This is a genomic window from Pseudomonas sp. A25(2017) (assembly GCF_002001065.1).
GTDB classification, from domain to species: domain Bacteria; phylum Pseudomonadota; class Gammaproteobacteria; order Pseudomonadales; family Pseudomonadaceae; genus Aquipseudomonas; species Aquipseudomonas kilonensis.
The window spans coordinates 1-57,671 of sequence record NZ_MUOA01000111.1; the positions used below are offsets into that span (position 1 = coordinate 1).

A 57,671-nucleotide genomic window follows, 5' to 3' on the forward strand; every position below is an offset into this window, starting at 1 on the left:
AACTCTTGTTTCAGGCTCATGGCGTCTCTCGTAGTCCAAGGCATGATGGCTTTCCGGCGAAATTGGCTCGCTGGAAAGTGTCCACCATGTCCCCGCACACCCGTCAACCATGTGTCCGGTCCGTACAAAAAGCGCGAAAGTAACCAAAGCGCTTTTGCCCCACCACTTGCTGCCTCGCCTAGGCTCGGCATGCCCTCACTCCGGCATTGCTCCGTGGGCCCGCCGCGAAGGGCCATCCATGGCCCAGCGCGGCTATCCCGGCATCCATGCCGGGATGCCCACTCCACAATGCCTGCGTTCGGCCATCGTGGTTAACGGGGCGCCGAGATCAACGTCCACCACGAGGCGGCCTGATAGCCGACCTGGCTCTCCCGGTCGTACACCCGTCAGTTCTGTGGGAGCAAAGCTTGCTCGCGAAGAGGCCAGCACATCCAGCATCTTCATCGGCTATGACACCGCCTTCGCGAGCAAGCCCAATAGCCATGTGACTAACCCATAACCATTGGTGAGGCATTTTTTGCGCTTTTCCCGAAAGTTTAAGTGGCCGCAGAAACAGAACTGATTTATTCAAGTGCTGGAAGCAACGCTGCGATCGGCATTATTGATGTCGATCAGCATCAAAATGATTGACCGCTACGATTATGATCATCATCATAAGGCTGCCAGTCGATGATCCAAGAGCACAGTTGCGATCTTCTGACCGGAAAAACGTCGATAGCCGGAAGGAAAGTCATGATGATCAACAAACCCGTAGCGTTAGTGACCGGCGCTTCATCCGGCATCGGCGAAGCCATTGCACACAAGCTCGTGGCCGCAGGCTACAGCGTCTACGGCACCAGCCGACGAGGCGGGCAGGCGGGACAGCAGGGGTTTCCACTGTTGGTGCTCGATGTCACTGACGATGCCAGCGTCGAAGCGGCCATCCAGGAGTTGCTGACGTTGGAGGGGCGGATCGATCTGTTGGTCAACAATGCCGGCTTCGGCATCGCGCCCGCAGCAGCGGAGGAGAGTTCAGTCGAGCAAGCCAAGGCCCTTTTCGATACCAACTTCCTTGGCATCGTACGCACGACGCGCGCGGTGGTGCCGCACATGCGACGCCAGGGCGCTGGCCGCATCATCAACATCGGCTCTATCCTCGGCGTCGTGCCGGTTCCTTATGCCGCCCTCTATTCAGCCAGCAAGCATGCGGTGGAAGGTTATTCGCAAGCGCTGGATCACGAATTGCGTACACACGGCATCAGGGTCACGGTCGTCGAGCCCGGCTATACCAAGACTCAATTCGAGAGCAACAACCTCCAACCCGACGCTAGACTCGACGTGTACGAAGACGTTCGGGTAAAAGTGACGAAAGTGGTGAGCCAGGCCATGGCGACCGCCGATGGCCCCGACGTAGTGGCCGATGTGGTACTCCAGGCCGCGCGGGCCGAGCGTCCGAAGTTGCGCTATACCGCTGGCAAGGCGGCCGGCCAGTTGCAGTTTCTGCGCAACTTTGCTCCGGCGCGCTTGCTGGACACGGGCATTCGCAAGGCGCTGCAGCTCGAAACCAAATGGCCTGCTCAGGCACGCTGACAGCGATGACGATCCGTTTGAACGAACAGGAAAAAACCATGACATTCAAAGCGCTGCTCTCGAGCAAAACCGGCGACGCGATCTCGACCCAGTTGGTCGACTTCAATGACGAGGACCTGATGCCCGGTGACGTCACCGTCGCGATCGAGTTCTCGACCGTGAACTACAAGGACGCCATGGCCCTGAGCGGGCGCTCACCGGTGATCCGCCAGTTTCCGCTGATTCCGGGCATCGACTTCGCCGGTATCGTCGAAACATCCAGCCACCCGGGGTTCGAGGCCGGTGACCGGGTGCTGGTCAATGGCTGGGGGCTGAGCCAGACCCACCACGGTGGCTTTGCGCAGAAGGCGCGGGTGAGCGGTGACTGGCTGGTAAAAATCCCGGAAGTATTCTCGACCCAGGCAGCCATGGCCATCGGCACCGCAGGCTACACGGCGATGCTCAGTGTCCTGGCGTTGGAGCATGGCGGGCTGACCCCAGATCGTGGCGATATCCTGGTCACCGGTGCCAGCGGCGGCGCCGGCTCGGTGGCCATCGCACTGCTGTCGGGCCTGGGCTATCGAGTGATCGCCTCGACCGGACGGCAAGAGGAGGGCGACTACCTGCGCGACCTTGGGGCGACACAGGTCATCGACCGCAACACCTTGTCGCAGCCGGGCGCGCCAATCGCCAAGGAGCGCTGGGCTGGCGTCATTGATTCGGTGGGCAGCCACACTCTGGCCAATGCCTTGGCACAGACCCAATATCGCGGCGTTGTCGCTGCCTTCGGGCTGGCCCAAGGCGCGGATCTGCCTGGCTCGGTACTGCCTTTTATCCTGCGCAACGTGACCCTGGCCGGTATCGATTCGGTCAATGCTCCGCAAGCGGTGCGCCTGCAGGCATGGTCGCGACTCGCCCAGGACCTTGATTTGAGCAAGCTGGCCCGCACCACCCAGACGGTTGGCCTGGCAGAGGTGCCGACCGTTGCCGCTCGGGTACTGGAAGGCAAGGTGCGCGGACGCACTGTCGTGGACGTTAACGCATGAACACCGCTTCGCGCGCTTTCCGTTATCTGGCGATCGTCTCGGCGCTGTTGTTTTTTGCGTTGGCGGCCATCTGGTTGTTCGCGCCGGCCACGTTGTTGGCCAATTGGGGCGTGGTCTTCGATGGCGGTACCACGGGGTTGGTAGGCCGGCGTGCAGCACCACTCTACGTGGGCATTGGTGTCGCGTTGCTATTGGCACGCAATGCGCCGCCCTCGCCAGGGCGAACCGCCGTGGTGGCGGGGTTTGTCACCACGTGCCTGCTGCTTGCGCTGCTGGGGCTGGGCGAGTGGGCCGTGGGACATGTGGAGTCGGGCATCGTGCCAGCGGTGCTGGTGGAGGTTGCCCTGGGGCTGGCGTTCTGGTTTGTCGTAGGTGCCGAAGGTGGGGCAAAGGCTCAGTGCTGAACATCTGAGGACCGCGCCGATGCCTCGTCAAGTCAGCGTCACAGCATGCGGCGCAGAACATCGTTTCGAGGGTCGCGATCATAAAACCGGTGTTTGAGGGCGCCGGCAATATGCACCACGATCAGGCCGAGCAGGGTGTAGGCGAGCACTTTATGCAGCCATTGGAAGACGACGAACCAGTCGTCATTTTTCCCAAGTAGTTCCGGAAGGTTTATCCCGAAAAAGAACACCCCGTCACTCATCGTGTAGGTGCTCGACATCGAATAGCCCATCAACGGCACGATCACCAGCAGTGCATACAAGGTGCGGTGCGCAAGCCTTGACGAAACTCTCTCGTACCGCGCCAGCGTCTCCGGCGGTTGCGGCAGCCGGGGGGTGCGCACACGCAGGGCGATCTGAATCAGGACCAGCAGAAACGCCAGCACCCCAAAGGATTTGTGCCACGGGTAGTAGAGCTCATATTTGCTCGCCACTTCGTCATCGAGCCCGGTCATGTGCCAGCCCGCCCAGAGGAGGCCGGCGATGAGCACGGCGCGCACCCAGTGCAACATACGCAGGGACGTCGGATACCGATCAATTATTGTTTGATTTACCGGATTCATCGCGGTCTCTCCATCGATCATCAAGGCATCGAAAATGCACGTTTGAACGGCCACCCTCTATGACACAGGGGTGGTCCGGTCAGTGCAGGTTTTTGTTCTCAGTTGGGTAGCAGTACGGTGATGACTTTCTCCTCGGTATAGGCCAGCGCGCCGCTAAATCCGCCTTCACGGCCAACGCCACTGGACTTGACGCCGCCCCAGGGCAGGTTGGCGTCCAGCGGGCTCCAGCAGTTGATGCCCACGGCACCGGCCTTGACTGCTGCGGCGACGCGGTGCGCTCGCACCAGGTCGCTTGTCCAGACCGTGGCCGCCAGGCCATAGTTGGAATCGTTGGCCAGCGCGATCGCCTCATCTTCGCTGTCGAACGTGATCACCGTGCCAACGGGGCCGAAGATCTCGTCCCGGGCGATTGCCATGTCATTGCGGGCGTTGGCGAAGATCGTCGGCCGGACAAACCAGCCCTGCTCAGGGTTCGATACACCACCGGCCAATAGGGTGGCGCCTTGGTCGATGCCCAGTTGGATATATCGGTTAACGCGATCCAGTTGCGCCTTCTTGGCCACCGGCCCCATCTGCACGCCGGGTTCGCGAGGGTCGCCGACCTTGACGGCTCGCGCGGCGTCGGCAAGCGCCGCGGCGAAGCGATCTGCGAGGCTGCGTTGGACCAGGATGCGCGAGCCAGCCGCGCAGACCTGTCCCTGGTTGGCGAACAGACCGAGCGAGCAGCCGAACAGCGCGTCCTCGAATGAGGCGTCGTCGAAGACAATCTGTGGGCTCTTGCCGCCCAGCTCCAGTGCCACGTGCTTGAAAAGTACGCCAGCGGTGCGCTGGATTTCGCGTCCGGCCTCGGGGCTGCCGGTGAAGCTGATCTTGGCGACGTGCGGGTGCTCGCACAGGGCGCGTCCCACCTCGTTGCCATAGCCGGTGACCACGTTGATCACCCCGTCAGGAAAGCCCGCTTCCTGAGCCAGCGCCGCCAGGTGCAGGGCCGACTGTGGCGTTTCTTCCGAAGGCTTGATGACCACGGTGCAGCCGGCCGCCAGCAAAGCGGCGAGCTTCCAGACCGTGATCATCAGCGGCGAGTTCCAGGGAACGATGGCGCCGACCACGCCCACCGGCTCGCGGACCGTGTACGAGAGGGTCTTGGTGCCGAAGTAGCCGCCGGTGGGAATGGTGCGGCCCTCCAGCTGGTTAGCCCAGCCAGCGGCGGCGCGCAGGTTGGCGATGGCGTTGGGTACGTCCAGCCGGCGCGGCTCGATCGGTGAGCGTCCGATGGCATTGGCGTCCAGGTCAGCCAGCACGTCGGTGTCGCGCTCCACCAGGTCCGCCAGCTTCGACAACAGCCGGCCACGCTGGGCGCCGTCGAGCTGGCTCCAGGCGCCACCCTCAAGTTGGCTGAGTGCCGCCGCTACGGCGCGGTCCACGTCCTGGGCCGTGCCGCGCGCGGAGCTGCCGTAGATCTGTTCTGTCACGGGGTCGACGAGTGTGATGCGACGCCCGTCGGAGGCCTCGAAGGACGCGCCTTCGATGAAGTGGTTCAAGTGTTGAGTCATTTTGCAGTCCCTGAGTGATGTGGAGTAGCCGGGGTATGCACACCTCATCCCTTGAGGGAGGCCAGGGCGTCGCCAAAGATGTCCAGTGCCTTGAAGAACAGCGCGCGTGAGATCGTCAGCGAGGGCATGACGCGCATCACGTTGCTGTAGCGCCCGCAGGGAATCATCAGCACGCCGTGGCTCAGCAGGTAACCCATGAGTTGGCCGATCTTTTCCGGTGCCAGTGGCGCCTTGGTGACCGGGTCCTCGACCAGCTCAATCCCGATCATCAGGCCGCGACCTCGGACTTCACCGACCAACGGGCTGTCGAAGCCACGAATACGTTCCTGCGCTTCCAGCCCCAGTGTGTGAGCGCGGTTGAGCAGATCGAGCTCCGGGTCCTGGAGGATGCTGATGTTGGTCAGCGCCACCGCCGCGGACAACGAGTTGGCGGCGAAGGTGTTGGGCATCGATCCGTCAGGAATCGCGGCTGCCAGGTCCGAACGCATGATCAGGCCCGCCATCGGCAAGTCGCTGCCGATGCCCTTGCCGAAGGTGAGCATGTCGGGTTTCACGCCCGAGTGCTCGACCGCCCACATCTTGCCGGTACGTCCGGCGCCGGACTGCACTTCATCGACGATCAGCAGCGCACCGCTGCGGTCGCAGGCCTTGCGCAACAGTTGCAGGAACTCGGGTGAGGGTGGCACGTAACCGCCTTCGCCCTGCACCGGTTCCACGATCACGGCGGCCACGTCATCGGCGGCGGTGTAGGGGGTGTTCAGCAGGTAATCCACGTAGTCGCCGGCAATCTGCTCGGCGCTTTTGTGCGTGGTGTCGAAGGGGAAACGGTAGGCATAAGGGTAGGGCGCATGAATGACACCCCCCATCTGGGCGCCGTAGCCCTTGCGGTACGCCGTGCCTGTGGTCAGCGCACCGGAGGCGTTCCACACGCCGTGGTAGCCGCCGTGGAAGGCGATGATCTGGTGCCGCCCGGTGACGCGCTTGGCGAACTTGATCGCCGCCTCCAGCGCATCGCTGCCGCTTTGCGTGAAGAAGGTGATGCAGTCACCGCGCAAGCCGTCGGGCGCAATCTCGGAGAGCTTGGCGGCCAGTTCGGTGCGCCGGGTGCTGTTGACTTCCAAGGCATGCATCAGCACTTCGGACTGTTCGCGAATGGCCTGCACCACCTTCGGATGGCAACGGCCTACGCTGCTGACGCCCACACCAGCGGACAGGTCGATGTAGGTGTTGCCATCGGCGTCCTTGAAGGTCGCACCGAAGGCCCGGTCCATGGCCACGGGCATGCGTGCGCCGCCGCGCGCCATCGACTCGGTACGCGCCGACAGCGCCAGGGCCTCGGTGGTCCTGGGGCCAGGAATGGCGGTGGTAATCTGCGGGGCATCGGCGAAATGGAGGGATTCTAGTTTGGCTTCACTCATGACGGTCTCTCAGGATGTCGGTTTCAGTGTCCCGATCATCCTCGTGGCCCGTGCCTGGCCGGTAGCCCGAATCGGCACATTGGGCGGGCCGTCTAGAGCGTCAGCACCAGAGCACTGACATGACCCAAAGAGAATTATGCATAATTCTCTTATTGTGAGAATATCGCGCAACGAGGCATCCTAAGAACAAGAATATTGGCCGAGGCTTTCGACATCATGAAAAATCAGAACATCAGCCATTTTCGTGACATCCATGTCCACGCCGCCACCGTCCAGGAATGGAACCAGGACTACAACCAGTTAACCGCCGGTTCGGCTGAGAGTTCGCTGATCCAGTTGTCGACAGGGCGTTGCCACGTATTCCGCGAGCAGATCAACCAACGCGTGGTGCAGCATGGCGTGGCCCCCCGAGGCAAGATGTGCTTTGCCGTGCCCATCACCGTCCCGGGTTCGATTCGGATGCAGGGTCGGGAGGTGGACGAGAGCAGCCTGTTCTTTCTTCATGGCGGCGAAGAGTTCATGTTCCACATGCCGATGGGCATGGAGCTGCTGGCCATTACCTTCGAACGTGAATTGTTCGAACAGGCGTTGGCGCAAACCGCCTCGGCCAAGGAAATCAGCCAGTTACTCCGCCAACCCGTAATCAGGCTCCCCGCGCAACGCTACGCTGACGCTCGACGTCGGATGCTGGCGGCGTTCTCCCAGGCGCTCTCGAACGAAGAACTCGACAACGCGCAAGATCGGGAGCTGGAACTGGAACAGGCCATGCTCGACGAGCTGCTGCAACTCATGACCGACCCGGCCTGTGATAAGCAGCAGCGTTCGCCAAGCTCCACGCGCAGTTTCATTGTCGAGAAGTGCCATCGCCTGGCGACCGCGGAGCTGAACAACGTGCCCAGCGTCGACGAGTTGTGCCAGCGACTCCAGGTGAGTCGACGTACCGTGCAGAACAGCTTCCGCTCGGTTGCCGAGACGACCCCGCTCAATTACTTGCGCTCCGTGCGGCTCAACGGTGTACGCCGGACCTTGATGACCACCCAGGCGTCGCGTCTTTCGATCGGCGATGCCGCCGCCCAATGGGGTTTCTATCACCTCAGCCATTTTGCCGCGCAATATCAGGAACTGTTCGCCGAGTTGCCGTCTCAAACCGCGCGCGCTGCCATCAGCGGTTGCGCGCTCGCTTGAATATCAGCCTGCTGCACTGCGCAACGGGCTGGCTTGACTTCACAAGGATGTAGAAACGATGAATAGCCTTCGCCGCCTGCTCAGAGTCTTCGACTTGTTTCGCCCCGAGCAGCCGGTCATCGACGTGGGCATCATTTGCCAGGAGCTCGGCTACACGCCTGCCACCGCCTATCGTTATCTGCGCGAGCTCGGCGACGCGGGCTTCTTGAAGCGGTTGCCACGCGGCTATGCACTCGGCCCTCGAATCGTCACGCTGGAACATCAGATGGCGAACTACGATCCGTTGCTGGCGTGCAGCCGGGACCTGGTCGACAGACTGGTCGACGATACCGACCTGGATGCACTGGTCAGTGAGTGGCATGGCGATTCAGTGGTCAACGTGCTGATCCAGCGGGGTTCCGATGTCGGCCCGGTCGGTGGCGACAGGGGGCGGCCGATCGATCTTTTCCACAGCGCGACCTCGCGGGTCGTGTTGGCGTATCTGCTGCCGCGCCAGATCCGACGCATCTATGACGCTCACGCGATCCCGTCCAGATTGTTGCACCTGGGGATCGCCCTGCAGTGAAGCGAGAGGGGCCGCACACCCTAAGGCCTGTCGGTTAGCAGCAAATCTGTGGGAGCAAAGCTTGCTCGCGATTGCGGTAAGCCAGCCGACAACAATATTGGCGACGCTGCCGCTATCGCGAGCAAGCTTTGCTCCCACAGGATTTATGCCGTTTGCTCCTGACTGACAGGCATTAGTCACACGCCAGGCTTTTTTTGAGGCGAACGCGCTGGTTACCGATTTGGGATAGTGGGGTGTTCAGGGAGAGGCATAGGATCGAATCCAGCGTGCGACAAGAACAATAACGCTATTCGGTGACGGTGAGCGGTTGACTGCATCGATCCTACAGCACCTGCCTCATACAATAAGGTCAAGAAAACATGAGTGTACCTCTCCCGGTCAACAGCTCCACGGAGCTCAAGCGTGGGGCCTTGGGTGTCGGCTTCATCATCTTCTTCGTGGTTTCGGCGGCGAGCCCCTTGAGTGTCATCGCCGGCGGTTTTCCCATTGGCATCATGCTGGGCAACGGCGCCGGCACACCGGCGTTGCTGATCCTGGCGTTGCTGGTGTTACTGGCGTTCTCGGTGGGCTACACGACCATGTCCCGGCACGTCACCAACGCCGGCGGTTTCTATGCGTTTACCTCGCGCGGCCTGGGTGGCCTGGCCGGTGGCGCGGCGGGGGTGCTGGCGATGTTTGCCTACAACATCCTCCAGGTCGGCCTGTATGGCATGTTCGGGGGTGTGGTCAGCGGCACGATGGGAAGCGTGTTCGGCCTGGTATTGCCCTGGTGGTCGTACTCACTGATGGCGATGGCCAGCGTTGCGATCCTAGGTTATCGCAAGATCGATCTGTCGGCCCGGGTGTTGTCGGTCATTGTGATCGCCGAATACCTGGCGATCCTGCTCCTGGATTTCGCCATTCTCAGGACGGGCGGCGACAGTGGCATCAATCTCGACGCGTTCGATCGCAGCCATGTGTTCAGCGGCACGCCGTCAATCGGCTTGCTGTTCTGCTTCGCCGCGTTCATCGGCTTCGAGGCCACCACTATCTACGGCGAAGAGGCCAAGAACCCGCAACGTACGATTCCGATTGCCACCTACTGTTCGGTGTTGCTGATCGGTGGGTTCTACGCGCTGTCGGTCTGGTCGATGGTGATTGGCGTAGGGGCGGACAAAATCGTCTCCACGCTTCAGGCCTTGCAGGACCCGACGACGTTTATCTATGGCATGTCCGATCACTTTGTCGGCCCGCACCTGACCCAGGTCATCCGCGTGCTGTTCATGGTCAGCATCTACGCCGGGCTGCTGGCGTTCCACAATGCCGCAGCCCGTTACTTCTACGCCATCGGGCGTGACGGCTTGCTGCCCAGCCGGTTAGGCACCACCCATCGGGTCCACCAGAGCCCGCACATGGGCTCGGCGTTGCAGAGCTTGATCTCCGCCGTGGTGGTGCTGATTTTCGCCGCGATGGATGCCGATCCGATCCTGCAACTGTTCGCCTGGCTGTCCAACCTGGCGACGCTTTGTGTGATTTTGCTGATGGCGCTGACGTCCGCCGCGGTCTGGGTCTTTGCCCAGCGCCACTCCGAGCTCAAGCTGGGGATCTGGCGTGGACGGATTTTCCCGGGGTTCTCTTGCCTTGCGCTATTGGCGGTCCTGTTTATCGCGGTGGTGCATTTCGATGTGCTGACGGGCGCGAGCAAGGCCTTGTCGTATGGCCTCTGCGCGATCATTCCCGCAGCCCTGCTGGCTGGCGTGTTCCTCGCGGCGCGACTGCGCAAGGTGGCGCCGCAGCGGTATTTGGTGCTGGGGAGTCATAAGCTTTAGGAGCCTGTGCTGGAGAGCGGGTCGGCTGGACACGAGTGAACGAAACCGAGGATTTATGGGGCTGGCTGTGCTTCTTCTCGCCAACTCCGTAAGCTTTGCCTCACTATTCACCGTCACAGCGGATCCGACGCCGACAAGAAAGGGACGACATGTCAGAGATTTACAGCGTGGAAGTGCCGGGTGCGAAATACCCGTGCACGAAAACATACCAGACGCTTGCCGAGAGTGCCGATCAATGGCAACTGTTGCTGAAAAGTGCCCATGGCCAGCAGGCCAAGTGTTTATGTAAAGGCAACGGCTCAAAGCACCTCAATATCCGACACCTCAAGGTTCTGAAGCGGTACGTTCTCGCAAGGTATGCGAACACAGGCCCTGAGCATGCCTTGGATTGTCGCTTTTTCAGCGAAGCCGAGTATCGGACGGGATTGCAATCCTACGTTGAGGGCGTGGTGGTGGAGGGGGATGAGGATGACGTCACTGTTCGTCTCTCTCAAGCGATCCAGCTCAGGAAGAAGAACGATGACGCCGAAGTCAAAGTCAAAGTCGACCTCCCACTCAATCCCCGAAAACCGGGGCGAACACAGCGTGCAATGAAGCTCCGGGGATTGCTGGATCTGCTGTGGACGCGCAGTGATCTAAATACCTGGCACCCCAACATGGAAGGCAAGCGGGATGACTCGATTCTTCAATGGAAGCTCAAGCAAACGGCGGAACACATCAAGACCCATCGAATGACGCTGGACAACGTTCTTTTGTGTCCAGCACAAGAGGGTCCCAAGTGTGGAGCTCGAAACTTTGCAATTGTGAAACAGGCAGGTCGACTCAAGTACAGGCTGGTCACCGTCGGTGTACTTATGCCTTACATCGAGGGTGAGCCCGTAGATCAGATGCAAACCCTTTCGCTGATGAACAGTAAAGGCATGCCCATGATGTACCTCAACGGGCGTACTTGGCCGGATGCACAAAAAAGCTTTGGCCGGGAGATTGGTGCCTGGAAAAAGGGTGCCAAGATCATTGCCATCGCATTTTTGGAGCTTCGACAAAAAAACGATCGTTATAGCGATGTTCTCGAGGTTGCCTTGATGCACGTGAGCGACATGTTGATTCCCCTGGACTCCGGTCTGGAGGGCAAGGTCGAGGCGATGCTCCGTGAGCAAAAGCGTAAATTCTCAAAGCCGCTGCGTTTCGATGGCGATGACAAAACGATCCCTGACTTCTGGCTGAACGATCTGGATGAGGAGTTTCCGATGGAAGTGTTTGGGATGAACACGCCGGAGTATTTGCAACGCAAGGCCGACAAAGTTCTCCACTATCAGACTGAGTATTCACAGCGCTTGGGGTGGTGGTTTTGGGATGCTTATCAGAACAGCGACGTGGCAAGCAGTCCTGCTCTGCCGCCTGCGACGAGGTAGTCGCTACGGCGGGGAAGTCTTGCACCGCAGCCCGGCGCGCCAGGGGTCGTAAATAGCAGAGGAGTCTTGCGATGACGCTTCCACGAGCGTTGGCATTCGATGTGTTCGGTACCGTGGTTGACTGGCATTCAGGCATCGCACGTGAGGCGAGTACCTTCGTGTCGACCTACCTGCCCGCTGTCAGCCCCGCCGAATTTGCAATGCAATGGCGCCGGTTGTATGCGCCAGCGCTGCGCGAGTGCATCAAGGGGCATGGAGGCTTCGTCGTGCTGGACACATTGCACTACGAGACGCTGGTCCAGTTGTTGACGACTTACGGCCTGGAAGTCGAGCGGGTTGCCCCCGAGGCATTGCACACGCTTGCCCATGCCTGGCGTCGCCTGGACCCTTGGCCTGATGTGGCCGAGGGCCTGGCCTTGCTGCGCCGGCGCTTTGCGGTGGTGACCTTGTCCAATGCCAATGTGGCCTTGATGATCGCCATGAACCGCTACAACGGTTTGCAGTGGGACGCGCTGCTGGGGGCGGAATTCGCGCAAACCTATAAACCGGATCCTGCGGCGTACCTGTCCACGGCCAGGGCACTGGACATCAAACCCGCTGAACTCTGCCTGGTGGCCTGCCACCACAGCGATCTTGCGGCAGCCAGGGAGTGCGGCCTGATGACGGCCTATATCGACCGGCCCCTGGAGTACGGTGGAGCACCTGCCCCCGATGCAGCCCAAGCCCAGGATTGGGACTGGCAAGCCGATGGTTTCATCGACCTTGATCGCAAGCTTCAGGTGATGTCTACCTGATCAAGCGCATGAGCCGTTGAATGCCTGGCTGACGATGGTACTTGATATATATCAACGTCACGGTTGCCCTGACGGAGGATGGTGAACCTACAACGAAGGTGCCCGTTGCAGCGGTAAACACGACAGTGGCCCGCCGTGGCAGGCCGTGGCAGGCCGTGGCAGGCCGTGACAAACGTGCAAGTTCCATGGAGTCCGATCATGAGCCAGTATCAACGGTTATTGCTGATCATCAACCCGGCCCTGCGCCAGTCCCAAACCCTGGAACACGCCGCGGCCCTGGCCAAGGCCAGCGGTGCGCGCTTGCACATCGCGGCCTTGATCCCTTCCTGGAAACTGTTGTCGCTGCTTGAAGAAGGCGACCGGGAACAGGCGCGCGAAGGCTACCTGCAAGACCATCGAGATTGGCTCAAAGACCAGGCAAATCACCTGCGCGACAGAGGCATCGAGGTGACGACGGAGGTGGTCTGGGCCGATGACATGCAGCAAGACATCCTCGATCACGTCGCCGAAATGCAACCCGACCTGCTGATCAAGCAGGTGCAGCACGAGTCCGCGTTCAAACGGGCTTTTCTTACTCCACTGGACTGGCGTTTGCTGCGCCACTGCCCGGTTCCGGTGTACCTGATGGGTGAAGGTGATCTTCCCTTGCCGCGCAAGGTCGTGGCAGCGGTCGACGCTTCCAATACCCTGGCGCAGGACAACGAGCTCAATGAGCGGATCATCCAGCAGGCACGCGGACTCGCCATCCAATGTGATGCCGAGCTGCACCTGCTGTACGCCTGCGACATTTCGATGGTGTACATGGGCGATATGGGCGGCGGGGGGCTAACACTCTCGGACCTCGGCGCGCAGTTGCGTAAAGAGCATGCAACATCCTTTTTCGACCTCGCCGACCGACATGGCGTGGCCGCTGACCGACGTCATTTCATTGAAGGGCACCCTGTCGCGGTGCTGAATGCGTTCGCCGATGAGCAGCATATGGATGTGATTGTGATGGGCAGGGTCCAGTCCCATGGCCTGGAAAAGCTTTTGGGTAGCACGACCGAACATACCCTGTATCAGGTGCCTTGCAGCGTCCTGGCCATCTAACGCGACCAGAATCGCCCATAACGAAGCGACAGGCATGAGAGTGTCCTGTTTGGAAAGAAATACATCATGACCGGCTGCTGAAGCAGCCGATCACCGATTGACGTGATCCGTCAAAATTTAAATGTGTATCGAAAAATCAGGCGGTTTTCGTTGGCGCTATCGGCGTACGTCGACCGATTGGTCGAGTTTCGCCACTGCGCTGACACATTCTTGAGCGACCCACTCTGGATGGTGTAAGTGATATCGGTCACACGCTCCCATTCCTTACCGTCCTCTCCTTCGAGTCGTAAGCGGGCGGCCTGAGCGGAGCCCAGCAACGTCGGGTCGACCTTTTGTCCTTTTGCATACTTCAAGCCAAGGGTGAGTCCAGGCAAGCCTGCCAGGGGACTCCTTGAGGAAGGCACCCACCGTGGCCGGCGACTGCGCGATTTTCATGGCGAGGAATTTTTTGTCGAAACTGACCATGGTCGCGGGTGCGTCGTACTCAATGTCCTCACAGAAGCGCATGCGGTAGTCGCTCTGATCCTCTGGCCTGGCCGCCCGAAAGCTGAGCTTGTGCAGGGGGATACGCTGATTCACCAGCCAACATGACAGCCCGTGGACGAGGATAAACCAAGTGCCGTAGGCAAACAGACGGCGCAAGACACCTCGGTCCTGTATCACGATAAATGCAAGATCGTCCTGGACCTGCAACTCGCCCTGAATGTCATCCAGTACAAGACGCAGGAATGACAGCATGCGCTGCAACGCCTGACCCAACGTGCGGCAGTCCAGGAGCGCATGACACATCAGTTTGAAGCTGCCGCGACGCATGGGATGGCTGTCGATACCAAAAAAATCATCGTCCAGCAGGTCGGCAATCTCCACCCAGAGGCGGGCAAAGGAGGTCGCTGAGACCCTGGCTTTTGGGGCGTCGAGCAGTTGAGAGTCGATGTCGGCATTGGCTAACGCAGCTGTCAGGTCCAGCTGTCTTTGCCTGGCGCTATGCAATGCCTCATGCACCAAGGCAATTGATGTGGTGCCTTTGTCCTGGAGGGGCGTCATGGATATTCCGCGCGGGTGTGGTGGGCCTTAATGTAGGGCTAACGCACAGCCACCGCCAGCGTGACCGCAATCAACTCAGTGCAGCCGGTCAGTACTGGCTGGATTCGCCTCAATTGCCCGGGCAGTTACAAACAATACCTTTATCTTTAAGTCGGAGGACTGAACGAAGGGCGTTTTCTTACTTTCGCTGCAGAGTTTAACCAGAGCAGAATGGCTGCGAGAGAGGCGGTTATTATCAGCGTAAGCCACATGATGACCAAGAGGGTGAAGGTGACACTATTGTTTAACTCGCGAAGAATGCCGAAGGCAAAAGCTGTGTACCAAGACACACCCGAAACTGCACCTGATGCGAGAAACAAGGTAGCTCTCCTGAGGGAGACTCCAAAGAGCAGGGGGCGACTCAAGTCGCGCAGTGCTTCTGGCAATACAAACGCGTGAATGATTATTCCATTGATGGTCAGGACGGCCACCACCATGACCTTCGCCCAGAGTTTAGGATTTTCAAACTTTTCCGGCGACTCCATCGCATAAAGAGCAAGGAAACCAAGGCCTGAAAGCCACAGGAGGCATAGTCCAAGAGTGACCGCGTCGCTGATGAAGTGAAAGGTGCGTCCGATTTCAACGGGGAGGCTACCCCTACGCATCCAACGCAAAATCCAGAGGTCCAGCATCGTCGCCCCGCCGAGACCGAAACACATACCGAGCAGGTGTAAACCTACAAGGAGTGTCAGAACCTTCAACTGTGGGAGTGGATCAGGCAACGGAACGCTAAGCGCAAGTGTGTCCGCGAGTATGTGACCACTGCTGGAGAGCGCAAGTAGGCCGCCGAAAATCATGAGAGACGTTCGTGTTTTCATTTATTACGACCTTAGGCTCGCGTTCCTATTTGAACGCGTGCACAGTTTATTTGCTGGAGAATAAGGTCCTTGAATTCTCAATGTTATGGATATAAGTGGTGGTCGTGAAAGGAAGTTAAAGTTTGCTCCGGTAAAACGCCAATTCAGCTCAGGAAGGAACCGGTGCTTGAGCATCAATCAAACTCTGGCTCTTCAATTCCTCCCAAAAGGCTGCCGGAATACCGACCTTCATCGCCTGTACATTGGAAACTACCTGCCCTGGCGAACGCGCCCCCGGAATGATCGCGGACACTTGTGGATGTGCCGCTGCAAACTGCAAGGCGGCAGTATGAATGTCGATGCCATGTCGGCTCGCAACCGCCATGATTCGCGCGCGCTTTTCTACCGCACCGGCAGGTAGATCCTGGCTGAAGTTATATCGGTTGCGACCGCCCAGAAATCCATCATTCAAGGGGGTTCCAACGACGATGCTGGTGCCTTTTCGTTTCAACGCCGCAAAGGTGCTGCGCAACGCATCGCCGTGGTCTAGGAGGGAATACTGGCAGGCGAGCAACACGATGTCGGGCGTCGGGTCATTACTGGCCAGTGCCTGAACCACGGCGTTCGGCGTATTGACGCCGAAGCCCCATGCCTTGATGAGCCCTTCATCACGCATCTTTTCAAGCTCAACCATCGCCCCTGTGCGCGCAATTCGATACGCCGCTTCCCATCCGCCTTCCAGCTCAGTGTTATCGGGCGAGATGTCGTGGATAAAAACGATATCGATACGTGGTAGCCCCAGACGCTGCAGACTGTCTTCCACGGAACGTCGCGTGCCTGCTGCGGTGTAGTCATATCGGTAGTTGAAGGGGGCTGGCGACTTCCAGATGGCATGGTCCGCGCGCAGGCCACCCGCAGCCGTCAATACGCGACCGACCTTGGTGGAGATCACATAGTCGTCTGGATCTTTGTCATGAAGGAAGCGGCCCAGACGATATTCGCTCAAGCCAAACCCGTAGAACGGCGACGTGTCGTAAAGCCTTACACCCGCATCCCAAGCAGCCTGCAGAACCAAGTCCGCCTGTTCGTCGCTGATCGGCGCAAAAATATTGCCGATCTGCGTCCCACCCATACCAAATCGTTGAGGTGTCATGTATCTCATTGTATGGGAGGACGGATTGAGGGGCAGGTCTGCGCGCACGAGCCGCCCTTGCGTAGGCATCACGCTTCCGCGCTCTGTCAGCGAAGAGGGCGCAGGGGCTGTAGCCGCCGAACTTGCGGCACTCAATGCTGGCAGCAAAGCGGCTGCAACAGCACCCGTCGCCGAATAGGTAAGAAAATCTCGTCTGTCCATCCAACTTTCCTTTCGCGACTGAGGTTTCACGGGCTCATCGAAGCCGGTATTCGTACTAGAAGTTAGAACAACGAGGGTTGGCCGGGTGACCCTAATGCGCCATATCTTTTGCACAATCCTGCCGATGCACTTGTGCTGGTCACACACTCTCAGCAGACTCGAACATTCCGTAAATAGGGGGGCATGTAATGACGAGCGGTTCCTTCTCGCAATTCCGTTCCAGCCATGTGCATTCCCTGAGCGTGCACGAACCCGCTCAGCCCAACGAACGCCTCCAGGCACTCAGACGGCTTATCGAAAAAGTCACTTTGCAGATTGGCTTGGCCGAGGCTTGCACGACGTCGATTCCAGGTTTGGCCTTTTATCGAGTGGCCGAACTGGGTACGCCCAAGTACTGCATTTATGAGCCTTGCGTGGCCATCATTCTGCAGGGCGCAAAGGAGATCACGTTCGGCGAGGAAGCCTGTGAGTTCGGGCAAGGGGCGTTTTTTGTCACTTCGGTCGATATACCCACACTGGCTCGCGTTAACGCGGCTAGCGAGCAAACCCCTTATTTATCAGTTGTGTTGAAGCTCGATTTTGCCATGCTCAACGAGGTGATCCTGACCCTGGAATCGCCAAAGCAGGAAATGGCTACTGAGGCGCGGGGCTTCGTATCCGGCGTGGCGACGAGTGAGATGCTCGATGCGTTCGCTCGACTCGCCACGCTGATCGAACGGCCGCTTGAAGCAGGCTTGATGTCGGGCCTTATCAAGCGGGAGATATACGGTAGGCTGCTGCTCAGTGAAGCGGGGCATTTGTTGCGCAGCGTCACTCGCGATGGTTACCGAGACAAGGGCATCGTGAGAGCCATTGAGTGGCTGAAATATCACTACGACAAGCCGCTGCACGTGGCCGAGCTCGCCGAACGATCAGGAATGGCCAGCTCTACCCTGCATCACCGGTTTCGCAAGCTGACAGGTACCAGCCCCATTCAGTATCAAAAATCGTTGCGGCTGCAAGCCGCGCGCAGCCTGATGTTGACCGATAGGCTAGACGTGAACACCGCCGCATTGCGCGTCGGCTATGAAAGCGTCGCCCAGTTCAGTCGCGAATATGCCCGACGTTTCGGAGCCCCACCCTCCAGAGACATCAAGCACGCACGAGAAAATGGTGGGCGGCTCGACTAACCGCGTCACGCGTGATTCGAGTATGTAAGACGACGTGGAGAAACGATCAGGCCCCTCGTCCGTTACCTCGCCCTTGCGGCAAAGGGGGCGAAGAGTGCGGGGCAACAAGTGTCCGGGGCAGACTCATTCATCTCAGATGACGCATCGGACTATCGTGCCCGGCAGCAGGTGAAGAACTCACACGCAAGTTGTCCCAGATAATCTGAAATATGCTCAATAAAAGGAATCACTCCGTCAGCTTATTTCTGCGGCCTCATCAAACTTCAACCGGGCAGCTTCAACATCAGGCAATTTATCAAGCGTCCATTTATGCAATTCGCGAAATGGCTGCTGCAATGTTTGACCAAGTGGGGTGATCTCATACTGCACTGCCACGGGCGAGAACGAAATGACCTTGCGCGAGACGAGGCCATTTCGTTCTAACCGCCGTAGGGACTGTGTCAGTGCCTTCTGAGTGACGCCCTCCAGGCGGCGCCTGATGGCATTAAAGCGATGCGGCCCGTCATCAAGCACAGCCAGAACCATCATCGACCACTTGTCTGCGATCTGGTCGAATAATGCCCGGCTCGGGCAGTCTGCCGAAAAACACTGTGGCTTTAATTCCAGCATCGAAGTTTCCTCATGTATACCTAGGCTACTCTAGGTGCCTAATTGACATTAGGTCTACAAAATATACTTATGTGGCTCCCCAAAGCAATGGAGTCCATCCAATGTCGAACCCTGATACCCGCATTTTATTCCGTCCTTTTTCCATCGGGTCGCTTGAGCTGAAAAACCGGATTGTCATGGCGCCCATGACGAGGCAATTTTCGCCGCAGGGCATTCCCGGAGAAGGGAGTGCTGCGTACTACCGGCGGCGCGCTGAAGGTCGGGCCGGATTGATTTTGTCGGAAGGGACCGTCATCGATCGTCCCGCTTCACGTAACGGTTCCGGCATTCCTTTTTTCCACGGTGAGGCAGCGCTGGCCGGATGGAAGAACGTGATCGATTCGGTTCACAGTGTGGGTGGTCGTATGGGACCGCAACTCTGGCACACCGGTGCAGTGCGTGACATCAGCGACTGGGAGCCTGATGCGCCGGTTGAAAGCCCATCTGGTCTCGATTCACCAAACGAGCCGCGCGGTGTGGCAATGAGCGAAGAGGATATTGCTGACACGGTTGCTGCATTCGCCAAGGCAGCGTCGGACGCCAAACGCCTGGGTTTCGACACCGTTGAGATCCATGGGGCGCATGGTTATCTGATCGATCAGTACTTCTGGGCCGGCACCAATCAGCGTACCGATCGTTATGGCGGACCGACGATCAAAGAGCGCTCGCGTTTTGCCGCTGAGATCGTGTCTGCCGTTCGTCATGCAGTCGGCCCCGAATTTCCTATCATCATGCGCGTCAGCCAATGGAAGCAGCAGGACTTTGGGGTGCGCCTCGCCGAGACCCCTGCACTGATGGAGGACTGGCTGCTGCCGTTGGTCGAAGCGGGTGTTGATGTTCTGCATTGCTCGCAGCGACGCTTCTGGGACCCTGAGTTTCCCGAAATTGATGGTGAGAACGGGCTGAACTACGCAGGCTGGGCGAAGAAAGTCACTGGGGCGACAACCATTAGCGTCGGCTCGGTCGGGCTGGATAACGATGTTACTCACGCATTCGCCGGCAAGGGCTCAACCCCTGCGAGCCTGGAACGGCTCGTCGAGCGTATGGAGCGCGAAGAGTTTGATCTGATTGCTGTAGGACGTGTTCTGCTGAGTGACAAGGACTGGGTCGCTAAAGTGGAAAAAGGCGATTACGCGGATCTGAAGGGCTTCAATCCGGCATCTTTAGCTGAATTGGTTTGAGTCTGAGTGGGGAGTGTGATGCCACAAAGGTTTTAGTCTGAAGGGATCAGAGGTCTGGCTTCGGATGTTGCGAGGCCGAGATCGTAATCTGTTGTTGAGTGCGCCATGGCTGTTTCAATGACTGAGCCTGTTAAGGGCACTCAACATGTTATTAAACGTTTTTCGGACTTGGTGGAGTTCTGTTACAGGCTATCCGGGTCCCCGAAAAACATCTGAATCCGCGACCGCAACCAGCGCTCCCCAGGGTCGTTGTCCTGGGAGCCGCGCCAGGCCATGTGCAGCTCGAAGCTGCGCACCGGTATGGGTGGGTCTTCGGCGCGTACGCCGCCGGCGGCGGTCAGCGCGTCGGCAGTGTAGTCGGGCACGGTGGCGATGATGTCGGTGCCCGACAGCAGGGTGCTCAGGCCGTTGAACTGCGGCACGGCCAGCACTACGTGGCGCTTGCGCTCGAGTTTCGCCAGCTCTTCATCGATGAAACCGCTCAAGTCACCCGCGAAAGACACCAGGGCATGGGGGCGAGCGCAGAATTCGTCCAGGGTCAGTCGTCCTGGGGCGGTGTCAGCCCGTAATACTTTGGGCATGCTGCGCCGCAAGACCTTGCGCTTGGCGTTGGCCGGCAGGTCGTCGGTGTAGCTGACACCGATGGAGATTTCACCGGACGCCAGCAAACCGGGCATCAGAATGTAGTTGACCCGGCGCACCACCAGCACAATGCCGGGTGCTTCGGCCCGCAGGCGCTTGAGCAGCATCGGTAGCAAGGCGAATTCGGCGTCGTCCGACAGGCCAATGCGAAACACCGAGGTGCTGGTGGCCGGGTCGAATTCCGCCGCACGGCTGACCGCCGTGGAAATCGAATCCAGGGCCGGGGAGAGCAGGGCGAAGATCTCGACCGCCCGGGCCGAAGGCTCCATGCTGCGGCCGGTACGTACGAACAACGGGTCATCGAACAGGCTGCGCAGGCGCGACAGCGCGGCGCTGATGGCCGGTTGGCCTAGGAACAGTTTCTCGGCCGCGCGAGTCACACTGCGTTCATGCATCAGTGTTTCGAACACGATCAACAGGTTCAGATCGACACGCCGCAGGTCATTACGATTCATCTGGGGTCCTGGCAGATTCGGCAAGCTTGACGTGAGCGGCCATATGGGAACAATGGCCGGCATGAATCTTACGGGGAAAGGCTGGTACTCTGCACCGGCTAATTGAGTTTTCTTAGGTTAAGTCCCACAGGATTGGTTGGTTTTTCTTACTGCGGAATCAATGACAGGCATGTCGACTATTAATAGCCACTGATGGTCTTGGGTACAAAGCCCGGATAGAGTTCATGGCATTAGAGGTTACTTTGACGAGGTTTGCGATGTCCCGCACGATCCGTTTTCACAAGTTTGGCGGTGCCGAGGTGCTCAAATGTGAAGAGCATGCGGCGGCTCTTCCTGCGCCAGGAGAAGTGCAGGTCCGTGTCGAAGCGATCGGCATCAGTTGGTACGACACCTTGTGGCGCCAGAACCTGGCCTCGTCCCAGGCGCGCCTGCCTTCGGGCCTGGGCCATGAAATGGCCGGCGTGGTAACGGCCGTCGGCGACGGCGTCGATGACTTGGCCGTGGGCGACAAGGTCGCCAGCTTCCCGGCCGAGAGCCCGAACGATTATCCGGTGTACGGTGAAGTCATCGTGCTGCCACGCACCGCACTGACCCGTTATCCCGACGTGCTCAGCCCGATCGAAGCCGCCGTGCATTACACGCCGCTGCTGATCGCGTATTTCGCCTACATGGACCTGGCACGGGTCAAACCGGGGCAATTCGCCTTGGTCACCGATGCCAGTCATTGCGCCGGTCCTTCCTTCGTACAACTGGGCAAGGCCCTGGGTGTACGGGTGATCGCGGCCACCAAGACGGCTGACGAGCGTGAGTACCTGTTGTCGCTGGGCGCCGAGAAGGTCATCGTCACCGAAGAGCAGGACTTGCTGATGCAAATCAACAAGCTCACCGACAACCGTGGCGTCGATGTGGTATTCGATGGCCTCGGCGGGCCGCAGATGTCGCTGCTGGGCGACGTGCTGGCACCGCGTGGCAGCCTGGTGCTGTATGGCTTGCAGGGCGGCAACCAGACGCCGTTTCCAGCCTGTGCGGCGTTCCAGAAGAACATTCAGTTCTTTGTGCACTGCATCGGCAATTTCACTGGCAAGCCAGAACTGGGCATTCTCCAGGACCAGGTAGCCTTGCAACGAGCACTGCGCGATATCAATCAACTGACCGCCGACCGTGTGCTGTTGCCACTCAAGACTCGGGTCTTCCCGTTCTCCGAGTTTGTCGAAGCTCACCGTTACATGGGCGAATGCCCTTGCCGTGAACGTGTAGCCCTTCAGGTCGTCGACCCGGCCTGAACCCTGTCTTGCGCAAGAGTCATCGCCCCGGGCTCTTGCGCTGCCTTCGTCCTGACACCCATCCTTTCTTACGGCACCTCCTGCCTGGCGGTGCTGCGTTCGTACCTCACCCTCTCGCGCCTTGACTGGCCTGTCCCGGTTCGCTCAAGACTGAAGCGGTTTGTCGGCCAACATCTGAACTGGTTTTTGCCCTCAATCTGTATCTTCTAATCATTGTTTAAGTCTTGATAATTGAACACTGATTTCCATATCAAGGAAGAAGTCGTGGTGCGGTATAACTTTTTCGAAGGTCTTCATCCTTCAAGATGCATTCAAGGGGCAACGAGCGTTAATTGGTGCGAGGCTATCTATCGACCTTGGGGAAAACAGGGCGAGGTAGAGGGCCTATTAAAGTTCGGCAAGTTCTTTGTTTCTCGTACTCATTGTCTGTGGGACGTTGTCGGAATTCTCCTAGGACGTGCCGCTCGGTCGGTTAGGCCCCCTGTTTTCGCGGCTTTCGGCGGGGATGTGAAGGGGCGCGAGCCTACTCTCGGCATATGTATCAAATAATTACGACAAGCAATGCTCGAGCGTATTGCTAATACTCTTTGAGTGCTAGAACAATCATCTAGACCAACACGTCGCGCAGTCACGTTGGTGCGGGTGCGACGCCGATAGTTGAATTTCCAGGTAAATGGCTATGAGTGCAATTCATGAGCAGGCTATGACTCACGTGTATCAACAGATACTGCAACGACTGTCAGGTTTTTATTCCCGGGCAGAACGTACCGCGTTGCAGCTTTTGATCCAGCGTTTAATTGTCGCCGCCGGAGGCATCGAGCGGATTGGCGATTATCGTGTGTTGACGGTCCAGAACGGGAGCAGGGAAAGTTTTTATGTGCTGACCGCCTTGCGGGCCGCACAGCTGAGCATCGCGGGGCGGCATCCGGTGACCTTCACCTTGCGCGTCGCCACGCCACGCCTGAGCGAAACCACCCAGGCGACGCTGGAAAACATCCACCGCTGCTACAGCGCGCTGTTTGTCTACGATGATCCCCGGGTCGAATTGCTGATGGCCGATAACCGCGAGGTGTTGCCGTTCAATCACCGGCAGCCCTTGTCGGTGGCGGGGCACGAAGCCAATCGCATGGACCTCCTGGTCCTGGGACACCTTCGTGCGGTCGACAGCCCCTTGGAGATTGGGGATGACGGCTACCTGGCGATGGCCGAGTTCTATCGGCACATGGCTCGCTGGGAGGCGGGCGTGGACTCGTTGGTCAGCAGCGATACACCGCGTCAGCAAAAACAATTCATATCGGGCCTGCGCCGCGCGACTCGCAAGATCGGCCTGCTGACCGAGCAGGCCTGCGGTTTCGACAACCTCTTTGCCCACCTCGATACCCTGGGCGGTGATGTCTACCGGCATTTCTATGGGCCGGAGCGCCTCGATGCCTGGAAGCCCGAGGGGCACTTCGAGGCTTGCCGGCGAGTGGGCCACGTCGGCATCGACGACCTGATCGTCGATCGTTCGGAGGGAACCAACTGGCCGCTCTTCAACGAGTTCCTGCGGGTGCAGACCGAGGGCCTTGTCCCATCGGCGCCCGAAAACGAGTACATCAGCCCGCTGCTGTCGGCTCATCTGCACGGCCTGCAGGCCTGCTACCTGCACGGACGCAGCTATGAAACCGGCTACGGGGACTACGCGCAGCGGGCGATCATGATCATGCACCGCAAGCAACTGCCGGAACACGCCTGCGAACAGGCTCGGGCGCTGTTCGGCTCACCGTCGTCGATTCCCGAGCGTCGTGCCTACGCCGCCCTTGAAGCGCAAAAGATCCTGGGGCTCAGTGAAACGCAACTGGTGTGCATGCTGTTCGCCCCCTTCGTGGGGCAGGGCGCGGGCCTGGAGGATTTCCTGCGTTGCTGCCACCCCGGCATGCTGGTGGCGATGCCGGACCTGCACAAGGCCATGCAGGGCGCGACCGTCGCCGATCAGGTTGCGCAGTGGATGGTCGATGTCAGCGGCCTGCCCATCGACATCCTTGGCAAGCTGTACCGGGCGAGTGTCTCACTGCCGGAACAACCGGAAATCGCCACGGGCGTCGATCCGCAGCAGGCCACTGATGGTGTTGACGCTGCAGAAGCCGGTTCGCCTGTAGACGGGCTGCACGAACGCTCGGCAAGGCATTGAGGAGCGAGGTTTGACGGACTCATCTACCTCGTCCCCAGTCCTTGTACCCGGCGTTGCGACTGGATCGGCGGCGACCCGCTGTCCTGGCCTGAGCCGATGAAAAATTGCCGGGAGACAGACTTCGCCTATCAGGCCGTTTATCGCTACTTGACCACGCTGATCAACGAGCTGGAGGTTGATGCGCGGGTTCGCCTGCCGTCGCTGCGGCAATTGGCCGAGCGTCTGAACGTGTCGATATCGACCATCCAGTACGCGTATTCGCTGCTGGAAAAGGAAGGGCGGGTCTATTCGATCGCCAAGTCCGGTTACTACGCGCTGCCCGTGCCGAGCATGGCCACCCTGGACGGCGGTGACGATTTACTCGAGACCCTGTACGTCAATGCCCGACGACCCGGCATGCAGGTGCTCAGTGCGGACGAACCAGCGTCGATGCAGCCATTGGACAGCCCGCTGTTGCTGCTCGAGCGCGAATTGCTGCGCCAGTACCCACGCTCCTCGCAGACACCCTCGCAACCCTGGGGCGAGTTGGAGCTTCGCACCGCGCTGGCGGCCCGCTACACGTCTTCGCCGGCCCGTTGCTGGAATGCCGATGACGTCTACATTGGCGCCGACCTGCGGGGCGTCCTGGAAATTCTTATCGCGGTGCTGGCACTCAGGGGGGCCACCGTGGTGATCGAATCGCCCTGCGACTGGGCGGTGTTGCGCCTGCTGCAGGCGGCGGAGGTCAACGTCATCGAGCTGCCACTGTTGGCCGGCGGCGAGCTCAATGTCGAGCAACTGGAACAGCTGCTGGTGAACGAAACGGTAAGCCTGGTGGTGCTGTCGTCGGTCTTGAACATGCCGAGGGGGACGCTGGTTCCTGAAGAGAACCGTCGGGCCATCGCGCATCTGCTGGAACGGCACGGAACTTGGGTGCTGGAGAACGATAGCCATACAGACCTGGCGTTCGAGGCAAGGATGACGCCTTTTCGAGACTTGCTCGACCCGGACCGGCTGATCGTCTATTCGACGTTCGAGAAAACCATCGGGCCAGAGGCGCCGTATGGCTACGTGCTGTCGCGCCAGTTGACCCTGCACCTGCAGCGACATTTCCTGTTGCGTGCGTTTCGCTTGTCGCCGATTCGCCAGAAAGCCATCGCCCGGCTGTACAGCAACGGTCGGATTGACCAGCACTTGCTGGTGTTGCGTCGCCTGCTGCGCGAAAGTGCGATTTCGACCACACAATTGCTGCGCGAGCGGCTGGGAGACAGCCTGCAATGGGCAGAACCCCAAGGTGGCGCAACGATCTGGATGCAATCGACGCGACGGGTCGACTTGCGACGGGTTTTCCATCGGCTGCTTGCCCAGCGAATCGTCATCGCGCCGGGGGAGTTGTTCAGTCTCCAGGGCCTGTACGCACAACATGTGCGCCTGACCCATGCCCTGAACGGGCCTCAGGACATGGACGCTGCGCTCTGCGCGCTGGCCGACGCCTTGAGGCTCGAACAAGCGTAATCGGCGGCAATGGATCGAACCCATCGCGCCATGGTCGAACTGTCAGTAAACTGCACTCCATTTACCGAGCCACTCCACTCAGAGGTTTTGCATGACAGTCAGTCCATTTGCGGGCAAGCCGGCACCGGCAGAGTTGTTGATCGATATCCCGCGACTGGTGACGGCCTACTACACCGGCCGACCCGATGCCTCGGTTGCGACCCAGCGCGTGGCCTTTGGCACCTCCGGGCACCGTGGCAGCTCCTTCGACCTGGGCTTCAACGAGTGGCACGTGTTGGCCATCAGCCAGGCGATCTGCCTGTACCGCGAAGCCCAGGGCATCAACGGGCCACTGTTCGTCGGTATCGACACCCACGCGCTGTCGACCCCGGCGGGTGCCAGCGCACTGGAAGTATTCGCGGCCAATGGCGTCACCGTCATGATCGCCGAGGGCGATGAATACACCCCGACACCGGCGATTTCCCACGCCATTCTCTGCTACAACCGTGGCCGCACCTCGGGCCTGGCGGACGGTATCGTCATCACGCCGTCCCACAATCCACCGCAAAGTGGCGGCTACAAGTACAACCCTACCAACGGTGGTCCGGCCGATACCCACATCACCAAATGGATCGAAGCCAAGGCCAATGAACTGCTGGCCAACCAGCTCGCTGGCGTCAAGCGCGTCAGCTACGAGCAAGCCTTGAAGGCCGACACCACCCACCGTCACGACTACGTCAACACCTACGTGGCGGACCTGGTCAATGTCATCGACTTTGATGCCATCCGCGCCGCCGGGCTGCATTTGGGCGTCGATCCGTTGGGCGGCGCAGGCGTGCGCTACTGGCCGGCCATTGCCGAGCATTACCGCCTGGACCTGGAAGTGGTGAACACCCACGTGGATTCCACCTTCCGCTTCATGACCGTCGACTGGGACGGGCAGATCCGCATGGACCCGTCCTCCAGCCATGCGATGCAAGGGTTGATTGGCCTGAAGGAACGTTTCGACGTGGCCTTTGCCTGCGACCCGGACCATGACCGCCATGGCATCGTGACGCCGTCTGGCGGCTTGCTGGCACCGAACAATTACCTGGCGGTGTCCATCGACTACCTGTTCCAGAATCGCCCGCAATGGCGCGCCGATGCCGCCGTGGGCAAGACGGTGGTCAGCAGCGGCCTGATTGATCGCGTGGCCAAGCGCCTGGGGCGCCGCCTCTATGAAGTGCCGGTGGGCTTCAAGTGGTTTGCCGACGGCCTGTTCGATGGTTCCCTGGGCTTTGGGGGTGAAGAAAGTGCCGGTGCTTCGTTCCTGCGCAAGGACGGCGGCGTCTGGAGTACCGACAAGGACGGTCTGATCCCGGCGCTGTTGGCAGCTGAAATGACGGCGCGCACCGGTCGCGACCCGAGCCAGGCCTACCGCGCGTTGACTGACGAGTTGGGCGAACCGTTCTCGGTACGCGTCGATGCCAAGGCCAGCCCACAACAGAAGGCGCTGTTGAGCAAGCTGTCGCCGGATCAGGTGACGTCTACCGAACTGGCCGGGGAGAAGATCCAGAGCATCCTCAGCCATGCGCCGGGCAATGACCAGGCCATTGGCGGCCTGAAGGTCATGACCGAAAACGGCTGGTTTGCGGCACGCCCGTCCGGCACCGAGGATATCTACAAGATCTACGCCGAAAGCTTCATTGGCGACGCGCACCTCAAGCAATTGGTGGCCGAGGCGCAAACGTTGGTGGATGGGGCTATCACCAGCAAGTGACACCGTCGGCAAGCCTTGTTCCAACCTGTGGCCAGGTGATTCATGTGGGAGCAAGGCTTGCCCGCGATACAGGCGATGCGGTATTTCAGAAATCGAGGCGCCCATTTCGCGAGCAAGCTTTGCTCCCACACCCCCTTGCCACAAGATTAATCAAGCCAGGTCTACGAGCACGATTTCACTGTCTTCGATCGCCGTCACCCGCAATACCTGTTCATCTTCAATCGCAACACCGTCTCGAGCTTGTGCGCGCAAGCCATTGATTTCTATCAATCCTGTGGCCGGCACAAGATAAGCTCGACGTGCGGCGTCCAACCGATACTCCGCACTTTCACCCGCCTTGAGATTGGCCGCTACCAGCCGTGCGTCGGCGCGAATGCGCAGGCTTTGGTCATCGCCGGCCTTGCCACTGGCCAACGTCACGAAGCCTTCGCGCGAATCCTTGGGAAACGGCTTGGCGCCCCATGACGGTGCCAGGCCTTCTTCGTTGGGGATGATCCATATCTGGAAGATGCGGGTGGCCGTCGATTCCAGGTTGTATTCGCTATGGGCAATGCCGGTGCCTGCGCTCATGACTTGTACATCACCGGCCTCCGTACGGCCTTTGTTACCCAGATTGTCCTGGTGGCTGATCGCGCCTTCGCGCACATAGGTGATGATTTCCATGTCCCGGTGCGGGTGTTGGGGAAAACCACTACCAGGGGCGATGACATCATCGTTCCAGACCCGCAAGTTGCCCCAGTTCATGCGCTGTGGGTCGTAATACTCGGCGAACGAAAAATGATGGTGGGCATCCAACCAGCCGTGGTTGGCGGCGCCCAACGTGGCGAAGGGCCTGAGTTCGAGCATGTTCGTGTCCTTTTCCGCTGAGCAGCGAAAGCGATGGTTGATGGGGCTATTTTCGCCAATGAAAACATCGATAAAAAGCGTAAAAAACGCGTCAAAGCTATCGTCTATTTAGATATAAAACCGTGAGCCAACTTTCACTTCATCGCCTAAACCCATGACTTAAAAGCTTTTGGGTGGAACCCGGCGGCAAATACAGACACCATAGCCGTCATGGTTCATGAACACCGGAGTCCCCAGCGTGGCGCAACACACTCCCGATCTTCCCCCCGAGCTTCTATCCCTGGCCCAGATGCCGCTGTTCAAGCGCCTGGCCGCCCGGTTCTTCGGCCATGGCCTGACACGCCTGCGTGCCCAGCATCGTGCCTCCTGGTTGCATGGCCAGGCCGACGGTTTCCGCAGCGGTCATACCGCCGGTTTTGACTATGGCTACAAGGAAGGCCGGGCCGAAGGGCTTGAGGAGGGCCGTCAGGTCCTGTTGATCCGTGATTCGCGCAGCACGGAGCATCCGGCACCGCAGGTCGATGATTTGCTGTTCGATGACTGGCGCCTGCCGTTGACCGCCGAGTTGAAGAAGCGCATCAAGGCAGATGTCGCCCGATTGCTGCCGGCGCATGCACAACCGAGCGCTGCGCAATGGAAGATGATTTTCAGCGACACGCCCTCGACCTCGGTGGTCGCCGGGGCCGGGGCGGGCAAGTCCACCACCCTGGTGCTGCGCATTGTGCTGTTGTCCCAATATCTGGGTTTTGAACTGGACTCGATGACCGTGGTGACGTTTACCCGGGAGTCACGCAAGGATTTCATCCAGAAACTGATCGAAGTGTTTGCCCTGTGGGGGCGTACCGTCAGCCTCAAGGAAGCTCGTGACCTGGTGCGGACATTCCATTCGCGCATCTTGCCCATGGTCCGCAGCCTGCCCGGGTTCGAACGGCTCCAGGCGTTCGAGACCCTGAGTCATCGCGCTGAAGCGGGTGACGATGATGCCCAGGGCAATCCCTTTGATTTGCGCATCAACGACGCCCAGCGCCAGCAACTCAACGCCTGCTATTACAACCTTTACCAGCGTGACGGGCGTTTCCGTGAGCTGATCCTGCCGTTGTCCCGCCACGCCCTGCAGCTCAAGGAGCTGGAACGCGATCACCCGGATGTGCAAAAGCGCGTCGCCGTGACCGAGTTGGCATCCCAGCGCGACGAAGAATTATGTGATGCCATCGAAGACCTGTGGTTGCGCGCCGGTGCCTGGCCGATCAAGGGGATCGAGCCGAAGCGACAAACGTTCGAAATCAATGGTTCGACGTTCCACTGCCACGGCTACGCGCCTTCCCTGGATGCCTGGGTGATACTGGGGTTCGATCCACGGGAAGACGCTCGGCTCAGTCGTCCGGGCGCCAAGTTGAGCATCCGTGCGGAATGGGCGGTCAAGCGCACCCTGTTTCAAGCTTTTTGCCGTAAGCCACTGATATGGTTGGAAAGTTATGAGGCGTCAAAACGTGTATTAGCGTCAATGGCCGGCGATGCCAGCGCCGGGCCTGGGTTCGACTACAAGGTCAAGGGCGAACTGGGCTCAGCGCCATTGCTAGACTGTTTTGTCGCGGCGGCAGGCTTTATCGAGAACCTGGGCCTGGACGTCCCGGATGCCGTGGGCCGGATGTCGTTTGCCCAGGATGACCCCGATCGGTATTTCTTCGAAGCGCTGAGCCGCTACTGGCGGGCATTCGAAGACCATCTGCTCGACCAATCGCCGCCGGTCATGACCTACAACCGCATGTTTGCGCTGTTCAGCGAGCACTCGCCGGAAAATTTCAAGTTGCTGGGGGATGCGTTGCTCAGGCCGCTTTCGCACCTGATGATCGACGAATTCCAGGACGTGTCACCGCAGATCGTCTCCTGGCTGCGAGCCAGTCTGCGGGAAGTACGCAGCCGTGGACCCGCGATGCACGTGGGGCGCGGTGCCCAGCGCTCTTCCTTGTTATGTGTCGGGGACGATTGGCAATCGATCTATGGCTGGCGCGGCAGTTCGCCGAGCTACTTCATGGCGTTCAACAAGCAATTCCCTTCGCCAACGACGACACGGGTCATGCTCACCGACAACTACCGTAGCCACCAGCACATCATCGACGCGGCCGAGCACATCGTGCGGGCTGCTGCGGCTATCCCCGGTAAAAAGGCTAAGGCCAGTGGTGTGCCTCGCTCTCTGAGCCCAGTCAACGTACTGGATCGAGATGACGAAGGGCTGGCCCTGCGATTGGAAGAGCACTATCGCAAGGGCGATTCGATCTTGATGTTGTATCGAAAAAGCAGCGATAAGCTATTGATAGAAAAGTATATTCATCCAACAGTTAATGTCGATTCTAGCTTGCCGTACGATGCCCGGCGGCTCAGGCAGATGACTTATCACAGTGCCAAGGGGCTCCAGGCTGATGCGGTGTTCCTTCTGGGCGACTGCCAGCACCTGAGCAGTTCACCCTACAAGAACCAGGTCTATCGAATGGCCGGGCTAGGCCAGGACGGTGACGCCGAAGCTTACGACTCGGCGCAAAAGGACGAAATCCTGCGCCTGGCGTATGTGGGTATCACGCGTGCGGTGCAGCACTGTTACTGGTACGTCGATGGTCAGGCGGCCAACGGGCCCAAAGCCTCGGATCGTATTGCCACGGATAAGCCCTTTTTTGCTGACCATCGCCGGAGTGTGGCCAATGGCCGGCAAAAGCCTGGAGCATGATGGCACCTTTGGATAAATGATCTACACCTAAGGCAAGGGATTGCATTGCCAAGGTCGGCATGCGGTTGATCGGTCGATCATCGCGCGAAATCTTCGCCACACTCCCTCGATAACGTTCCCACCCGGCTGCCAGAGCCAGGCCTGACCGTGCCCACTTGGCGGGCGCCAAGGAGGTGCGTCACATCGCTGAGCGTGGACCGTGAGCAGGCCTGGCATCGTGCCAACGCCTGATAACAGAAGGAGGCCCTGCGCATCGCTCAACCCTTCGCTGGGACGGCAGGCGTCTCCCTATAAGGAGATATCGATGAACCATTCCCAAGGAAAGATCGCTGCACTACTGGCCCTGACAGGCGCGCTGTCCATGGCCGGCGCCCAGGCCGGGACGTTCCCTGATTACGGCTTCGCGCCTCCCAAGAGTTCGTATCCCTCCCCATTTTTCCGGCTCAGTCAGGACTACCCCACCGTGGCGCCGGGCCCGTCTTCGATGCCGTCGTTTTTCAAGCAGCTGCCCGCCAATTTCAGCAATGATTTTGAAAGCTGGCGCACTTACATGAACGAGGTGAAGAACTACTGCCTGGAGGGCAATACGGAAGTCGGCTGGAACGTGCAGAAAAACAAGGTTCGCCAGTGGTATCACATGCCCTGGCAGCACTATGGCCCCAACGGTCGTGAAGCTATTCACGGGCTGACCAAAGAGGCGCCGATCCAGCCCAAACAGTTGGCGAGTACCCAAACCGGGAATGGCCAGACCTACGCGGTCGGCATCTATAACGATATAGGGGCGTACACCATCGGCCAGGTCTGGAAGGACCCACAGAACCCTGATCCGAGCTACACCTCGCAACCAAAGGGGTTTCCCAATGGCACGGTGGTGTGCAAGGCGTTGTTCGCAGACATCGATATCAATACGGTGCCCTCGCTGGTCAATCCGGTACTTTGGAGTGCCTACACCGCCAAGGACTTCTACTCAACCAAACGTGCCATCACTAAAGTCGCGTTGATTCAGATGGACATTGCCGTCCGGGACACGCGCGTGAAAGAAACCGGCTGGTTGTTCGGTACCTTCCAGTACAACGGTGCGATGACCGGTAAATCGGGATGGGACAACCTGGTGCCAGTGGGGATCATGTGGGGGAACGATCCCAAGGAGAACGGTAACGCGTTCACCAACCCGACGCCGACTGAAACCAAGATCAACCCGGCGCTGAAGCAGACCGCGATCAATGCCAACACCAAGGAGCTGCCACCGACCCACCTGGGCTGGAACGGCCGCCTCAACGGCCCCGTGGACAATCCCCAGGCGTCCTGCCTGAGTTGCCATATGACCGCTGAGTACCAGCAACTGGCGCCGATGAATCCGACCTTCCAACCCAACCCGCCACCGGTGGGGAGCGACGAATGGATGAAATGGTTCCAGAACATCCCGGCCGGACAGCCGTTTTCGCCGGGTACTCGGAGCACCGATTACAGCCTGCAATTGTCCGGTGCCCTGGCGAACTTCTATGACTGGAAATGCAACCACAGCGGCATCTATGCCGACGGCAAGAATGCTTGTACCAACGTAAAATCGCTTAACCTGATGAAGGCCAGCGATGCGCCTGAACAAGAGGTGTTCAAAGTACAGCGCAGCCCTGAACTGGAAGAGCTTCAGTAGCGTACCCCCGGCCTCGGACAAGCGCCGAGGCCGGGTTTCTTGTGGGAGCGGGCTTGCTCGCGAAGGGGGCCAGCACATTCTACATCTTCGTCGACTGTGACATCGCCTTCGCGAGCAAGCCCGCTCCCACAGGGATAAAGTGTTCACTCAATCCAGGCAAATGCCTACGCCATCGGCGGCAACCGCCGCTTGACCGGCGTCTTCTTGACGATGGCTGTATTGGTCTCGGCATGGACATTGAGCTTGTCCAGCAAGGTATCCAGCTGTTCCATCGAGCGCACGTGCAGGCGGGCGATGAAGCAGTCGTCGCCGGTTACCTTGTCGCATTCGGTGAATTGCGCGATGGCCTGGATCTGCCGCTCCACTTCCTGCAACTGCCCCGGCAGCGGGCGAATACGCACGATGGCCTGGAGTTGATAGCCGAAGCACTTGGGGTCCACCTCGACGGTATAGCCCCTGAGCACGCCACGTTCCTCGAGCCGGCGAAGGCGCTCGGCGACACTGGGGGAGGACAAGCCACTGAGGTTTGCCAGGGCCTTGAGGGAGCGTCGGGAATCTTCCATCAGGGCACTGATGAGGATCTGGTCAATATCGTCAGTCATTTCAACTCCATTAGGCGAATGTGTGAAGTTGCCTTGATAAAAAAGGTCGAATCGCAGTTTAGCCTTTTTCAAGCCATGGAGAAGGTACCCATTGGCTCGGCATACTGTGCCCACTTGCTGAAGGAGCCTGAAGATGGACAAGACCTTACGCCGCGGTTCGCTGGAAATGACTGCCGCCATGCTGATCTCCGGCACCATTGGTTGGTTCGTGCTGGTTTCCGGCCTGCCGGTGCTGGATGTGGTGTTCTGGCGCTGCGTGTTCGGCGCCGTGACCTTGCTGCTGATCTGCGCCGGTTTCGGCTTTTTGCACCCCGGCATTCTCACCCGTACGACCTTCCTGCTGACGGTACTCAGCGGTGTGGCGATCGTCGGCAACTGGGTGTTGTTGTTTGCTTCTTATTCCCGCGCCTCGATTGCCATCGGCACGGCGGTGTACAACGTCCAGCCGTTCATGTTGGTGGGGCTGGCGGCGTTGTTCCTGGGGGAAAAAATCACCGCGCAGAAGCTGTTCTGGCTGGCGGTGTCGTTTCTCGGAATGCTGGCCATCGTCAGTGCCCATGGTGAGCAAGGGCAGGGCGGCGGCGACTATCTGCTGGGCATTGCCTTGGCGCTGGGGGCCGCATTGCTATACGCCATCGCGGCGTTGATCATCAAGCGCCTGACCGGCACGCCGCCTCATCTGATCGCGCTGATCCAGGTCAGCACCGGGGTGTTGCTGCTGGCGCCCTGGGCGAACTTCTCGGCGTTGCCGCAGCAAACCGAAGCCTGGGCCAGCCTGCTGACCCTGGGCATGGTGCACACCGGCGTGATGTACGTGTTGCTGTACAGCGCCATACAACGCTTGCCGACTGCATTGACCGGTGCGTTGTCGTTCATCTATCCGATTGCGGCGATTTTCGTCGACTGGTTTGCCTTCGGCCATCGCCTGGAGCCGCTGCAATGGCTGGGCGTGGCGGCGATCCTGCTGGCGGCTGCCGGCATGCAACAGGGCTGGGGTATCAAATCGCGGCGCCCAGCCCTGTCGTAGCCCATGTTCGGGCGTGGATCAGAAGATGTAGTCAGTGGTCAGGAAGTTGGAATCCCGCTCTCGGATAATGTCGCTGATCAACGCCTTGTTGCTGTCCTGGAACTTGGTTGCCACCAGCGTGCGGATGGAAAAGGTGCGCAGCGCATCGTGGACCGACAAGGTACCCTCGGCCGAATTCTTCCGGCCATTGAACGGGAACGTGTCCGGGCCACGCTGGCACTGGGCGTTGATGTTGATGCGGCCGACCTGGTTGGCGAAGGTGTCCACCAGCTTGCCGACTTGTGCCGGGTTGGTGCCGAAAATGCTGAGCTGCTGGCCGAAGTCGGACTCCAGTACGTAATCGATTACGGTATTGAGGTCGCGGTACGGCACGATGGGCACGACCGGGCCGAACTGTTCCTCATGGTAGACCCGCATCGCGGTGTTCACCGGGTACAGCACCGCCGGGTAGAAGAACGAGCTGCGCGATTCGCCGCCATGGGCATTCTTCACTTCTGCACCCTTGGCGAGCGCATCGGCGACCAGCGAATGCAAGTAATCGACCTTGCTCGCTTCGGGCAACGGCGTCAGCGCCACACCGTCCTCCCAGGGCATGCCCGGTTTCAGGCTGGCGAGCCTGGCGTTGAACTTCTCGATGAACGCCGGCGCCACATCTTCATGGACAAACAGGATTTTCAGCGCCGTGCAGCGCTGGCCGTTGAATGACAGCGAACCGGTCAGCGCCTCGTTGACCGCGTTGTCCAGGTCGACCTCCGGCAGCACCAGCCCGGGGTTCTTCGCATCCAGGCCCAGGGCTGCACGCAGGCGGTGTGGTCGCGGGTGAAGCTTCTTCAGGTCACTGGCCGCCTTGTTGGTGCCGATAAAGGCGAAGATGTCGATCTTGCCGCTGGCCATCAGCGCGCTGACAGTTTCGCGGCCGCTGCCGTAGATCACGTTGATCACGCCTGCCGGGAAGCTGTCGCGGAAGGCTTCGAGCAACGGTCGCACCAGCAGGACGCCGAGCTTGGCCGGCTTGAACACCACGGTGTTGCCCATGATCAAGGCCGGGATCAGCGTGGTGAAGGTTTCGTTCAGCGGGTAGTTGTAGGGGCCCATGCACAAGGCCACGCCCAGGGGCACGCGGCGGATCTGCCCGAGGGTGTCCTGTTCCAGCTCGAAGCGGCTGGAGCGGCGGTCCAGCTCCTTGAGGGCGTTGATGGTGTCGACGATGTAGTCGCAGGTGCGGTCGAATTCCTTCTGGGAATCCTTGAGGTTCTTGCCAATCTCCCACATCAGCAACTTGACCACGGCCTCGCGTTGCTCGCGCATGCGCGCCAGGAAGGTTTCCACGTGGCGGATGCGCTCGGCGACGCGCATCGTGGGCCACTGGCCCTGGCCGCGATCGTAAGCCCGCACGGCAGCGTCCAGGGCGGTGAGGGCGGTTTCGGCGTCCAGCAGCGGTGTGCTGCCGAGAATCACTTGCTCATCGCCCAGCTCACCCGTCAGGTAAACGGGGCTGCGGACGACGGCCAGTGGCCCTTGCCAGGTTTGCAGGACGCCGTCGACGAGGTATTCGCGCTGTTCGATCCGGCCTTCGAGGCGGTAGGCCTGCGGGATGTCGGCGGCACCGGGGAACAGGTTGGCGAGGAAGGGGGCTGTGGTCATGTCGTTACTCAATCAATGAAATGAGCCAAGGCAAACGGCTTGCAGGTATAAATCGCTTTTAGCGTTATACGCCTTAATGGAGGTGTTTTTTAAGTGGCGGCAGATTGCTTGCGCCGTGTTTATGTAGGCGCGGTGTAGGAGCTGACGAGTGCAGCGAGGCTGCGATCTTTCCCCAGACACTTGAGTCCCAAGCGAAAGATCAAAAGATCGCAGCCTTCGGCAGCTCCTACAGAGCCGGCATCACCAGCGCATCCGTACCCCCATGCTGGTAATGATGCCGTTGAGGTCGTTGTCGTCGACGTCACTGCTGTAATCGGCACTGACATACAGGCTTACCGCCGGCGTGACCCGGGCCACCAGGCCCAGGCCGACTTCGACGGTGGAGGACTTTCGGCTGCTGCTGATCTTGTCGACCTTATCCAGGGACAAGGTATCGGCGCTCTGGACCGTATGCCACAGGTTGGTTCGCACATAGGGCTCCATGCCGAGACCGTTGACTTGGTAATTACCTTTGAGTCGTGCGCCGACGCGGCCACTCCAGCTGTTCAGTTCATTGCCGGTGCCGCTTTCGGCATTCGGTGTGTCGAGGGTGATGCGCTGGTTGATCAACTGCGCCTGGGGTTCGACGACCCAGTGGGTCCCGATGCCAATCGGAAAGCCGCCCTCGACCGACAGCGTCACGGCATTGCCTTCGCTGGCCTGGCGCTGGCCTTGTTCGGTGCGGCTGTAGCCATTGACCCGGCCGCCGCTGGCGCTCAGGTCCACGTGCCAGCCGGCGGGGCCGGTCAGGCTCCAATAGGCGCCGAGGCTCGAGCCTGTCAGGTTCAGGGCATCTTTGCCCGGCTCGGCCATCGCAGGCGTTACCAGCTGGCCACTTCCCGTTGAAATGATCTGGTTTTGCCCGCTGATCAGGCCCATGCGCTGGGTATGGCCGCTGTCGTTTCGCAATGTGAACAGGGCGGGGCTCTTGCCGGAGGCGGGGTCACTGCCGATGAATGCGGTATTGAGGGTGTCGGACTGTGCTCGGCCATACCAGGGCTGCACTGTCTCCTCGGCAGGCCAGGCCTGTACCTCCATGGAGGAAAGCAGCAACAACGAAGTGGAGAGGGTGTGGAGGGTGGCGGTGGAGATATCTTGCGGACGGAGGGAAGTTTTCATGGGGGCCTGCCTTGCAATCGCATGCGTTTCTCGCTTTTTGGCGTCTCTCCTACCCCGAATGAGGGGCGACCGAATGGATTGAGGCAAGCCTTTGGCGGCCCGTCTTGGCGGGTTCCAGAGGCCTGCCCCTGACTGTACTTCCGGGGGTAGTACGGTGTAGTCAAGAAGACCGATGGCGGCGCGTCAAGAAAATGAACGATGAATGGCAAGATGAAATCAGCGTCAATAAGACGCTGATTTCAATTGGTTATTAAGGCGAGTATTTGGGCGTCAAATCATCGTCGCAGAACCTGCCTACCAGCTGATCCGTACACCGAGATTGCCCGACACACTGCGTTGCTGAAGGCTGTCGAGGTTGTTGCTGTAGTCCGCTGCGGCGTAGACGCTGACCGTGGGTGCCAGGCTCACGATGACGCCGACACCCAGGTCGCCGGTGGACGCGCGCTGCTGGGTCTCGACCCGCTCAGTGTCGTCGAACGTCACCGTATCGGTGCCGGAAAACGTGTGCCAGAGGTTGGCGCGCAGATACGGCTCCACGGGCATGCCGCTGACCTGGTAGCGGCCCTTGAGGCGAGCGCCGAGACGGCCGGTCCAGGCACTGTCGGAATCGAACTCGACCTTGGACACGCCGTCGTCTTGCGTGTCCAGGGAGACCTTCTGGTGGATGATCTGCACCTGGGGTTCGAGGACCCAGTCGGCGGCCACCGCGAAGGGGTAACCGGCTTCCGCCGAAAGGGTCAGGGCGTGCCCGCGATTATCGATTTTCAGGCCGCGTTCGGAGCGGTTGTCGCCGTCCAGTCGCGTGCCCATCACCACGGCGTCGACGTAGCCGCCAGTGGGGTCGGTGAGCGTCCAGTAGAGCCCGTAGCTGTCGCCGTCGAGTTCTATCTTGCCGGCGCGTCGGCCTTCGAAACCCAGGTTGAACCCATCGACGTTACCGTTCAATTCGGTATGGCCGACGAAGAAACCAATGCGCTGGGTCTGTCCACTGGACAGCGGCGAACTGTACAGGTCATTGCCCACCTGGAAGCCCTTGATCGACCCATCGAACCGCGGCGTCACCGTGCCGGCCCAGGTTTGATCCAGGTCCTTGCCATAGACCCGGCCCCAGCCCGCACCGAACGCGCCGTTTTCCGTGAGCAGGCGCTGGTCGCCCTGGCGGTCATGGAACGTGCCCAGGGCCATCAGGGTCAGTTGTGCCGCTGCCGGGGGCAATACCGACCAGGTCGGCACTTCCGGCCGGTACAGAGGAATGGGCGCTGCGCCGGGTACTGCGACCGGCAGTACGGGCAACGTCGGGCTGGGCGCCGCTACCGGTCCGGCGACCACAGTGGAACGAAGGTACCAGTTGTTTTCATTGCCGGTTACGCCGCCCTTGAACAAGCGGTAATCGAATGCCCCGGCCGAGACCGATTGTGCCAGCGAAAAGGCGCCGCTATCACTGACCGCGCCCCCTTGGGCCTGGACCACTTCGATGCCATCCTGAGCCGTCTGTGCGCCCGTACCGCCCAGGTTCGTGACCGTGATGGCGGTACTGCCGGTGAGTGTCCCGCCATTGACCACCAGCTTGTCGCTGGGGGAGTCGTCGGCGCCGAGTAGCGTTTGCAGGCGCAACTGGCCATTGTTACCGACGTAGTTGCCCTGGACAGTGAGGGTGTCGTTGGTGCGGGTGTTGCCCTGGGTGAGGTCTACGGCGCCGGCATTGTTGAGCGTCGCCAACTGACCGGCAGTAAAAGGGGCAATGACGCCTTGGGTCGATGTTAGCGTGCTGCCGGATTCTATGTTGAGCGTCCCGGTGGCGGTGGCGCTGTCCCCCAAGGTCAGGGTGTCGTCAAGGTCCAGTTGCGAGCCTTGGGTGAGGTTGATCGTTTCCAAGTTGAGGTAGCGGGCGCCGGAGCTGGAGGTGCTGCCGCTGAACGTCAAGACGTCCTGGCCCAACCCTCCGTTCAGGCTGGGCGTGGTGGCGAGCAGGCTTTCATCGAGGTTGCTCAACAGCGCCGTGTCGTTGCCGTCGCCCATCAAAATGGCCGAATGAATGAGGCCGCCGCTCCACTGCAACTGGTCATCGCCGGCACTGGCCCGGACCTCGCCGATGATTTCGCCACCGCTGACGGTAATGCTGTCATTGCCGCCGCTGACGCTGACATTGCCGCCGATGCGTCCTGCGGAGAGGATGATGGTGTCCTGGCCGAAACCGGTCACCAGGTTGCCGATGATATTTCCACCGGACATATCGAAAACGTTGTCATCGAGTTTCATGTCGACCCGGCCAATGGTGCCGTCGGTCATCGTCGCGACGTCGCCGTCTTCGAACGCGTCGACGATAGTGCCGCCGGTCATCAAGAACGTATCGAGACCGTCACCTTGTGCCAGGGACAGGATCCTGCCGCCATTCATGATGAAGTCGTCCACGCCGGAGCCTTGCTGGACATCGCCGTCAATCACGCCGTTGGCATTGATCACGATGCGGTCGACGCCGGTGCCAAACGTGACGTCGCCGCTAATGACGCCACTGCCGTTGGCGGGCATGGTCAGGCTGTTGTTACCCGACAGGTCTGTCAGCCCAGGACTGGTGCCGCTGTCGCAGACATAAGCGTCATCGCCTGCGGTTGGCGTCAGCGTGCAAGCGGCCATGGCGGCCGGGACGGGTAACAGGAAGGGGGCTGATATCCACACAGCGTTGAACAGCCGATTGAATCCTTTATCGTGCCGAATCATGTGCTATCCCTCTGCATCGGCATCCCCGTGGACACCGGTTTCAGCATCGGTTGCACAACAGATGGCACATAGGGCCTGGCAACGCTCGCTGTATGGGATGGCACCCTAGCAATGAAAAACCAGCGTCGCTACTGTCAGAACTTACAGGTCTGCGCGTAGAACACGCCGCAAAGGTCTACCCTACAAATGCACTTCCACCGACAGCGGCAGGTGGTCGCTCAGGTGCGTCCAGGGTTTGTTGCCCAGTATTCGCGGGGCGTGGCTGCTGGCGTTGCGCAGGTAAATGCGGTCCAGGCGCAGCAGCGGGAAGCGGGCCGGATAGGTCCTGGCGGGGCGACCGTGGTGGTGCTCGAAGGCTTCATGCAGATAGCCACGGCGGGCGAGGGCGAGATTGCCACGCAGTTGCCAGTCGTTGAAGTCGCCAGCGATGATCACCGGGGCGTCCTCGGGCAACGAATCGAGCAGTTGGCAGAGCAGTTTGAGCTGTAATTGGCGATGGCTTTCCAGAAGGCTCAGGTGTACGCAGATCCCGTGGACAGCGGCGTGCCCGGGCACATCCAGCACACAGTGCAACAACCCGCGCCGCTCCGGGCCGGTGATGGACACATCGAGATTGCGGAACTGGCGGATCGGGTATTTGGAGAGCAGGGCGTTGCCATGGTGGCCATCGGGGTAGACCGCATTGCGGCCGTAGGCGAAGTCGCTCCACATGCTGTCGGCGAGGAATTCGTACTGGGACGTCTGGGGCCAGTTGTTGTAGCGTGACGCGTGTCGGTCATGTTCGCCCAGCACCTCTTGCAGGAACACCAGGTCGGCGCCGGTACTGCGCACCGCTTCGCGCAACTCGGGCAGGATGAAGCGACGGTTGAGGGCGGTGAAACCCTTATGGGTGTTGACCGTCAGGACCCGCAGTCGATGAACCGCCGCAGGCAGGTCCGATGGCATGGGTTCGACGGTCCGCCAATCGGGATCTTGAGTCACGTTCCCTCCTGAATCAGACGTACCTGTTCATGCGACTGACCCAAGGCGCCGGCAGTTCCGGATTTTTCATATTCCTGCTGGGTTCATCGTACCTGGCCCAGCGCTATCGCGAGCAGGCTCGCTCCCACAGGGAGGGCGGTGGCGTACGCAGATGTTGCATATCCCCGCAAATCCATTGTGGGAGCGAGCCTGCTCGCGATGGCGGTGTCTGAATCACCGCCATCCGCAAACAAAACCGCTTCTACCGGTGCGTACTCAGATGAAGACAATCTCATACGGCAGCCCCATCCGATCCAGGATGACCCGGGGCACCAGGGGGGCGATGCCACTTGCCGGTTCGCCGTTGAGTTGGCTGACGTAGGCGTACATGGCGTGACGCTTGCGGGCGGTGGTCCAGACGTCGAGGCGCAGTTTGCGGGCCCGGTGCCAGGGGATTTTATTTTGCTCGCGGACCGGCCAGTGCCAGGCCCACACCGGCAGTTCGTTGAACGCCACCCCGATCCTGTCGGCGGCCAGGGCCCCGGCGCGCCCGACGGCGTCGTGGTCGCTGTCGCCATCCTGGCGCCAGGTGCTGAACACCACGTCACCGGGGCGCAGGTGACGTGCAATAAAGTCGGTGAGCTCGGCCTCGTGTTCGGCCAGGGCCTTTTCCGGGAAGCCGCCGCGCACCCATTGCAGGCCATGGGCTGCAATGCCCAGGCGATGCAGGGCGTCCACGCTTTCCTGCGGGTGAGGGCGGTGTGTACGCAGGCGCTCATCGGTCCACAGCGGTGAACCGGGATGGATCAGGGCTCCATCGGAGACCGAGATCAGCAACATGGGTTGATCCAGATTGTTCAGCAACTGCAGCAATCCGCCACAGGCGCCGATCTCATCGCCCGGATGCGGGGAGAGGACGACCGCGCGGGCGCCGGCGGGAATGAGCGTCTGGGTACTGATAATCGGGATATCGGCCAGTTGCGCAGCACTGTTCCAGATTTGCGGATGCTGCCGGCCAGGCAAGCGAGAGGCTGGTTTCATGAGAGACATCCTTGTGTGTATTCAATCTTTCAGCCATCTACCGGGCCTACTGTCCGATGACGCCCGCGTGGGTATGACTGCGATTCACAGCGCTCCGAATCCTGGAGACTACCGCATGTGAAGTATTGACCATGTCGGCCGATTCGTCTTGCGAGATGTGTGTCTGAACTGCATTTTTTTCTTCAAACTGGGCTGTGTGCATCGAAAACCGCGTCCTTGCGGTCCTCCTGGCGCTTTACAGCCGGTACTTCATTCCTCTTCTTCGCGTTGCAACTCAAACAGCAGCAGCGAGCGTCCGGTGACGGAGTATTCGGAATCGAAATCGAAGCGCTCCTGGCCACGAACGGTCGGCTGGTTGGTGTCGACCATGCAGGTCCAGAAACTGCCCTCGGGGACTTCCGGCAGGCGGAAGTTGACGATGTCATGGTGCGCGTTGACCACCAGCAACAACGTCGCATCGCCGCCCTTGCGCCGAATGCCGGTTTCCTGGGCGCGGCCGTCCATCAACATGCCGAGGCAGCGACCATGGCTGTCCTGCCATTGTTCAATGGTCATTTCGCTGCCGTCCGGGGCCAGCCAAGTCACGTCCTTGACGCCGATATCCTCGTTGTAGTTACCCACCAGGAACCGTCCGCGCCGCAGGATCGGGTAGGTCAGGCGCAACTTGATCAGGCGCTTGACGAACTTGAGCAGCGCCGCGCCGTCCTCGCTCAGGTTCCAATTGATCCAGCCGACCTCACTGTCCTGGCAATAGGCATTGTTGTTGCCGTGCTGGGTACGGGCAAACTCGTCGCCGGCGACGATCATCGGCGTGCCTTGGGCCAGCAGCAGGGTGGCGAAGAAGTTGCGCATCTGTCGATGGCGCAGCGCGTTGATCTCTGGATCGTCCGTCGGGCCTTCGACGCCATGGTTCCAGGACAGGTTGTTATTGCTGCCGTCCTGGTTGTTCTCGTCGTTGGCCTCGTTGTGCTTGTCGTTGTACGACACCAGGTCATGCAGGGTGAAACCGTCATGGGCGGTGACGAAGTTCAACGAGGCGTACGGACGCCGGCCACGCTGGTTGAACATCTCGCCCGAAGCCGTCATTCGGCTGGCGAAATCGGCGAGCTGGCCGTCGTCGCCCTTCCAAAAGGCCCGTACCGTGTCGCGGAACTTGTCGTTCCACTCGACCCAGCCCGGCGGGAAGCGTCCCACCTGGTAGCCCCCGGGGCCACAGTCCCAAGGCTCGGCGATCATTTTCACCTGGCGCAGCACCGGGTCCTGGCGACAGGCCACGAGAAAGCTGTGGCGCTCGTCGAAGCCGTCATGATAACGACCCAGGATGGTCGCCAGGTCGAAGCGGAAGCCATCGACGTGCATCTCCGTGGCCCAATAGCGCAGGGAGTCGGTGACCATTTGCAGAACGCAAGGATGGCTCAGGTCCAGGGTATTGCCGGTGCCGGAATCGTTGATGTAGTAGCGTTTGTCGTCGGGCATCAGCCGGTAGTACGAAGCGTTATCGATGCCGCGCATGGACAGGGTGGGGCCCTGTTCGTTGCCTTCGGCGGTGTGGTTGTAGACCACGTCGAGGATGACTTCCAGATTGGCCTCGTGCAGGTGCGCGACCATCTCCTTGAACTCGGCGATCTTGCCACTGGCCAGGTAGCGTGGGTCCGGGGCAAAGAAGGCGATGCTGTTGTAACCCCAGTAGTTGGTCATGCCTTTGTGCAGCAGGTGCTGATCATTGACGAAGGCATGGATGGGCAGCAGTTCCACCGACGAGACACCCAGCTTGCGGATATGCTCCAGCACATCGTCGACCATCAGCCCGGCGAACGTACCGCGCACGTTCTCCGGCACCGAAGGGTGACGCATGGTGAGGCCGCGTACGTGGGTCTCATACAGGATGGTCTTGTCCCAGGGCACGCTGCCCCGATGGTCGTGACCCCAGGTGTGCGCCGGGTCGATAACCTTGCACTTGGGGACGAACGGGGCGCTGTCGCGCTCATCGAAACTGAGGTCGCCATCGGGATGGCCGATGGTGTAACCGAAGAGGGCTTCGGACCACTTCAATTGGCCGACCAGTTGCTTGGCATACGGGTCGATCAGCAGCTTGTTCGGGTTGAAACGGTGGCCGTTCGCCGGGTCGTATGCACCGTAGACGCGGTAGCCATAGATCAACCCTGGGTGGGCGTCCGGCAGATAGCCGTGGTAAATCTCGTCGGTGTACTCCGGCAGCTCGATGCGTTCGAGTTCGACTTCGCCGGCATCATCGAAAATGCACAGTTCCACCTTGGTGGCATTGGCTGAAAACAGCGCGAAATTGACCCCGAGGCCATCCCAGGTTGCACCCAGTGGAAAAGGCAGCCCCTCACGAATCCGCGAAGCCTCGATCACGGGCGGCGGCGTGGTTTTGTTTGGACGGGTCATAGTTGCTCCTGCAAAAGACAGACAGATACAGCGATGCGGTTCACTTGTGGCGAGGGGATTTAGCGAAACGTCGCACCGCCCCGCTATGTGGGACAACGTTGCTTTTCTGTGGGAGCAAGGCTTGCCCGCGATGAAGCGATGCGCTCCTTCAGAAATCGAGGCGCCTGTTTCGCGAGCAAGCTTTGCTCCCACCTGGCAACGAGACCGATAGGGGGATGAATCAAACCGCCGGCGGCTTGCGTGTGGCCCGTGGCTTTTTGTCTGCGGTGGTCGCAACAGCTTTGGCCGCAGGCTTGGCCTTGGGGGGCGTGCTTTTTGCGGCGGTCTTGGCCGTGGTGCTCTTGGCGGCAGCAGGCTTGACGCCATCGGTTTTGCTGGCCGCTGATTTGCTCGCCGCCTTGGGTGGCTTGCTCGGCGCCAGTGCTTCGGCTTCGGCCAGTTTGCGCGCCATCTCCCAATGGCGTTTCTCCTGCCCGGCGGGCTTACCCTCGGACTCCCAGATCTGATAGGCGAATTCGCGAATGCGTTTATCGTCGGTACTCATCGCAGTGCTCCTGATTCAACTCAAGGTTGGATAAAGACATTGACCGGGAAATTCCCCAGCGCGGTGCTGATCAGCAGCTCCCTTTGGGGTGTGACTGTTGCGCTTGAAAAAAGTCCCTTCAGTTTTTCATCCCCAGCGGCGAACGGTAACGACACACGGGTATCGCCCCAATCCGACGCAGCCACCAGCGGCACGGCACTGTTTTCCAGCAACGGCGCCGCATGGACAGGTACAACAATGATCGCCCGTTGTTGCGAGTCTTCACGCATGAAGGCCAGTACTCGCTCAGCTTGCTCACCGAGCACTTCCAGGGGCTGGTAGCGACCCTGGCGCCATAGCTGCGGATACTCGGCTCGCACGGCCAGCGTCCTGGCGATCAATGCCTGTTTGACTCGGCCGTCACGCCAATCGCGTATCAACGCGGCTGGCGTGCTGTCGGCCCCTAACGCCTCGCGGCGTGCCTGGAAATCCACCGGGCGACGGTTGTCCGGGTCCACCAGGCTGAAATCCCAGAACTCGTTGCCTTGGTACAGGTCCGGTACGCCGGGTACGGTCATGCGCAGCAAAGTTTGCGCCAGACTGTTGAGGGCGCCCGCCGGGGCGATGGCCTGGACCGCCTCGGCGATGGCGCTGCGCAAGGGCAACCCCTCATCGCCCAGCAGTAACCGTTCGAGGAACATCTGGGTGGCTTGCTCATAGGCATCGTTGACCGCCGCCCAGCTGCTTTGCAGCTTGGCTTCCCGCAGGGCCTTGCGTTGCCATTGCCACAGGCGCTCGTTGTAGGCGGCCAGGGCCTTGTGGTCCTGGAGGTCGAGGTCCAGCGGCCAGCTGCCGAGCAAGGCCTGGTACAGAATCAGTTCATCACCGGCCGAGGGCGCCGCCGGGTCGCTGTGCAGCGAAGGCGAAAGAATGCGCCATTGCTCCACGCAGGCGGTGTACCAATCGGCGCGTTCGCTGAGCACGGCCAGCCTGGCGCGGGTGTCTTCGCCGCGCTTGTGGTCGTGGGTAGCGGTGGTGATCAGGTTGTCGGGAAAATGTTCGAGTCGATCGAGGCCTGCTTGATGGAACTCCTGGGCCGGGGCGCTGAAGCGCTCGGTGTTATAGCCCACGTCATTGCGCGACAACAGCACCGCCGAGCGATAGAGCGCGGTGTCCTCCACGGCTTTGGCGGCGGCCGGCGAGGTCAGTTGCTGGAAACGCACGCAGGCATGGCGCAGGCGTTTACGCTGGCTACCGCGCGGGCGTTGCCGCCAGGGCATCCCACCGAGCCAGCCGGCCAGGCAGTCGAGCACTGGCCAGTCGGCTTCGCTGAGGGTTTGCCGGGCGCCTTCCAGGGCCTGGTTGAAAAACACCTCGTCTTCGATGGAGTGCCCCGCAGGTGTGATGTAGGTGCGATACACCGGAAAGTGCACGATCAGTTCCTGCAAGGCCCGCCGAATCGCGCCCAGGGTCAGGTCGCGGGTCATCACATCGTCACGGGCCACTTGCAGCAAGGCCTGGGCGACGCTTTCGAAGTCTCCGGCCAGGGAGCCATTGAGGATCTGCTGGCGGGCCAGGCGGGCTTCTTCGATGAAGTGCGCTGGCCGCTCGCTATGCCGGCTCCAGAATTCGGCAAGGGGGGCGGCACCGGCCGGGTCATGCTGGAGCAGCGAGACCTGGTTCATGAATTCGTAACCGGTGCTGCCGTCGATGTTCCAGTCCCGCCGCAACGTTTCGCCGTCGCCAAGGATCTTCTCGACGAAAATCGGCAGGTGTCGGGTCGGCGACAGCGAATCGACGCGCCTGCGCAATTTGCGGCAGTAACCACGAGGGTCGGCAAGGCCGTCGATGTGATCGATGCGCAGGCCGTCCACCAATCCTTCGTCGATCAATTGGAAAATCTTGGCATGGGTCGCCTCGAATACCGCCGGACGCTCGACCCGCAGCCCACCCAGTTCGTTGACATCGAAAAAGCGCCGCCAATTGATGTCGTCCGCTGCCGTGCGCCAGCTGGCGAGCCGGTAGCTCTGGCGCTCGAGCAGTTGGTGCAGGCGCTCGAAGCCTTCGGGGTCGGTAGAGTCGTAGCCGCCCAGGTTGTCCTCGATGGCGGCGAAGATGTCCGCTTGTGCCGCCAGCTCCTGCAACTCTGTTTGCAGCGGGCGGGCGAGGGTGTGGGCGTCGGTCTGGTAATTCAGCGTGGTAAAGCGATCGGCCAGGGCCTTGAGCGCTTCGGTTTGCTCGGCGGGCAAGGTTTCGGCGGGTTTGAGCAGTTCGCCGTAGTGCATCGGGCAAATCGGGAAGCGGTGTTCGTAGTGCTCGACGTAGAAGCTGCCGTGGTTGGCATCGAAGTGCAGCTGCAAGGTGCCTTCCTGCAACGCCACGCCATAGTCGCTGCCCAGGAACGGCAGCAGCAATTGGCCTTCCATCAGTGGGTCGGGGGAGTGCCACTGGATGTCGAAGAATTCACCGTAGGGGCTCAGGCGCCCCCATTCCAGCAAGTCCAGCCACCAGGGGTTGTCGTTGCCGCCGACGGCCATGTGATTGGACACGATGTCGAGGATCAAGCCCATCCGATGCTCGCGCAAGGTCGCGACCAGGCGCTTGAGCGCGGCTTCCCCTCCCAGTTCGGGGTTGACCAGGGTCGGGTCGACGACATCGTAGCCGTGCATGGAGCCGGCGCGAGCCTTGAGCAGCGGCGAGGCATACAGGTGGCTGATGCCCAGCGAAGCGAAGTACGGCACCTGGGGAATGGCATCGTCCAGGGTGAAGCCTTTATGAAACTGCAGGCGCAATGTTGCCCGCAGGGGTTGGATCAACGGCTGTTTCATCGGTCACGCTCGTTCGCCTGAAGCCTCGCGCAGGCGAGTATTTCCAGGCGCCGGGCAGCGTCCGGGTGATCCAGCAATGCCTGGCTTTGCCCGGCCAGGCGGCGGCGCCAATTGGGGTGGGTGTCGATGGTGCCCGGCAGGTTGGCTTGCTCCTCGATGCCCAGGGCGTCTTCGAGCGGCAACAGCACCAGCGGCGCGCGGGTGTGACCGAGGAAGCGCACGCTGGCATCGAGCACCTGGTCGGTCTCGCGGTGTTCTTCGCGAAAGTTCTGCGGGTCCTGGTTCAGCACCTGGCGCAGGCCTTCGCGTTCGCGCTCGCGGTGTTTGCGCCAATCCATTTCGGTGTGCGAGTCGATCAGGTCGAGCCGGGCGTTCCAGTCGATGTCGTGACCGTGCCACCAGCCATTGAGCGTCGGCAAGTCGTGGGTGCTGGTGGTGGCCAGGGCATTGTCCGGCCAGTCGAGAATGGGCTTGAAGTGGGTGTTGTCCTGTTCGAACAACAGCACGCGCATGCCCAGGATCGAGCGGGCAATGAGTTTTTCGCGCAGGCCGTCGGGCACGGTACCGAGGTCTTCGCCGAGTACGATAGCCTGATGACGATGGGATTCCAGCGCCAATAGGCGCAGCAGGTCGTCCACCGGGTAATACAGGTAGGCGCCATCGCGAGGTGGGGCGTCGTTAGGGATCACCCAGAGCCGTTGCAAACCCATGACATGATCGATGCGCAAGCCGCCGGCGTGGGCGAAGTTGGCCCGCAGCATTTCAATGAAGGCGCGAAAGCCGTTGCGCACCAGGCCTTCCGGGGAAAACGCTGAGATCCCCCAGCCTTGGCCGGAGCGGTTGAGAATGTCCGGCGGGGCGCCCACGGTCAGGGAGGCGAGCAGTTCGTCCTGCCGGCTCCAGGCCTGGCTGCCACCGCCATCGGCACCCACTGCCAGGTCGGCGATCAGGCCGATGCCCATGCCGCTGGATCGGGCTGCGCTCTGGGCGCGCTCCAGGCAGCGGGCGATCAACCATTGGCAAAAAGCGTAGAAGCCGATCTCATCGGCATTTTCCTCGGCGAAATGGGCCAGGGCCGCGCTGCGCGGGTCGCGCCATTCTTCCGGCCAGTGGCGCCAGTCGAGGCTTTCACCCCGGGCGGCGCGTTCGGCCTGCAAGGCCTCGAAGCGGCAATGGTTTTCCAGGGCTTCGCCGCTGGTGTGGCGGAAACTGCTGAAGTCTTCATGCAACGGATGCTCACCCTGGCTGAAGCCGTCGTACAGGGCACGCAGGATTTTTTGCTTGGCCTGGGCGGCGACCGGCCAGTCGATCAGCGGCTGCTCTTCCAGGGTGCGCAGTTGATTGGTCAGGCCGGTGGCGTCGATGGCGGTGCGCAGCGCACGTTCACCGAGGATGGTGCCCGGCGCGGCGTACAGGCTGTTGAAGAACAGTCGGCTTGACGGTGAGTAGGGGCTGTAGCGCCCGGTGTCGCTGCTGAACATCGCGTGCATCGGGCTGATGGCAACGGCCTCGGCGCCGCGCTCGCCGGCCACCCGTGCCAGCTCCTCCAGGGCCTGGGTGTCACCGAAGCCACCGTCACCGGGACGCCTGAGGGCATACAGTTGTGCGCTCAGGCCCCAGGCCCGTGGCGTCGGGTCGTCCACCGCATCGGCCACGCTGTAGCAACGGGCCGGCGCGACGGCCAGGGTGAAATGCTGGTCCTGGATGCTGACGTGCTGATAACCCACCGGGACCATCCCCGGCAGCTTGGCATCGGCATCGAGGTTCAGGTTCAGTGTCGCGCCATCTTCGAGTTTGATTTCGCAGGGTGTCCCCGCATCGAAGTAGCGGCTCAAGTCCAGGCTGACCCCGACGTCGGCGGTGATCAGCGGTGGCAATTGATGGTTCTGTTGCGCTTGCTGCAACTGCAGCAGGCTGGCGTCGATTTCCTGGGCGCTGCCAGCGGGATGACCCAGGCCGGTGAGGACTGAACGCAAGACGGCCGGCGAGACTTTCTGGGCCCGGCCATTGGCATCGATCCAATCCACCGCCAGGCCCGCTCGGCTGGCGAGGATTTCCAGTTGCGCATCGCTCATAGGCGCTCTCCAGTGATGTTGGGCAAGGTTGTCGCCTGCGTCAGACTGACCAGCGCGCTGTAGGGCGCAAGGGCGCCCTGTTGCAACAGACCCATGACTTGCTGCGGATGTTCGAAAAGAATGCGTGCCTCTTCCGGGGCATTGTGTTCGACGGGCTGATCGCCGAGGTTGAAGTCGATGCGCAACACGCTGCCATCGCCCAACCGCCAGCGTGCGCTGATGGCACCATGGCCCAGCACATCGGTGCCCAGGGCCTGGGCACCGGGCAGGCGCGGGACGATCTCTTCACGGCGGATTTTCAGCAGTTGCCGATACAACGCCTCGTTGGCCTGTTGCTCCGGGCATTGCGATTCCAGGCTTGGGCGTGAAGCCTCGAAGGTGCTGGCGGCGTTGGGGTCGGGAATTCGTTCGCGCTGCTGCGGATCGGCAAAGGCAGTGAAGGCCTTGAATTCGTTGCGTCGGCCTTCGCGCACCCGCTCTGCCAGCTCGCCGTGGTGGCTGGTAAAAAACAGGAACGGTTGTTCGGCTGCCACCTCATCGCCCATGAACAGCAGCGGGATCATCGGTGATAACAGCAACAAGACTGTCGCTGCCTGCAGGGCCTGGGGGGCGGCAAGCTGATGCAGGCGTTCGCCCAAGGCACGATTGCCGATCTGGTCATGGTTCTGCAGGAACAGCACGAACGCGCTCGGCGGCAGGTGACTGCTGGGCTCGCCCCGGGCTTCGCCATGGCGATTGAGATGGCCCTGGAAGACGAAACCCTGGCTCAGGCAACGGGCCAGTTGTTCGGTCGGTTGCTCGGCATAGTCGGCGTAGTAGGCGTCGGTCTCACCGGTCAGCAGCACGTGCAGGGCATTGTGCCCGTCGTCGTTCCACTGGGCGTCGTAGACATGCTCCAGCAGGTGGGCCTGGTTGTGTTCGTTTTCCACGGTCAGCCAGACATGCCGGATCGGGTCCACCTGCTCGCGCACCCGGGTCGCCAGCTCCTGGAGAAAGTCCGGATCTTCGATGGCGTGTACCGCGTCCAGGCGCAGGCCGTCGAAACGGTACTCCAGCAGCCACATGAGCGCATTGTCGATGAAGAAGTCCCGCACTTCGCGGCGGCGGAAATCAATCGCCGCGCCCCAGGGCGTGTGCTTGTCTTCACGGAAGAAGCCCTTGGCATAACGGTGCAGGTAGTTGCCATCGGGGCCGAAGTGGTTGTAGACCACATCGAGGATGACGGACAGCCCATGGCCGTGGGCGCTGTCGATCAGATGCTTGAGTTGTTCGGGCGTGCCGTAGGAGGCCTGGGGTGCGTAGGGCAGGACGCCGTCGTAGCCCCAGTTGCGATCACCGGGAAACTGCGCCAGTGGCATCAGCTCGATGGCGGTGATGCCCAGCCCGGCCAAGCGTGCCAAATGCTGTTCGACGCCGTCGAAACCACCCAGGGCGCCCACGTGCAATTCGTAGATTACGGCTTCGTGCCAGGGGCGACCGGACCATTGGGTGTGTCGCCAGGGGTAGGCATGCGGGTCGACCACCACGCTCTGGCGGTCGATGTCGCCGGCCTGGGCGCGCGAGGCCGGGTCCGGCACCTCCAGCTCGCCATCGATGTTGTAGCGGTAGCGGGTGCCGGCGGGGCAACGGGTCTGGATCATGAACCAGCCGTCGGCTTGAGGCAGTAGCGGTATTGAATCTCCAGTGTCGAGCTCGACACTGACAAAAAATGCATCCGGGGCCCAGAGGGCGAAGCGGGTGTGCTCGTCATCCAGCATGACCGCCCCGTGGGTCCATGTTTCAGGCGTCCTTGACGTCATTGTTACCTCATTGTCTGGCCGATTTTCCCAGTGACTTAGCCACCAGCTGTTCGTAGAGTTCGGCGTAGGGTTCCACCGCCTGGCACCAGTTGAACGGCGCCGACATGGCCCGGCAGCGCATGGCGTTGAGCAGGTCGGGGAACTCGAAGACCTTGAAGGCCCGGCTCAAGGCCTGTTTGTAGCTTTCCACGGTGGACTCATCGAACAGGAAACCGGTAATTCCATCTTCGATGGTGTCCGCCAACCCTCCGGTATTGCGCGCCACCGGCAGCGAGCCGAAGCGCTGGGCGTACATCTGGCTCAATCCGCAGGGCTCGTAGCGCGACGGCATCAGCAGGAAGTCGCTGCCGGCGAACATCCGCCGCGCATCTGTTTCGTTGAAGCCGATACGCACGCCGATGCGTCCGGGGAAGCGCAGGGCCAGTTCACGCATGGCCTGTTCTTCCTCCGGTTCCCCACGGCCGATGATGGCGATCTGGCCGCCGGACTCGACGATGAACTCGGCGACCGCTTCGGTCAGGTCCAGGCCTTTCTGGTAGACCAGGCGCGAAACCACGGCGAACAGCGGGCCAGTGGAGTCGTCGAGGCCAAAGAGTTCGCGCACATGGGACGCGTTGACCGCCTTGCCTTCCCAGTCGCCCATGGCGAACTGACGGAACAGGTGGGTGTCGGTGGCCGAGTCCCAGCTTTCATCGATACCGTTGGGGATGCCGCTGAGCAAGCCTTGTTGAGTCTTGGCAGCGAGGAAACCGTCGAGCCCGCAGCCAAACGCCGGGGTGGTGATCTCCTGGGCGTAGGTGGCACTGACGGTGGTGATATGGCTGGAGTAGGCCATCCCGGCCTTGAGGAACGACAGTTTGCCGTAGAACTCCATGCCTTCCTGCTGCAGGGCGTGTTCGGGGATGCCCAGCTCCGGGCAGGACGCCAGGCTGACGACGCCCTGGTAGGCCAGGTTGTGAATGGTAAACAGGGTCGGGGTGCGTTGCCCGCGCCAGTGCATATAGGCCGGCGCCAACCCGGCTGGCCAGTCGTGGGCGTGGACCAGGTCCGGGCACCAGTGGATCTGCGCGAGATTGGCGGCGATGTCGGCGGCGGCCAGGCCCAGACGGGCGAAGCGAATGTGGTTGTCGGGCCAGTCGCGACCGTTGTTGGCACCGTAAGGGGAGCCTTCGCGGGCAAAGAGTTCCGGGCAGATCAGGACGTAGATCACCAGGCCGTCGGCCATGTCCATGCGCCCGATCTTGCAGGGCGGCAGCGCTGCGTGGCCGCCCAGTTCGCCGATGATGTGGATCGGATTGCCGCTGTTCATCACTTGCGGATAACCGGGGATCAGCACCCGGACATCATGCAGCCCGGCCATGGCCCGGGGCAGTGCGGAGGAGACATCGCCCAGGCCGCCGGTCTTGACCAGGTCAGCGATTTCCGAGGTGACGAACAATACTTTCTTGCGGTTGGGATTCTGTCGAACGACGGGGAGCAGTGCCTTGCCGCCGGTGGCCAGCACCGGTGCCGTTGGCGATTCGGCCGCGGGCGGTAGTTGAGAACGGACTTGTTGTGGTTCCAAGGCAGCACTGATCATAAATATCTCCCATTTTCTCGATCTGTTTCCGGCAAGCGCCAGAGCTGTTGTTTCATTGGCCAAATCCTGCGGCCAGGCGCACAAGCGCAACGCAAGGAAAGCGAACGGCTACCCAATGCGGCGAAGCGAATCAGCTGAAGGAGCTGTTGCAATGACCAGTGCAAGGACTGCACCAGTCGCGGTTGCCCTACCTCTAACCTGACCTGTCGCCGTTGCGAAAAGTTTCGACTTTTTTTCGTCTGGATGACCGGTTGGGTTCCCCCCCGGTTAGGCAGTCTAGGTCAGAACCTAGAGCGGTGCGGCTCGGTTCGTCGTATTGTCCGACAATCACGGTTTTTGTCGGCAATCTCTTACACGACAAAGGGGGATACGCACCGACGAAGTGCAGTTTTCTGAAACCAGAAGGGTGTAGGGGAACGGCGTTGTTTCATCGGCGTGCGCGATGGAATGGCGCGATGCACCATTGGAGGGCAGGTGGAATAGAGGCGTATTGATGGCTAATGACACTCCTGAGGACACCCCCATTCTTGTGGGAGCGAGCCTGCTCGCGATGACGGCTGTACATTCAGCATCAATGCAAGCTGATCCACCGCTATCGCGAGCAGGCTCGCTCCCACAAGGTTTTTTCGCGATGCGTAATTCGAGTTCTAAGCTTGGCCCGTGGGCGTCAGCAACCGGATCGGCTGGCCCGCCGCCCAGGCCAGCAGGTCTTCGATCATCAGGGAATAGAACTGCTGGTAATTCTGTCGGCTGACGTAACCCAGGTGCGGCGTGGCCAGTACGTTATCCAGGGTTCGGAATGGATGGGCGGCGGGCAAGGGCTCCTGGGCGAATACGTCCAGGGCGGCGCCGGCCAGGCGCCGGTGTTGGAGGGCGTCGATCAGGGCGGTTTCATTGACGATCGGCCCACGGGAGGTGTTGACCAGCAGCGCCTCGGGTTTCATCCAGCCCAGCGCTTGGGCATCCACCAGGCCGCGGGTGCGTTCGCCGAGCACCAGGTGGATCGAGAGAATATCGGCCTGCTCGAACAGCGCTTGTTTGCTGACGTAGGTCACGCCCACTTCGGCGGCGCGCTCGGCGCTGAGGTTCTGGCTCCAGGCGATGACCCGCATGCCGAACACCTGGCCGAACTGCGCCACCCGGGTACCGATGCTGCCCAGGCCGAGGATTGCCAATGTCTTGCCGTGCAAGTCGCCGCCCAGGCCTTGCTGCCACAGGCCGGCGCGCAGGGCATTGGCTTCCTGCACCAGGTTGCGGGTCAGGGCCATGATCAGCGCCCAGGTCAGTTCGGGCGCGGCGTGCTTGTAGCTGTCGGTGCCACACACCTGGATACCCAGCTCGGCGGCGGCCTTCAGGTCCAGGGCGGCATTGCGCATGCCGCCGGTGAGCAGCAGCTTGAGATTGGGCAGGCGGCGCAGCAGGCCCTCGTCGAACACCGTGCGTTCACGCATCACGCAGATCACTTCGAAGCGCTGCAAGCGCTCGGCAAGGGTGTCGCGGTCAGCGGGATAGTCATGGAGAAACGTCACCTGGCCGACACCGTCCAGTACCGACCAATCGACCACGCCACGTGCCACATCTTGCCAATCGTCTATGACTGCTATTTGCACCGCCATGGAACACCTCGTCAGGGAGTGGGTTTGTCCAGCCAGCCCAACAGCGCCTTGTGGAACCGGTCCGGCTCTTCCATCTGTGGGGCATGCCCCAGATTGGGGAACTCCACCAGGGTCGAGCGGGGAATCAGCCCGGCGACCTGCTTGCCCAGTACCTCGTAGTGGCCCAATTTGGCCTTGACCGCTGGCGGCGCGATGTCGCTGCCGATGGTGGTGGTGTCGGAGGTGCCGATCAGCAGCAGGGTGGGCACGGTCAGGTCCTTGAATTCGTAATAGACCGGCTGGGTGAAGATCATGTCGTAGATCAGCGCCGAGTTCCACGCCACTTGCGTATGTCCCGGGCCTTTGTTCAAGCCAGCGAGCATATCCACCCAACGGTCGAACTCAGGTTTCCAGCGGCCGCCGTAGTAGGTCGTGCGCTCGTAATTGCGAATGCCCTCGGCGGTGACCTTCAGCTCCCGCGCGTACCATTGGTCCACGGTGCGATAGGGCACGCCCAGGGCTTTCCAGTCTTCCAGGCCGATGGGGTTGACCATCGCCAGGCGTTCGACCTGGTCGGGAAACTGCAAGGCGTAGCGGGTGGCGAGCATACCGCCGGTGGAATGGCCGAGGACGACGGCTTTCTGTACGCCGAGGGTTTTGAGCAAGGCCTGGGTATTGCTCGCCAGTTGCTGGAAGCTGTACTGGTAATACTCGGGTTTGCTCGATGTGCAGAAGCCGACCTGGTCGGCTGCGATGACCCGGTATCCGGCCTCGCTGAGGGCCTTGATCGAATCGCCCCAAGTGGCGGCGCAGAAATTCTTGCCGTGCATCAGCACCACCGTGCGGCCATTGACCTTGCCTTGGGCCGGCACATCCATATAGCCCATTTGCAACGACTGGCCCTGGGACTGGAAGGCGAAGTGCTTGAGGGTATAGGGATGTTCGAAGCCCTCCAACTGGGCTCCGTAGGCCGGGCCCTCCGGCGGATTGGCGGCCTGGGCAAACAGGGGCAGGGCGGCGGTGAGGAACAGGCTGGGCAACCAGCGCGCGGTGGTGCGGGGCATGGTCAATCTCCTTGTGGCCGCCGCCGATCCTGGCGCGACCCGATTATGGCGACATTAACCACAGGCAACCGAACGGCCCGAACGTTCAGTCCATCCAGCCCAGTGTCGCCAAAGCGAGAACGCCGTAGCGCAGGCCCTTGGCAAGGGTCACGATCAGCAGGAAGCGCCGCCACGGTTCGCCCATCACCCCGGCCACCAGGGTCAACGGGTCACCGATGATGGGCAGCCAACTGAGCAGCAGCGACCAGCGGCCGAAGCGTTGGTAATGCACGCGAGCCTTGTCCAGGTGGGCCGGGCTGACCGGAAACCAGCGCCGATCCTTGAAGTGCTCCAAGCGTGTGCCCAGCCACCAGTTCACCAGCGAACCCAGGACATTGCCAGTCGTGGCGACCCCCAGCAGCAACCAGACCTCGTGGCGCTCGCTGAGCAACAAGCCGACCAACAATGCTTCGGATTGCAGCGGCAACAAGGTTGCCGCGCCGAAAGCCGCCAGGAACAAGCCGATATAGGCTTCGCCCATCAGTGAGCCGGGTAATCCGCCACTACGGTTTGGGTCCCGTCTTTTTTCAGGCCAATCACTTGATAAGCATCGCTCATGCCGTCCATTTCCATGCCGGGCGAGCCCATGGGCATGCCCGGTGCGGCCACGCCGAGCAAGTCATCGCGCTTGCTCAAGGCCAGCACCTGATCAGCCGGGACATGGCCTTCGACGAATTTGCCGTTGATCTCGGCGGTGTGGCAGGAACGCAGATTCGGCGCGACCCCCAGACGTTGCTTGACCGAACTCATGTCGGTCTCGACATGGTCGTTGACCTTGAAGCCATTTTCTTGCAGATGTGAAACCCATTTTTTGCAGCAGCCGCAGTTGGCGTCGCGGTGCACATCAATGGTGACCGGTTCGGCGGCCTGGGCCAGGGTGGTCATGAACAGGGCGCTCAAGGCGAGCAGGTGCAGGGGGTTGGCCATGGAGGTGGTCTCTTGTCGAACGGTTTGGAGAGAGGATAACAGAGTAGTGAGCGCGAGCTGACGGGGGGCTGAGGCGGGGATTACAGAATTGTCAGGTTGCAAGGGCGAATAAAGTCCTGTGGGAGCGAGGTTGCTCGCGATGGCGGTGGCTCAGTCACATGGGTGTTGGGCTTGCTGGCCTCATCGCGAGCAGGCTCGCTCCCACAGGGGGAACGCGGTCCCCATCAAGAACCAGGTCGGCTATCAGGCCGCCTCGCTTTTGTTTTTGATCTGGGACGCCCCGTTAACCACGCTGGCCGAACGCAGGCATTGTGGAGTGGGCAACCCGGCATGGATGCCGGGTTAGCCGCGCTGGGCCATGGATGGCCCTTCGCGGCGGCCCATGGAGCAATGCCGGAGTGAGGGCATGCCGAGCCTAAGCGAGGCACCAAGTGGTGGGGCAAAGCGCTTTTGGTTACTTTTGGCTGGTCCGGCTCCCGGCTCTTCCAAAAGTGACCCGCTGTAAGAGCGGAACCATAAGCCGCCGTTACCGCAGCAATGGATATGTACCCGGTCAACAAACCCTAGGCCAACTGTTCGGTCACCGCGCTCTGTTGCTCGGCGGCGGGGGCGATCTGGGTGCTCAGGCTGTTGATAGGCTGATACGACGGAACATACATAATTCCTCATGATTAACCGCCGCGGTTGCGCGAATACGCTCCTTCGGCTGTACCATGGGACCCCGTTGGCAGCCCGCCATTCCCGCAATACGGTATGGGCTTGGCAAGTCTTCGGATACAGAACGGATACATTCAGGAAATTGGCAATGACTCATTCACAACGTTTGAAATACTCGATTCTGATCGTCCTCGTCGTCCTGGCAATCATGCTGGGACTGTCCTGGATGCAGGGCAAGGGCATGATCAGCGAGCAGCTGTTTCAATACATCGCCATCGCCGTAGCGATCATCGTGGTGGTGATCAATGGCGTGATGCGGCGCAAGGTCAAGTCCTGAGCGCCGGCTTCAATCCTCGGCCTGGAGCA

The 57,671-nt window shown here is 60.7% G+C and carries 46 protein-coding genes (1 of these 46 running past the window's edge); 19 read left to right on the top strand and 27 right to left on the bottom strand.

Annotated elements, in window-relative coordinates:
- The first annotated feature begins 735 nt into the window (after positions 1 to 735).
- Genes B0E42_RS26045 through B0E42_RS26055 form a run of 3 tightly spaced genes read left to right on the top strand, consistent with a single transcriptional unit; the run spans position 736 to position 2,998 of the window.
- Positions 736 to 1,569: an oxidoreductase gene (locus tag B0E42_RS26045; protein WP_018601454.1), complete on the top strand. Its 834-nt coding sequence runs from the start codon at positions 736 to 738 to the stop codon at positions 1,567 to 1,569.
- 38 nt (positions 1,570 to 1,607) lie between these two features.
- Positions 1,608 to 2,594 carry an MDR family oxidoreductase gene (locus B0E42_RS26050; RefSeq protein WP_077508369.1) on the top strand — a complete coding sequence of 329 codons (987 nt, stop codon included), beginning with the start codon at positions 1,608 to 1,610 and terminating at the stop codon, positions 2,592 to 2,594.
- Positions 2,591 to 2,998, top strand: coding sequence for a hypothetical protein (locus tag B0E42_RS26055; protein WP_077508308.1), 408 nt, complete (start codon positions 2,591 to 2,593; stop codon positions 2,996 to 2,998). Before B0E42_RS26050 ends, B0E42_RS26055 begins: the two co-directional genes overlap by 4 nt.
- 38 nt (positions 2,999 to 3,036) lie before the next feature.
- Here B0E42_RS26055 and B0E42_RS26060 read toward each other — a convergent pair whose 3' ends face one another.
- The 3 genes from B0E42_RS26060 to B0E42_RS26070 all read right to left on the bottom strand — a co-directional run bounded on the left by B0E42_RS26060 (position 3,037) and on the right by B0E42_RS26070 (position 6,571).
- Positions 3,037 to 3,600 (bottom strand): cytochrome b, encoded by a 564-nt coding sequence (locus B0E42_RS26060; RefSeq protein ID WP_053180060.1) that lies wholly within the window; start codon positions 3,598 to 3,600, stop codon positions 3,037 to 3,039.
- Between the two features lie 98 nt (positions 3,601 to 3,698).
- A complete protein-coding gene (locus B0E42_RS26065) occupies positions 3,699 to 5,153 on the bottom strand; it encodes an aldehyde dehydrogenase (protein ID WP_077508310.1) in 1,455 nt (484 codons plus the stop codon).
- Positions 5,154 to 5,197: 44 nt separating this feature from the next.
- Positions 5,198 to 6,571, bottom strand: a complete 1,374-nt coding sequence (locus B0E42_RS26070; protein ID WP_018601444.1) for an aspartate aminotransferase family protein — start codon at positions 6,569 to 6,571, stop codon at positions 5,198 to 5,200.
- 216 nt (positions 6,572 to 6,787) lie between these two features.
- On the opposite strand from B0E42_RS26070, the gene B0E42_RS26075 reads away from it, so the two are divergent.
- The 6 genes from B0E42_RS26075 to B0E42_RS26100 all read left to right on the top strand — a co-directional run bounded on the left by B0E42_RS26075 (position 6,788) and on the right by B0E42_RS26100 (position 13,424).
- Positions 6,788 to 7,756, top strand: a complete 969-nt coding sequence (locus B0E42_RS26075) for a helix-turn-helix domain-containing protein (RefSeq protein ID WP_033062406.1) — start codon at positions 6,788 to 6,790, stop codon at positions 7,754 to 7,756.
- A 58-nt stretch (positions 7,757 to 7,814) separates the two neighbouring features.
- Positions 7,815 to 8,321 (top strand): helix-turn-helix domain-containing protein, encoded by a 507-nt coding sequence (locus tag B0E42_RS26080; RefSeq protein ID WP_018601440.1) that lies wholly within the window; start codon positions 7,815 to 7,817, stop codon positions 8,319 to 8,321.
- A gap of 359 nt (positions 8,322 to 8,680) precedes the next feature.
- Entirely contained in the window at positions 8,681 to 10,129 is a 1,449-nt protein-coding gene (locus B0E42_RS26085; protein ID WP_077508313.1) for an APC family permease, read from the top strand.
- Positions 10,130 to 10,278: 149 nt separating this feature from the next.
- On the top strand, positions 10,279 to 11,541 hold the full coding sequence (locus B0E42_RS26090) for a DUF1173 family protein (RefSeq protein WP_077508316.1): 1,263 nt from the start codon (positions 10,279 to 10,281) through the stop codon (positions 11,539 to 11,541).
- Between the two features lie 71 nt (positions 11,542 to 11,612).
- Positions 11,613 to 12,335 (top strand): haloacid dehalogenase type II, encoded by a 723-nt coding sequence (locus B0E42_RS26095; protein ID WP_077508319.1) that lies wholly within the window; start codon positions 11,613 to 11,615, stop codon positions 12,333 to 12,335.
- 198 nt (positions 12,336 to 12,533) lie between these two features.
- Complete coding sequence (locus tag B0E42_RS26100; RefSeq protein WP_077508321.1) at positions 12,534 to 13,424, top strand: universal stress protein; 891 nt, start codon at positions 12,534 to 12,536, stop codon at positions 13,422 to 13,424.
- 110 nt (positions 13,425 to 13,534) lie between these two features.
- Here the strand turns inward: B0E42_RS26100 and B0E42_RS26105 are convergent, their stop codons facing one another.
- The 4 genes from B0E42_RS26105 to B0E42_RS26120 all read right to left on the bottom strand — a co-directional run bounded on the left by B0E42_RS26105 (position 13,535) and on the right by B0E42_RS26120 (position 16,457).
- Entirely contained in the window at positions 13,535 to 13,798 is a 264-nt protein-coding gene (locus tag B0E42_RS26105; RefSeq protein WP_256578358.1) for an OprD family outer membrane porin, read from the bottom strand.
- Positions 13,689 to 14,468, bottom strand: a complete 780-nt coding sequence (locus tag B0E42_RS26110; protein ID WP_256578359.1) for an AraC family transcriptional regulator — start codon at positions 14,466 to 14,468, stop codon at positions 13,689 to 13,691. The genes B0E42_RS26105 and B0E42_RS26110 overlap by 110 nt, the downstream gene beginning before the upstream one ends.
- Before the next feature lie 146 nt (positions 14,469 to 14,614).
- Positions 14,615 to 15,325, bottom strand: coding sequence for a hypothetical protein (locus tag B0E42_RS26115; RefSeq protein WP_172681155.1), 711 nt, complete (start codon positions 15,323 to 15,325; stop codon positions 14,615 to 14,617).
- A gap of 148 nt (positions 15,326 to 15,473) precedes the next feature.
- A complete protein-coding gene (locus tag B0E42_RS26120; RefSeq protein ID WP_174599592.1) occupies positions 15,474 to 16,457 on the bottom strand; it encodes an aldo/keto reductase in 984 nt (327 codons plus the stop codon).
- A 389-nt stretch (positions 16,458 to 16,846) separates the two neighbouring features.
- Here B0E42_RS26120 and B0E42_RS26125 point away from each other — a divergent pair, with 389 nt between their 5' ends.
- Positions 16,847 to 17,827, top strand: a complete 981-nt coding sequence (locus B0E42_RS26125) for an AraC family transcriptional regulator (RefSeq protein ID WP_018601423.1) — start codon at positions 16,847 to 16,849, stop codon at positions 17,825 to 17,827.
- Positions 17,828 to 18,061: 234 nt separating this feature from the next.
- On the opposite strand, the gene B0E42_RS26130 is transcribed toward B0E42_RS26125, so the two are convergent.
- Positions 18,062 to 18,436, bottom strand: a complete 375-nt coding sequence (locus B0E42_RS26130) for a helix-turn-helix domain-containing protein (RefSeq protein ID WP_018601421.1) — start codon at positions 18,434 to 18,436, stop codon at positions 18,062 to 18,064.
- A 101-nt stretch (positions 18,437 to 18,537) separates the two neighbouring features.
- Between B0E42_RS26130 and B0E42_RS26135 the strand changes: the two genes are divergently transcribed.
- A complete protein-coding gene (locus B0E42_RS26135) occupies positions 18,538 to 19,656 on the top strand; it encodes an NADH:flavin oxidoreductase (RefSeq protein WP_077508327.1) in 1,119 nt (372 codons plus the stop codon).
- Positions 19,657 to 19,838: 182 nt separating this feature from the next.
- Here the strand turns inward: B0E42_RS26135 and B0E42_RS26140 are convergent, their stop codons facing one another.
- Positions 19,839 to 20,753 carry a LysR family transcriptional regulator gene (locus B0E42_RS26140; protein ID WP_053188675.1) on the bottom strand — a complete coding sequence of 305 codons (915 nt, stop codon included), beginning with the start codon at positions 20,751 to 20,753 and terminating at the stop codon, positions 19,839 to 19,841.
- Between the two features lie 257 nt (positions 20,754 to 21,010).
- Between B0E42_RS26140 and B0E42_RS26145 the strand changes: the two genes are divergently transcribed.
- The 4 genes from B0E42_RS26145 (at position 21,011) to pgm (ending at position 27,438) form a co-directional block, all read left to right on the top strand.
- Positions 21,011 to 22,036: a zinc-dependent alcohol dehydrogenase family protein gene (locus B0E42_RS26145; protein WP_003202189.1), complete on the top strand. Its 1,026-nt coding sequence runs from the start codon at positions 21,011 to 21,013 to the stop codon at positions 22,034 to 22,036.
- 679 nt (positions 22,037 to 22,715) lie between these two features.
- The gene (locus B0E42_RS26150) at positions 22,716 to 24,206 is read left to right on the top strand and encodes a hypothetical protein (RefSeq protein ID WP_077508330.1); all 1,491 of its coding nucleotides are present in this window, start codon (positions 22,716 to 22,718) and stop codon (positions 24,204 to 24,206) included.
- A gap of 96 nt (positions 24,207 to 24,302) precedes the next feature.
- Complete coding sequence (locus B0E42_RS26155; RefSeq protein ID WP_053188672.1) at positions 24,303 to 25,700, top strand: aminotransferase class I/II-fold pyridoxal phosphate-dependent enzyme; 1,398 nt, start codon at positions 24,303 to 24,305, stop codon at positions 25,698 to 25,700.
- 91 nt (positions 25,701 to 25,791) lie between these two features.
- Positions 25,792 to 27,438, top strand: coding sequence for a phosphoglucomutase (alpha-D-glucose-1,6-bisphosphate-dependent) (pgm, locus tag B0E42_RS26160; RefSeq protein ID WP_077508333.1), 1,647 nt, complete (start codon positions 25,792 to 25,794; stop codon positions 27,436 to 27,438).
- A gap of 150 nt (positions 27,439 to 27,588) precedes the next feature.
- Here pgm and B0E42_RS26165 read toward each other — a convergent pair whose 3' ends face one another.
- On the bottom strand, positions 27,589 to 28,284 hold the full coding sequence (locus B0E42_RS26165; RefSeq protein ID WP_018601382.1) for a pirin family protein: 696 nt from the start codon (positions 28,282 to 28,284) through the stop codon (positions 27,589 to 27,591).
- A gap of 238 nt (positions 28,285 to 28,522) precedes the next feature.
- Here B0E42_RS26165 and B0E42_RS26170 point away from each other — a divergent pair, with 238 nt between their 5' ends.
- Together B0E42_RS26170 and B0E42_RS26175 are read left to right on the top strand one after the other, a co-directional pair.
- Positions 28,523 to 31,006, top strand: coding sequence for a UvrD-helicase domain-containing protein (locus B0E42_RS26170; RefSeq protein WP_077508336.1), 2,484 nt, complete (start codon positions 28,523 to 28,525; stop codon positions 31,004 to 31,006).
- 304 nt (positions 31,007 to 31,310) lie between these two features.
- Positions 31,311 to 32,660: a hypothetical protein gene (locus B0E42_RS26175; protein ID WP_077508339.1), complete on the top strand. Its 1,350-nt coding sequence runs from the start codon at positions 31,311 to 31,313 to the stop codon at positions 32,658 to 32,660.
- Between the two features lie 164 nt (positions 32,661 to 32,824).
- Here the strand turns inward: B0E42_RS26175 and B0E42_RS26180 are convergent, their stop codons facing one another.
- Complete coding sequence (locus B0E42_RS26180) at positions 32,825 to 33,262, bottom strand: Lrp/AsnC family transcriptional regulator (RefSeq protein ID WP_018601377.1); 438 nt, start codon at positions 33,260 to 33,262, stop codon at positions 32,825 to 32,827.
- A 133-nt stretch (positions 33,263 to 33,395) separates the two neighbouring features.
- Between B0E42_RS26180 and B0E42_RS26185 the strand changes: the two genes are divergently transcribed.
- Positions 33,396 to 34,289, top strand: a complete 894-nt coding sequence (locus B0E42_RS26185) for a DMT family transporter (RefSeq protein ID WP_053180010.1) — start codon at positions 33,396 to 33,398, stop codon at positions 34,287 to 34,289.
- 18 nt (positions 34,290 to 34,307) lie between these two features.
- On the opposite strand, the gene B0E42_RS26190 is transcribed toward B0E42_RS26185, so the two are convergent.
- The 15 genes from B0E42_RS26190 to B0E42_RS26260 form a co-directional block, all read right to left on the bottom strand.
- The gene (locus B0E42_RS26190) at positions 34,308 to 35,933 is read right to left on the bottom strand and encodes an NADP-dependent glyceraldehyde-3-phosphate dehydrogenase (RefSeq protein WP_053180008.1); all 1,626 of its coding nucleotides are present in this window, start codon (positions 35,931 to 35,933) and stop codon (positions 34,308 to 34,310) included.
- Between the two features lie 240 nt (positions 35,934 to 36,173).
- Positions 36,174 to 37,091: an autotransporter outer membrane beta-barrel domain-containing protein gene (locus tag B0E42_RS26195; protein ID WP_053180005.1), complete on the bottom strand. Its 918-nt coding sequence runs from the start codon at positions 37,089 to 37,091 to the stop codon at positions 36,174 to 36,176.
- Between the two features lie 294 nt (positions 37,092 to 37,385).
- On the bottom strand, positions 37,386 to 39,809 hold the full coding sequence (locus tag B0E42_RS26200; RefSeq protein ID WP_077508342.1) for an autotransporter outer membrane beta-barrel domain-containing protein: 2,424 nt from the start codon (positions 39,807 to 39,809) through the stop codon (positions 37,386 to 37,388).
- Between the two features lie 180 nt (positions 39,810 to 39,989).
- A complete protein-coding gene (locus tag B0E42_RS26205; protein WP_371915908.1) occupies positions 39,990 to 40,754 on the bottom strand; it encodes an endonuclease/exonuclease/phosphatase family protein in 765 nt (254 codons plus the stop codon).
- A gap of 291 nt (positions 40,755 to 41,045) precedes the next feature.
- Positions 41,046 to 41,810 carry a PIG-L deacetylase family protein gene (locus tag B0E42_RS26210; RefSeq protein ID WP_018601365.1) on the bottom strand — a complete coding sequence of 255 codons (765 nt, stop codon included), beginning with the start codon at positions 41,808 to 41,810 and terminating at the stop codon, positions 41,046 to 41,048.
- A 249-nt stretch (positions 41,811 to 42,059) separates the two neighbouring features.
- Complete coding sequence (glgX, locus tag B0E42_RS26215; RefSeq protein WP_077508348.1) at positions 42,060 to 44,219, bottom strand: glycogen debranching protein GlgX; 2,160 nt, start codon at positions 44,217 to 44,219, stop codon at positions 42,060 to 42,062.
- 220 nt (positions 44,220 to 44,439) lie between these two features.
- Positions 44,440 to 44,763 (bottom strand): DUF2934 domain-containing protein, encoded by a 324-nt coding sequence (locus tag B0E42_RS26220; protein WP_018601361.1) that lies wholly within the window; start codon positions 44,761 to 44,763, stop codon positions 44,440 to 44,442.
- 20 nt (positions 44,764 to 44,783) lie between these two features.
- A complete protein-coding gene (locus tag B0E42_RS26225; protein ID WP_077508351.1) occupies positions 44,784 to 47,570 on the bottom strand; it encodes a malto-oligosyltrehalose synthase in 2,787 nt (928 codons plus the stop codon).
- Positions 47,567 to 49,645 carry a 4-alpha-glucanotransferase gene (gene malQ / locus B0E42_RS26230; RefSeq protein WP_077508354.1) on the bottom strand — a complete coding sequence of 693 codons (2,079 nt, stop codon included), beginning with the start codon at positions 49,643 to 49,645 and terminating at the stop codon, positions 47,567 to 47,569. Before malQ ends, B0E42_RS26225 begins: the two co-directional genes overlap by 4 nt.
- Positions 49,642 to 51,444, bottom strand: a complete 1,803-nt coding sequence (gene treZ, locus B0E42_RS26235) for a malto-oligosyltrehalose trehalohydrolase (RefSeq protein ID WP_053179997.1) — start codon at positions 51,442 to 51,444, stop codon at positions 49,642 to 49,644. Before treZ ends, malQ begins: the two co-directional genes overlap by 4 nt.
- A gap of 7 nt (positions 51,445 to 51,451) precedes the next feature.
- Positions 51,452 to 53,023 (bottom strand): glycogen synthase GlgA, encoded by a 1,572-nt coding sequence (gene glgA / locus B0E42_RS26240; RefSeq protein WP_018601354.1) that lies wholly within the window; start codon positions 53,021 to 53,023, stop codon positions 51,452 to 51,454.
- A gap of 647 nt (positions 53,024 to 53,670) precedes the next feature.
- The gene (locus B0E42_RS26245) at positions 53,671 to 54,639 is read right to left on the bottom strand and encodes a D-2-hydroxyacid dehydrogenase family protein (RefSeq protein WP_077508357.1); all 969 of its coding nucleotides are present in this window, start codon (positions 54,637 to 54,639) and stop codon (positions 53,671 to 53,673) included.
- Positions 54,640 to 54,650: 11 nt separating this feature from the next.
- Positions 54,651 to 55,682 carry an alpha/beta fold hydrolase gene (locus B0E42_RS26250; RefSeq protein WP_077508360.1) on the bottom strand — a complete coding sequence of 344 codons (1,032 nt, stop codon included), beginning with the start codon at positions 55,680 to 55,682 and terminating at the stop codon, positions 54,651 to 54,653.
- Between the two features lie 85 nt (positions 55,683 to 55,767).
- Positions 55,768 to 56,202 (bottom strand): YqaA family protein, encoded by a 435-nt coding sequence (locus B0E42_RS26255; protein WP_014338249.1) that lies wholly within the window; start codon positions 56,200 to 56,202, stop codon positions 55,768 to 55,770.
- On the bottom strand, positions 56,202 to 56,648 hold the full coding sequence (locus B0E42_RS26260) for a DUF411 domain-containing protein (protein WP_077508363.1): 447 nt from the start codon (positions 56,646 to 56,648) through the stop codon (positions 56,202 to 56,204). The genes B0E42_RS26255 and B0E42_RS26260 overlap by 1 nt, the downstream gene beginning before the upstream one ends.
- Positions 56,649 to 57,453: 805 nt before the next feature.
- Between B0E42_RS26260 and B0E42_RS26265 the strand changes: the two genes are divergently transcribed.
- Positions 57,454 to 57,642, top strand: coding sequence for a hypothetical protein (locus tag B0E42_RS26265; protein WP_018601337.1), 189 nt, complete (start codon positions 57,454 to 57,456; stop codon positions 57,640 to 57,642).
- A gap of 9 nt (positions 57,643 to 57,651) precedes the next feature.
- On the opposite strand, the gene B0E42_RS26270 is transcribed toward B0E42_RS26265, so the two are convergent.
- Positions 57,652 to 57,671: the end of a fe2+ zn2+ uptake regulation protein gene (locus B0E42_RS26270; protein ID WP_046064314.1), read on the bottom strand. 361 nt of this gene lie beyond the right edge of the window; only the last 20 of its 381 coding nucleotides appear in the window; its start codon lies off the right edge, out of view; the stop codon is at positions 57,652 to 57,654.

Coding starts and splice junctions, on each gene's coding strand:
- B0E42_RS26045 (WP_018601454.1), top strand. CDS start 736: ATGATCAACAAACCCGTAGCGTTAGTGACCGGCGCTTCATCCGGCATC.
- B0E42_RS26050 (WP_077508369.1), top strand. CDS start 1,608: ATGACATTCAAAGCGCTGCTCTCGAGCAAAACCGGCGACGCGATCTCG.
- B0E42_RS26055 (WP_077508308.1), top strand. CDS start 2,591: ATGAACACCGCTTCGCGCGCTTTCCGTTATCTGGCGATCGTCTCGGCG.
- B0E42_RS26060 (WP_053180060.1), bottom strand. CDS start 3,600: ATGAATCCGGTAAATCAAACAATAATTGATCGGTATCCGACGTCCCTG.
- B0E42_RS26065 (WP_077508310.1), bottom strand. CDS start 5,153: ATGACTCAACACTTGAACCACTTCATCGAAGGCGCGTCCTTCGAGGCC.
- B0E42_RS26070 (WP_018601444.1), bottom strand. CDS start 6,571: ATGAGTGAAGCCAAACTAGAATCCCTCCATTTCGCCGATGCCCCGCAG.
- B0E42_RS26075 (WP_033062406.1), top strand. CDS start 6,788: ATGAAAAATCAGAACATCAGCCATTTTCGTGACATCCATGTCCACGCC.
- B0E42_RS26080 (WP_018601440.1), top strand. CDS start 7,815: ATGAATAGCCTTCGCCGCCTGCTCAGAGTCTTCGACTTGTTTCGCCCC.
- B0E42_RS26085 (WP_077508313.1), top strand. CDS start 8,681: ATGAGTGTACCTCTCCCGGTCAACAGCTCCACGGAGCTCAAGCGTGGG.
- B0E42_RS26090 (WP_077508316.1), top strand. CDS start 10,279: ATGTCAGAGATTTACAGCGTGGAAGTGCCGGGTGCGAAATACCCGTGC.
- B0E42_RS26095 (WP_077508319.1), top strand. CDS start 11,613: ATGACGCTTCCACGAGCGTTGGCATTCGATGTGTTCGGTACCGTGGTT.
- B0E42_RS26100 (WP_077508321.1), top strand. CDS start 12,534: ATGAGCCAGTATCAACGGTTATTGCTGATCATCAACCCGGCCCTGCGC.
- B0E42_RS26110 (WP_256578359.1), bottom strand. CDS start 14,468: ATGACGCCCCTCCAGGACAAAGGCACCACATCAATTGCCTTGGTGCAT.
- B0E42_RS26115 (WP_172681155.1), bottom strand. CDS start 15,325: ATGAAAACACGAACGTCTCTCATGATTTTCGGCGGCCTACTTGCGCTC.
- B0E42_RS26120 (WP_174599592.1), bottom strand. CDS start 16,457: ATGACACCTCAACGATTTGGTATGGGTGGGACGCAGATCGGCAATATT.
- B0E42_RS26125 (WP_018601423.1), top strand. CDS start 16,847: ATGACGAGCGGTTCCTTCTCGCAATTCCGTTCCAGCCATGTGCATTCC.
- B0E42_RS26130 (WP_018601421.1), bottom strand. CDS start 18,436: ATGCTGGAATTAAAGCCACAGTGTTTTTCGGCAGACTGCCCGAGCCGG.
- B0E42_RS26135 (WP_077508327.1), top strand. CDS start 18,538: ATGTCGAACCCTGATACCCGCATTTTATTCCGTCCTTTTTCCATCGGG.
- B0E42_RS26140 (WP_053188675.1), bottom strand. CDS start 20,753: ATGAATCGTAATGACCTGCGGCGTGTCGATCTGAACCTGTTGATCGTG.
- B0E42_RS26145 (WP_003202189.1), top strand. CDS start 21,011: ATGTCCCGCACGATCCGTTTTCACAAGTTTGGCGGTGCCGAGGTGCTC.
- B0E42_RS26150 (WP_077508330.1), top strand. CDS start 22,716: ATGAGTGCAATTCATGAGCAGGCTATGACTCACGTGTATCAACAGATA.
- B0E42_RS26155 (WP_053188672.1), top strand. CDS start 24,303: ATGAAAAATTGCCGGGAGACAGACTTCGCCTATCAGGCCGTTTATCGC.
- pgm (WP_077508333.1), top strand. CDS start 25,792: ATGACAGTCAGTCCATTTGCGGGCAAGCCGGCACCGGCAGAGTTGTTG.
- B0E42_RS26165 (WP_018601382.1), bottom strand. CDS start 28,284: ATGCTCGAACTCAGGCCCTTCGCCACGTTGGGCGCCGCCAACCACGGC.
- B0E42_RS26175 (WP_077508339.1), top strand. CDS start 31,311: ATGAACCATTCCCAAGGAAAGATCGCTGCACTACTGGCCCTGACAGGC.
- B0E42_RS26180 (WP_018601377.1), bottom strand. CDS start 33,262: ATGACTGACGATATTGACCAGATCCTCATCAGTGCCCTGATGGAAGAT.
- B0E42_RS26185 (WP_053180010.1), top strand. CDS start 33,396: ATGGACAAGACCTTACGCCGCGGTTCGCTGGAAATGACTGCCGCCATG.
- B0E42_RS26190 (WP_053180008.1), bottom strand. CDS start 35,933: ATGACCACAGCCCCCTTCCTCGCCAACCTGTTCCCCGGTGCCGCCGAC.
- B0E42_RS26195 (WP_053180005.1), bottom strand. CDS start 37,091: ATGAAAACTTCCCTCCGTCCGCAAGATATCTCCACCGCCACCCTCCAC.
- B0E42_RS26200 (WP_077508342.1), bottom strand. CDS start 39,809: ATGATTCGGCACGATAAAGGATTCAATCGGCTGTTCAACGCTGTGTGG.
- B0E42_RS26205 (WP_371915908.1), bottom strand. CDS start 40,754: ATGCCATCGGACCTGCCTGCGGCGGTTCATCGACTGCGGGTCCTGACG.
- B0E42_RS26210 (WP_018601365.1), bottom strand. CDS start 41,810: ATGAAACCAGCCTCTCGCTTGCCTGGCCGGCAGCATCCGCAAATCTGG.
- glgX (WP_077508348.1), bottom strand. CDS start 44,219: ATGACCCGTCCAAACAAAACCACGCCGCCGCCCGTGATCGAGGCTTCG.
- B0E42_RS26220 (WP_018601361.1), bottom strand. CDS start 44,763: ATGAGTACCGACGATAAACGCATTCGCGAATTCGCCTATCAGATCTGG.
- B0E42_RS26225 (WP_077508351.1), bottom strand. CDS start 47,570: ATGAAACAGCCGTTGATCCAACCCCTGCGGGCAACATTGCGCCTGCAG.
- malQ (WP_077508354.1), bottom strand. CDS start 49,645: ATGAGCGATGCGCAACTGGAAATCCTCGCCAGCCGAGCGGGCCTGGCG.
- treZ (WP_053179997.1), bottom strand. CDS start 51,444: ATGACGTCAAGGACGCCTGAAACATGGACCCACGGGGCGGTCATGCTG.
- glgA (WP_018601354.1), bottom strand. CDS start 53,023: ATGATCAGTGCTGCCTTGGAACCACAACAAGTCCGTTCTCAACTACCG.
- B0E42_RS26245 (WP_077508357.1), bottom strand. CDS start 54,639: ATGGCGGTGCAAATAGCAGTCATAGACGATTGGCAAGATGTGGCACGT.
- B0E42_RS26250 (WP_077508360.1), bottom strand. CDS start 55,682: ATGCCCCGCACCACCGCGCGCTGGTTGCCCAGCCTGTTCCTCACCGCC.
- B0E42_RS26255 (WP_014338249.1), bottom strand. CDS start 56,202: ATGGGCGAAGCCTATATCGGCTTGTTCCTGGCGGCTTTCGGCGCGGCA.
- B0E42_RS26260 (WP_077508363.1), bottom strand. CDS start 56,648: ATGGCCAACCCCCTGCACCTGCTCGCCTTGAGCGCCCTGTTCATGACC.
- B0E42_RS26265 (WP_018601337.1), top strand. CDS start 57,454: ATGACTCATTCACAACGTTTGAAATACTCGATTCTGATCGTCCTCGTC.